We start from the raw sequence: 57,671 nt of genomic DNA on the forward strand, positions 1-57,671 counted from the left end.
CAAAAAGTCGGACTCATGTGGGGCTTTTGTCGGCTTGATAGCTGGATGAATTAGACGCTGACCAATTAAAATACCAACAAGTAACAATCTAACTGCAACCGATTGCATATTGGGTTTTTTTATTAATTTGCAACAGTTCGCTAACCAGTTTATGAGCCAGGAGAAAATAGTTACCATTTATGATATTGCTGAAAAACTTAGTTTATCTCCTTCGACTATCAGCAGGGGGCTTCAGAACCATGCCGCCGTAAATGCAGTGACGAAGAAGAAAATCTTTGATACTGCGAACGAAATGGGCTATCGGTTTAATACGTTTGCAAGAAATCTCCGCAGTAGAAAAACAAATACTATTGGTGTCATCGTCCCGCGTTTGAATAGTTATTTCATCTCAGCGATGCTCGCAGGCATTGAAAAGGAAGTGAACGGAGCCGGTTATAATATGTTGATCAGCCAATCGCTTGAATCGCAGGAAAAGGAGGCAGAATACGCGGAAACGATGATGCACAACCGTGTCGATGGTCTTATCGTTGCCTTGGCGGCAAACACCACCAGTCTTGCCCATTTTCAGCCTTTCTTCAAACACAACATACCTTTGCTGTTTGCAGATCGGGGCGTTGCCGGAAACGAGTATACCAAAGTGGTTATCGATAATTTCAAAGCAGGTTATGAAGCAGCTGTTCATTTGGCAGAGCAAGGATGCAGCCGCATTGCACATATTACCGGCAATACGACCCGGGACGTTTATTCAGAAAGAAGAGACGGTTATAAACAGGCACTGAAAGATAAGAAAATTGCTTTCGATGAATCACTTGTCTTTGAAACTGACCTGACGGAAATTTCCGCCATGAAAGTGATGAACCGGATCTTGAAAATGGATGTGTTACCCGACGGGCTTTTCGTTTCGAATGATTTCTGCGCGGCGATATGTCTGAAGACTTTAAAGCAGGCAGGATTGAAAATTCCCGAAGATATGGCCATTGTCGGTTTTAATAATGACGCTACTTCACGCATTACTGAACCCGCCTTGTCTACGGTAAATTATCCCGGCCAGGAAATGGGAGAGGTGGTGGCCAGAAGGCTTATTAGCCAGCTCAATGCTGCTAATCCATCACCGGAAACTCTTGTACTTAAATCAGAATTAATAGTAAGAAGCTCTTCCCTTAGAGGAGTGGTATAAACCAATTGTAACCTTTATGAAGAAATTAGTATTCGCATTGATCATTTTTTTAATGAGTGTCGGCCACAGCTTTGCAGAAAGCGGGTATCGCTTGTGGATGCGGTATGATCAGATTAATGATGAAGCCTTAAGAACGCAGTATCTTAAGAGCTTGAATGGTATACGTATTGATACGGTATCACCAACATTGAAAGCAGCGTCTGATGAACTGGGGAAGGGTTTGTCCGGTTTGCTGGGAAGAACGCTGGGCTTATCCTCAACGGCCAGCATCGAAGCAGGCTCGGTTGTTGCCGGAACGCCTGCCTCTTCCGCCCTGATCAGGGGGTTGAAGCTACAGGCGCTGGCCGGATTAGGGGACGAGGGTTATTTGCTGTCATCCACGGTGCATAACGGCAAGGAAATTACCGTTATCGCCGCCAATACGGACATAGGCGTTTTATACGGCTCCTTTCATTTGCTCAGGCTGGTTCAGACGCAGCAACCTGTCGTCAAGCTGAATATCGTTGAAAAGCCTTTGCTTAAGCATCGTGTGCTTAATCATTGGGATAACCTCGATCGTACCGTCGAACGTGGTTATGCAGGTTTTTCTCTTTGGAACTGGCACCTTCTGCCGGGATACCTTCAGCAACGCTATATTGATTATGCGCGTGCGAACGCCTCTGTCGGTGTTAATGGTACCGTATTAACTAACGTTAACGCCAATTCTCTGATCTTGACGGAAGAGTTCCTGCCAAAAGTAGCGGCAATCGCTAACGTCCTGAGGCCTTACGGAATAAGGGTGTATCTTACTGCCCGGTTCAGTTCTCCCATCGAAATTGGCAAGTTAAAGACAGCCGATCCGCTTGATGAGGGCGTAAAAAGGTGGTGGAAAGATAAAGCGGATGAGATATACAGACATATTCCAGACTTTGGCGGCTTTTTAGTGAAGGCCAATTCAGAGGGGCAGCCGGGCCCACAGAACTACGGTCGTTCTCATGCTGAAGGGGCAAATCTGTTAGCAGACGCACTGGCGCCTCATAATGGTATCGTCATGTGGCGTGCTTTTGTGTACAGTCATGAGGTTGCAGAAGACCGCTTTAAGCAGGCATACAATGAGTTTAAGCCTTTAGACGGCCAGTTCAGAAAAAATGTTTTGGTACAGGTTAAGAACGGACCTATCGATTTCCAACCCAGAGAGCCTTTCTCTCCGCTTTTCGGAGCTATGCCCAAAACTCCGCTGATGATGGAGTTTCAGATCACACAGGAGTATCTGGGTCAAGCCACACACTTGGTGTACCAGGCTCCTTTGTATAAAGAGGTGCTCGATGCGGATACTTATGTGAAAGGCAAAGGGTCAACCGTTGCCCGGATTATAGACGGAAGTGTGGACAAACACGCTTTATCGGGTATCGCCGGTGTGGCCAATATAGGGGATGACCTGAATTGGACGGGACATTTGTTCGGACAGTCAAACTGGTATGCTTTCGGACGGCTGGCCTGGAATCACCAGCTTAGCTCGGAAAGTATCGCTGATGAATGGACAGGAATGACCTTCTCTAACGTTTCCGAGTTTAAGGTTTCGTTGAGGGATATGATGATGAAGTCGAGAGAGAACCTGGTAAACTATATGACGCCACTTGGTTTGCACCATATTATGGGTTGGGACCATCATTACGGTCCGGCTCCGTGGATTAAAGATAAGCCACGAATGGACTGGACTTCGTTCTATTATCATAAAGCGGATAGTCTGGCTATTGGGTTCGACCGTACAGCGAGCGGCAGCAATGCACTTTCACAATACAGCCCTCAAGTCAGGAAGTTTTATGGTGATTTGAAGACCTGCCCACCGGAATATCTTTTATGGTTTCATCGGCTGCCTTGGTCGTACCGGATGAAGACTGGCGAATCGCTTTGGGAAGCTTTATGCCAACGTTATCAATCGGGCGCCGAATCCATGGATCCTTTAATTCAGGGTTGGAATGCTTTGGCACCTTATGTGGATCAGGAACGGTTTGATCAGGTAAGAATGCTGCTTGCCATACAAAAAAAGGAAGCTTGGTGGTGGCATGACGCTTGTCTTGCTTATTTTCAATCGCGCTCTGGCCTGCCGTACCCGCAGGGAGTAACACCTCCCAAAGAATCGCTCAAATTTTATGAAAGCCAGCATTTTCACTTCGTGCCGGGTATCTGAATATTGAGTATGTTCCACGTGGCTAGTTAGGGTGTAGTGGGGTTATGTAGAATCAACGTCATGTGGTAATGACCGGTCACAATCGAAAAGGAACCGCCGGTCTTTGCAGCTTCTTTGAACCGAAAGAGACTTTTATTAACCAGTTATTTATAACCGTTGAAGATATGAACAAAAAAAAGCAATTGGCTTTGACTTTGGCAGTCAGTGTGTTGCTAGCTGCCGGATGTCAGAGCAGTGGTGGTAAAGCGACTGCCCAGCAAGAAACTAGCAGAGTAGATACAGGCAAGTATCTTTCTCAACCTCTTGTTAATAACATGTACACTGCGGATCCGTCGGCTCATGTATTTAATGGCAGGATTTATATCTATCCGTCCCACGACGTAGATTTTGGAACACCGCAATCTGTAGGTGGTGATCATTTTGATATGCGTGACTATCATGTGTTCTCGATGGATAGCATTGGTGGCAAAGTGACAGATCATGGTGTAGCCTTGTCACTGCAAGATGTTTCCTGGGCACAAAGACAGCTTTGGGCGCCCGATGCCGCATTTAAAAATGGCACTTATTATCTATACTTTCCAGCGAAAGACCCCGAAGGTATCTTCCGGATAGGAGTAGCGACTTCGAAGTCACCTTCGGGGCCTTTCAAGGCAGAGCCAAAGCCTATTGAGGGAAGCTTCAGTATAGACCCGGCGGTTTTTATAGATGAAGATGGTGTCTCCTATATGTATTTCGGCGGAATATGGGGCGGTCAGCTGCAGAAGTGGGAAGGAGGAAAGTTTAATCCAAAAGGGTCGGAAACGGATCTGCTGAAAGATGATGCCCCAGCTCTTGCTCCGAAGGTCGCAAAAATGAGTGCTGATATGTTGAGCTTTGATGGAGCGGTGAGGGATGTGCAAATTCTGGATAAGAATGGAAAGCCTTTCCTGACAAAGGATCACGACAAGCGCTTCTTCGAGGCTGCCTGGATGCATAAATACAATGGCAAATATTACTTCAGCTATTCCACGGGCAACACTCATTTTCTTGCGTATGCAACCGGAGACAGTCCTATGGGCCCCTTTACTTACCAGGGAGCTTTTATGAATCCTGTGCATGGTTGGACCAGTCACCATTCTATCGTTGAGGTTAAAGGCAAGTGGTATGTTTTTTACCATGATACCCAACTATCGGATAAGACTTATCTGAGAAATATGAAGGTAACGGAGCTGAAGCATGCAAAAGATGGTTCAATCGAGCTGATCGAGCCTTTGCGAATAAAGTAGTGCCTATAGAAGGGCATTAAAGTGGGCAATCCGATCTCTAGGGTTAAAGAATTATCGCTCGGTATTAAACAAATGTCATCAAAGTGTGTATTTACAAAAAACAGTACTTGCTATGAAGAGATTTTGGATATTGTTGGTGCTATTGCAATTACCGGGGCTGATTTTCGCAGGTGATGAAAATGGTATATTGGGTAAGTGGGCGGATCATAAAGGAGAGGCGAGGGTGTTGATCTATAAAAAGGGGGAGCAGTTCTTTGGAAAGCTGTACTGGCTTAAGGATCCGTATGATAAGGATGGCAATGTTCGGAAGGACGAGAAGAACCCGGAGCCAGAGAAACGTAACAGGGAGCTGGAAGGATTGGAAATCTTAAGAAACTTTAGCTATCATAATGGTGTGTGGACAGGAGGTAAGATTTACGATCCACGTTCGGGCAAAACCTACGACTGCAAACTTTCTTTGTCTGGCGACGGAAAACTGTCGATAAGAGGATACCTGGGCTTTAGTTTTATTGGGAAAACGGAAACTATGGTAAGGCTTTAAAAAAATAAGGGCAAAAAAATAAGCTCTCGATGGGCGAGAGCTCAAACTAACCAATTATAAACCTAAATTATTGAAAGGAGCTGTTAGAGAAGGAGTCGAACCTTCAGGAAGTTTATCCTGTTTCACCACTCTACAGTGTTTAAGCATTTATTTCCTTTTGCTTGATACAAAGATAGTATCAGATATGATTTCTTGCAAATATTTTAATCAATCTTTTTAATTTTTATCGATTTTATAATGTAAATCGATACCGATTACAATCTTTTTAATCTCAACCCGCCAACTAATCTCCAAATTGAGACTTTATCAACTGAGATTTCTTGCTTCGTTTAGTTATTAACGGGTCAAATCGATATATTAGTATCCAGCTGGGTCTTTTAAGCAAACCAAGCACGCGTATAACCGTTAATAAATTAATATAAACAAAATATTATGATAAGAAATGCAACAGCTGTCTGGAACGGATCAGGCAAGGATGGAAACGGTAGTCTAACCACGCAAAGTACCGTATTAGATAATACACAGTATTCTTTCAATTCACGCTTTGAGGAGGGAATAGGAACGAATCCTGAAGAGTTGATAGCTGCGGCGCATGCCGGCTGTTTTACCATGAAGCTCAGCTTTGTTTTAAACGAAAAAGGTTTCACCGCAGAACAGCTCAGTACTCGTTGTAATATCACCTTTGAAAACGGCGCCGTTACCAAATCTCACCTGGTTGTTGAAGGATCTGTTCCTGAGATTTCTGCAGATGAGTTTCAGGCTGCCGTGAAAGATGCGGAAGAGAATTGTCCGATCAGTAAATTGCTAAATACGGAGATCTCATCTGAAGCTAAGTTGCTAAGCTAAAAGAATACACATAAGATAAGAAGAGCGGATTTCTAAAGGAGTCCGCTCTTCTTCGTTAAGCGCTTATTTCACCTGTTTATTCCGGGTGTTTACCGAGAATTCCATTGGTCTGGCCTAATGATCATTTGCCCGCTGCCTGCAAGAAATTACTTTTGATTCGTCAATTAATAATTTAACAGAATTAAAATGGAAAATCAACGAGCAGGATCGGGCATAGCCGGCATTTTACTTATAGCATTCGGGACCCTTCTTTTAGTACATACGCTGGGAGGGAGCAATATTTTTCCTGGTTGGCTTATCAGCTGGCCGATGATCCTGATCTCCATTGGGGTGATCAGTGGTGTTAAAAACCATTTTAGCAAGGCGGGTCCATACTTATGTATCGCAACCGGTATGGCATTCCTGGCAAGCAAGATTAACCCCAGCATCTTTTCGGTTGAACTAGTCGTCCCCGCAGTACTTCTCGCAATCGGTCTCTACCTTCTATTCGGTAAGCATCGGAAGTGTGATCTTGGCTCGCATTCCGAAGTTTAACCGGCAGGATAAACTTACATTTCTATGGATATTTTCCTGGTTCTTTCTGGCTACCTTTGCCGCCATAAAAAAATGATATGAACAGACTTTTTACTATATTATTTTTGCTTGTTTCGCTGAGCCTGTCTGCGTCTGAGGAGCGTGATAAGGTCAACCCTGAGACGATTGAGACGATAGGTTCTGTGAAGGTGTCTCCAACTTTTGTTAAGCCGAAATGGGAAAATCTTAACAGAGGCTTGGCCGACAGTGTGCTTACGCGCCCTGTTGTTCAAGTGCCTTCAATGAGGAAGCAATCTAAAAGATACAGGCCGGCTTCTGCGCCAGGCCTGCAAAAAAAACTTAACTGGGTGTTCGCTTACTAGCGCACTCAGTCTCTCTTCTCTTTCAATATGTCACGTATCTGAGTAAGAAGTATTTCTTCTTTACTAGGCGGAGCAGGGACAGCTGGGGCAACATCCTGTTTCCTTTTCATTGAGTTTATCGCTTTCACGATGAGAAATATGCAGAATGCAACAATCAGAAATTGAATCAGGGTATTTAAGAACTGACCATACTTAATAGATACTGCTGCAATTTTATTTGCCGTATCTCCTTCTTTAAGAACCAATGCCTTGTCGGCGAAATCAATGCCACCTGTGAGGTATCCTATCGGGGGCATAATAATATCGTCAACCAATGACGTGACGATTTTTCCAAAGGCAGCTCCGATGATGACACCGACTGCGAGGTCTATTACATTACCTCTAACCGCAAATTCCTTAAACTCTTTAACGATACTCATGCTGTTTAATTTAATGTTCGTGAATATTTAAGTTAAATTGAACTTTTGCGTGAAAAGCACATCGGTTCAACGAGAAGATTCTGTGCTGGCTTCTTTAGTACGTTTAATGAATTTTTTCTTCTTTTTCTTTTTAACACCGTTTGTGGACGCCTTGAAAACTGGTTCTTCGCCAATCTCAGGAGGAAGAGGTATATGCGGAATAGGCCTGCCGATAAGTGCTTCTATACTGGCAAGTTTACGTACATCTTTTTCATTTACAAATGTAATGGCGGTTCCGGTGGTCTCTGCGCGGGCGGTTCGTCCAACGCGGTGAATGTAGTCTTCTGCATCACCCGGCACATCAAAGTTCAAAACCAGGCTGGTGCCTTCGACATCTATACCCCTGGAAATCACGTCAGTTCCGATCAGTACTCTCAGCTTTCTGTTTCTGAAAGAAAGCATGATTTCTTCACGCTCAGACTGGTCAAGGTCTGAATGAAACGGCTTTGCCTGTATATGTATTGCTTTAAGCGATTTGTAAAGTGCTTTTACTTTTTCTTTGGTAGAGGCAAAAATGATTACGCTCTGATATTCGTTTTTCTGAAGCAGCAAGGTGATCAAAGGGATTTTTTGACTATCGGCCACTTTATAAATTTGCTGGTCGATGCCCGCTGCCGGCTGCGAAACAGCCATCGTTACCTGTTCAGGCTTGTTAAGAATGGATGTTGCAAGCTTTCTGATTTTAGGCGGCATGGTCGCTGAAAACATCACCGTCTGCCTTTTTTCAGGAAGAAAGCTAATGATGCGCATGATATCATCCAAAAAGCCCATATCCATCATCCGGTCTGCTTCATCGAGAATCAGACATTCCAGATGTTCGGCCTTGAAGGTTCCTGAGTTGAGATGAGCAATCAGTCTGCCTGGTGTAGCAATGACAATATCAACGCCGTCCTTTAAGGCGCGCTGCTGCTGTCCATATACAATGCCGTCACCTCCGCCGTATACGGCTACCGAGCTAATGCCTGTAAAATAGCCGAGTCCTTCCACCTGCTGGTCAATCTGTTGAGCCAGTTCACGTGTTGGGGCAAGGATGAGTGTATGCGTGTGTTTTTTATCAGTTTTTGATATGCTATTTAATACAGGGAGCAAATAAGATGCGGTCTTACCGGTGCCTGTTTGGGCGCAGGCAATCAAATCTTTCCCCTGAAGAATTAAGGGTATTGTTTGCTGCTGAATGGGGGTGGGTTCTTTATAACCCATACTTAGAATGCCGTCAAGCAGTTGCTCTTCGAAATTAAAATCCTGGAAAGTCAATATATGTTGTATTATTCATTGCCAAGTTAAATATAATTTTCAACAATTTATACTTTGATAAGTACGGGAGAAAGCGGTAACTTGAGCTCCTAAACGCATGTTCGAGATGAAACACTATTTTATAGGCCTGGCCATGCTTGCGCTTTTATACACTTCATGCTCCAGTTCCCAACAGAATAAGGAGGAAGACACTGCTCTTAAAGAGCTTGCAGCACTAAAAACGAGGATTGACAATATGATGTCTGACAGTACGCTTCAGGTACTGGTTAAGGTTAAAGGCAAGCGTGAGCTGCAGATAGTAGAGGGCAGGGGGTATCCAAGAGATATAGAGACTACTTACAATTTGCTACGCGATACGACCGGAAAAGTGTTGTTTATTTCTGAAATGCCTTACAATGCAACGAGTGAGTGGTTTATTGCCTATAAAAGTTATTTCGATACTGACGGTAAGTTATTTGCGTTTCAACGACAGAACAACTTTTTAAACAATGGTTGTACGCACGGCGCCGCCATGGAAAACAGCATCGGGTATTATAATAAGGAATTTTTGCTTATTGATTCCTTGTATACGATAACTGATACTTATAAAAAGCCGCTGGATAAAAAAGCCTGTAAGTTCCCCTATAATTTTAAGTACACCATTAGCAAGACGCTGGATGAATATCTGGCAGCTAAGAACATAAAACTGGCTTCACTTAATAGGGTCCAGGGTGTTCTTTCCAGCCGACATAGCGAAATAGCTGAATAATGGATTGCCAGGAATTTAAGATTAACGGAACTATCCGGTCATGCTGCTTACCCAACGCGACTGTTTGATTTGGGTTTCCGTGGTCGAGTACAGCTCTGCCTTTATTTCGTCCAGGGTGGTTTGCAGGGCCATGACATCTTGTTGTATGGACTCATGCTGAACGGTGAGGTAGTCCTCACTTAAATTCATTAGTTCTTCAATTGTAGCTTTCAGGTTCGCCTGGTGGCAGAATATTTTGCTCAGGACGGCATTTTTCTTCCGATCTAGTGAATTGATTGAACAGTTGATCAGCTGGATCTTATTGATCCGGTCATCGTTAAGCTCATCGCCGAAAAATTTCAGCATCAGTTTCTTTAGAAACTTGACCTCATCCTCGAAGAAATCAATGTATGAAAGCCAGTTTCTTGATGAAAGATAGAGTCCTTGGATGTTGGAACCTGTCCCTGCCGGTGATGTTGTTTCCGCTCTCATAATATTGATATTAAATAATGATAAGTATAAAAATGAGGTTATTTTTGCCGGGTAAAAATGACATAAGTCATTTAACTTGCTGATATAGAGAATAAACAAAAATGTAATGAAAAGAGTCGTTTTAAACGGATTACTCGTCGGAATTATCTTATTTATAATGAGCTACGGAGGGCTCTTCCTGTCAATCAGGTTCTTTCCGGAATTGTTCCTGGACTACAACAACCCATTATTTAACTCAGACGGGAGCCGTGATGTTCTGTTTTATCTGCACGCCTTTATCATCAGCCTGGCTTTGTCATGGTTTTGGGACAGGTTTAAAGGGCTTTTCGGGGGTAACTTTGTATTAAGGGGAATCGAGTTCGGCTTTGTGTATGGGCTGGTAGCGCTACTGCCGGTCATGTGGATTACGTTCAGTGCGATGGATATCACAGTTGTGATGGTTGCCAGCTGGTTTATTTATGGTTTACTGCAGGCCACTGTCGCTGGAATTGTTTTAGCTAAAACAAACCCTTAGATGTGCCGGCTCAAGGATGCATGCTAGCTAAGCGTTTTGAGTGTCAGCTTAAACTCGACGCTTAGTTTATTATCTGTCTGGATCATTCCACCCAGCTTCCTTGGAGGAGTAAGTCCGAAGTCGGAAAAATTAACATCCCGCTCGCCTAAGAGCTGGATGTTTCGCTGATTATCCAGCTTGAATGTGTAATCAACCGTAAAGCGTTTTACTTTGCCGGCGAGCTCGATGTCAACCGTTCCTTTTATTTTACTTTCTCTGGAGCTCAGTGCCGGAAATTTTTCCAGATTTATAAAGCTAATTTTCAGTTGAGGAAATTCTTTTGCTTTCAGCGTTTTGCGAAGGTCGGCTGTCATGACGGCATGATGACAGTCGAAAAGCTTCACACTGAGACCGAGCCTGCCTTTCAACGGCAAATTACCTTCTTGAATCTGATTTTTATACACCAGTATGGTGTCTGAATTGCTATATCCGGTGATATCACATTTAAAGGTATTAATGTTTGTTGTGCCTTTCACTTTCAAGGACCCGCCATTCATTACCACCCAACGAGTAGGTGCCGGAGCGGACTTGTGAAGCGTAAAGCTACACAGCAAGGATATAAAAAGGGTGAGTGAATATATAGATAGGCATTTCATGTAGTATCTCTTAGTCTTGACGAGTCCAGAGCGCTGCAATAATAAAAAATAAAAGTCAGGTTGAAGGTTCAACCTGACTTTGTTAAGTTCAAAAGAACCGTTTACTAGAATCCTACAACAGCCTGGATTACGTAGCCATTAAATTTGCCACCGTTTCTGTAGTCTGTTACTGCAAAATCTTTATATTTCTGGTTTACATATTCGCCTTTTAATAGTACGTTTCTTGTAAGGAACCAGCCAGCTGCGAAAGATGCACGGTCAATTTTGATATCTTCAGGGCTTCCTACGAGTTCTGAGGTTACTGTGTTATAGCGGGCACCGATGAAAACATTTTCTTTTTGTCCAAATCTGTACACTCCTTCGATCGCGAATTGTTTAGCGTCTCTTGAATCAGCCTCTGATTTTGATCTTCCTTTCGCGATTTCGTACGTTCCGAACACTTCCAGACCGTAGGTTTTAACAAATCCATTGAATTGGAAAGCATCGATTTTCTTGGTGAAGCCCGGGTTAAAGCGACCAGAGAAAGCTGCAGAAGCATAAGTTGGTGCAGGATTGATAGGGGCTCCGGCCACTGTCGAGATTTGTTCCATCACCATGAAGTAGTTTGAACCTGTGCGGTCTCCACCATATAAGGTGTTTCCGTTGTTACCTGCACTGTTATTATGGTAGAATGATCCTGCAACGCGGATGCGTACATTCTCGTCAACCTGTGCGTCGTATCCGATCTTACCATAGATGGAAGGAGATTTACGCAGGTTGTCATCTACGATATTTCCTTGTGCATCTCTGCCGGCAGTAACGCTGTCGATGTTTCCTTTGATCAATCCGTTAGATACACCCAGCATTCCGAATGCATTACCCTGGCGTACATAAACTTCTCCACCGATTTCTGTTGCGAAGGCATCCATGATATAGTTCTCCACAAAGGGGTTTTGCAGGGTTTGTCCACCATCTGATCTGCGGAAGTGCTGATCACCATAGTTAATCTCGGTATGTCCGATTTTGATGGTTGTGATCTTCATGATATCATCCCAGATTTTTCCATTAAAAGGAAGCTTGTCAAACTGAATATAACCACCTTTTACCCACGTTTCGTTATGGTGACGGGAAGACAAATAGCTTGTCAGGTTCAGACGGATACCATCAGCTAGCTGCACATCCATGAAAAGGTTGGCGTTAGCAGTATTAAATCCAGGGCTTATTTTATACAGATTGTTGGCAGTGTTTTCATGCTTCAATCCCTGGAAAGACTGAGTAAAGCCTGCTCCGAACTTCACCTTCAATCCGTCGAATTCAGTAAGCGTATCTTTAGGAGCTTCGAAGACATTTATTCCGCTTTGGTCATAGGCTCTCATGTTAGTCCAGTTCCTGTCCTGGGCATTCACAAGCGCGGGGCTTATGAATATTGCTGCTGCGGCAGCTTTTTTTGCAATTGATAGTAAATTAGTTCTCATTGTATTTGGTGTTTACTTGTGTATGAATGATTGAAGGTTTATTTTTTTAGCTTCAACGTGTAGATTACATTTATTTCATCGGCTACTTTCAATGCGCCCAGCATGAAGGAAGGAGGTTGTATACCATATTCGCTCATTTTAATTTTTCTCGTGCCGCTCAGGGAAATGGAACCATCTGCATTTTCGCTGGCCTTTCCTTGTACTGTAATGTCTTTTGTAACACCAGCTATGGTTAGAGCACCTGTGCCTTTTACTATATCTCCGCTAACAGTGGCTGAGTTTAATTTGAAAGCGATTGCAGGGAATTTATCGGCCTTCATGGCTTTGTGGGCTCTGCTATTAAGTAAGTCTTCTTTGCCTTTCAAGTTTTTTACCGCTATGTTGAAAGTCAGCGCTTTTACATCGGTAAGATCCTTTCCAGTCAGGGTGACCTGAGCATCGCCGGCTATGGTATTGGTTTGCATGGTCCAGTCATGGATATTGGATGTTCCGGCTACTTTGATTTCTGATCCCGGAGCGATCTTGTATGTTTGTGCGGCACTACGTTGCGTAAATGCGACTGTGCTGAGGGTAAACGCAAGAAGAACAAGGATCTTCTGGAAGTTTTTAGTGTAATGTGTGTTTGTTGCCGTTTTCATTTTTCTATTTTTATGGTGTTGTAACTCTTGTTGTATGCTACAAATGTAGACCTAAGCAGGGGGAGAGGGAATGACGACCCTTATTTACAAAAGTGACGTTGAACATTTAATGTTAGAACAAGATAAATTATTAACTAAAGGCGGCGAAGTTATCGTTATACTTATGAAAAACTTAATGAGAGTTATATTGTCATAAGAAAGTTAATGTTGCGGCACTGGATGCCGATTAGCGATAATGTGACCGCTGTCATTCCTGGTTGGAGGAGTTAACCCTACTTTCGTGCATTATTTCAAAAACAGATCATGACCAAAAATATTTTTATTGCGACAGCAGAGCCCTACAGCGGGAAATCAATCGTTGCACTCGGGCTTGTTAACATGCTCCTGGGAAAGACGCAACGGGTCGGCTATTTCAAGCCTATTGTCAATTTTCACCCTCTTGAAGAGAAAGACATTCACGTTCAAACGATAATTGAACATTTCGGGTTGCCAATTAACTACGAAGATACATATGCGGTTACGAGGCAGGAAGCGATGCGTCAGATAGAGGGAGACAGTCAGGGGCAGATGATGGACCTTGTTATCAGCAAGTTTAAGAAGATAGAAGCAAATTACGATTTCACAGTAATAGAAGGAAGCGACTTTATTGGCGAAGGTGCGGCATTTGAGTTTGAGGCCAATATTTCAATAGCAAAAAATTTAGGAGCACCTGTTATCATCGTAGTATCCGGAGAGAATAAAACGACTGCACAGGTGATCAACTCGGCTCATACGATGTTAAGAAATTTTGAGGCACGGGAAATGCAGGTTCTGGCGATTGTGGCAAACCGGGTTAAGCCTGATCAGGTGGATGATGTACAGGATTTGCTTAAAGTTCAGCTTCCCGAAGGATCCATACTGGCGGTTATACCGGAAGATAAGGGCCTACAGAGCCCATCCATGAAAGAGATATATGAGAATTTAGGTGGAAAGCTCCTTTTTGGCGAAGACCAGTTGACTAACCAGGTCGATAATTTCGTTACCGGTGCGATGAATGTGCCAAACTTTCTGAATCATATTAAGGAGAACGTGCTGATCGTAACGCCCGGAGATCGCGGTGATATCATTATCGGTGCGCTTCAGGCAAATCTGTCTACCAATTACCCTAAAATTGCAGGTGTGGTGCTGACTGCCGGATCAGAGCCTGAAGAGCCTATTATCAGACTGTTGCAAGGTTCACAGACGGTATTCCCGATTATCGCGGTGAAGACGGGGACGTTTCAAACTATTACGCAGATCGATTCTATCAAGCCAAAGATTACAACTGATAATGCTAAAAAGATCCAGCTGGCGATTGATACCTTCAGCAAGTATATGGACATGCAATCGCTGGATGAGAAGATTATCACGTTCACACCTGAAGGCATTACGCCGCATATGTTCCAGTATCAGCTGGGACAGTGGGCGAAGAAGGAGATCAAAAATATTGTATTGCCAGAAGGTCATGACGACAGAATACTTAAGGCCGCAAGCCGGTTGATCAAACAGGAGATTGTTGAGCTGACCATCCTGGGAGATATCGATATTATAGCTGCATCAGTTAAGAGGCTCGGACTCGATCTGGACCTGAGTGCAGTTCGTATTATCAATCCTGCCAAGTCTGAGTATTACGGAGAGTACGTAGAGACGCTTTATGAATTAAGAAAGAATAAGAATGTAACCATTGAAATGGCCAGGGATCTGATGACAGACGTATCCTACTTTGGAACTATGATGGTCTATAAAGGGCATGCTGACGGAATGGTTTCTGGAGCTGTTCATACTACCCAGCACACCATCAGACCCGCTTTGCAGTTTGTGAAAACGAAGCCTGGGATTTCGGTAGTGTCGTCTGTCTTTTTCATGTGTCTGCCTGATCGTGTATCGGTATTTGGCGATTGTGCAGTAAATCCGAATCCTAGTGCGGAACAACTTGCTGAGATTGCTATATCCTCAGCCGAAAGCAGTATCCTTTTTGGTATTGAGCCTCGTATTGCTATGTTATCTTACTCTTCAGGAACTTCAGGGGAAGGTGAAGACGTGGAGAAAGTGCGCAGAGCTACTGAAATAGTTAAAGCAAAGCGTCCGGACCTGAAGGTAGAAGGGCCTATTCAATATGACGCGGCGGTAGATCCGGTTGTTGGTAAGCAAAAGCTGCCAAATTCTGAGGTTGCGGGTCAGGCCAGCGTGCTAATCTTCCCGGATCTGAATACGGGTAATAATACTTACAAAGCTGTTCAGCGTGAGACAGGTGCACTCGCTATCGGTCCTATGTTGCAGGGTTTGAATAAACCCGTTAACGACCTGAGCCGCGGTTGTACGGTAGATGATATCTTCAACACGGTCATCATTACGGCGATCCAAAGTCAACAAAGCTAATTTTTTAATAGAAAAGGATGAATATTTTTGTGGTAAACTGCGGAAGCAGCTCAATAAAATACCAATTGTTTAAGTGGCCGTCTGAAAGTCCAATTTGCTCCGGTCTGGTAGAACGCATCGGCCTTGAGGAGTCGATTATCACGCATAAGGTTTATGTCAATGATCAGGAACAGGTGATTAAACGCGTACTGGATCTGCCGGATCATGATGCGGGAATGAAGGAAGTGGGGATGCTGCTTACAGAGCCGGGGATAGGGGTAATCCAGAATCCGGAGGAGATTGAAGTTGTTGGCCATCGGATCGTTCACGGAGGTGAGTCTTTTGTCGAAACCTGCAAGGTGACTCCCGATGTGAAGGAAGAGATTAAACGCCTGGCCATTTTAGCGCCTTTGCATAACCCAGGTCATTATGTAGGTATCAACGTGGCTGAGCACATCTTCAGTAAGGCCACTCATGTGGTTGTTTTTGATACCGCTTTCCACTCGACGATGCCTGAGAAAGCTTTCCGGTATGCTATTCCCGAGAGCTTTTACAATGATTATGGCGTGCGTGTGTATGGTTTCCATGGTACGAGTCATAAATATGTGAGTGAAGAAGCGAGAGCCTACCTGAACAAGCCCGATGCCAAATTGATCACGATTCATTTGGGCAATGGTTGCAGCATGGCAGCGGTTGACGGTGGCAAATGTATCGACACGAGTATGGGCTTAGGACCGCTCGATGGTTTGATCATGGGTACGCGATGTGGTAACATCGACCCATCGGTTGTTTTTTACCTGGTTAATCAGTTAGGATATGACATCGCACAGGTAGATACACTGCTGAATAAGCGAAGCGGTATGCTTGGCTTAACAGGGTTCAGCGACATGAGGGATATACTGAAGGCGATTGATGCTGGGGATAAATGTGCCAAACTTGCATATGATATGTATGCTTACCGCATTAAGAAATATATAGGTTCTTATGCTGCAGCGATGAATGGCTTAGACGCAATCATATTTACTGCGGGCGTTGGTGAGAATGATCCGGATCTTCGCGCGATGGTATGCCGTGATATGGAGTTCCTTGGTATCACATTTAACGAGGAAGAGAATAAGATTCGTGCAAAGGGCTTAAGGGAATTGAGTCTGCAGGATTCTAAGGTTAAGGTACTGGTAGTGCCTACCAACGAAGAGCTGGAGATAGCAAAACAGTGTTTTGAACTGATTCAGAACTAATCCGGGTTCAAAGAAGAGAGAGGCTTTCCGAGAGGAGCAGCCTCTTTTTTTGCAGGCGGTTGGAAGATAAATAATAATGGTTGGTATAAAGTATCTTAGATTACAGTTTCTTTAAGGTATTTTAGGACAATGAATAATTTGCAAAGAGCATGTCTGCACGTATTGATATGGGCTCTTATATTGATTCTATTTGTATATATCAGCAGCCGGAGCGGTAACCTCGGGAATGCGGTGGTTATATTTCTTTATTTCGGCCTGATCAACATCACTGTTTTCTATATCAATTACCTCTACATACTGCCACGCTTTCTAAATAGCAGACGGTATTTGGGCTGTGCTGTCAGCATTCTTCTGCTGATTATGTCGTCTGCGGTAATTAAGTACGCAGTAGCATCTTTTTTCAGGGAAATAGTGCTGATACGCGGGCCCAACAGGGATTATTATGTGACATTTTGGGAGTATATCATTGTCGCGTCCGTAACGGGGGCATTTTTTGTTTTTATCAGTACCGCCTTTAAGTTTGCGGGGGATTGGTTTTTAAATGAAAAGGTTAGAAAGAACCTCGAGAATGAGAAGCTTACTGCAGAGCTGGCCTTTCTTAAGTCGCAAATAAACCCTCATTTTCTGTTTAATTCACTGAATAATATTTATTCCCTCGCTTATCAGCGTTCAGAGAAGACACCTGCTGCCATACTTAAGCTTTCAGAAATCATGAGGTATATGTTGCAGGATAGCAATGAGCCCACTGTGCCGTTGGAACGTGAAATACGGTATCTCCAAAATTATATAGAACTGCAAAAACTGCGCTTCAAGGACGGAGCTTTTGTTAACTTTAGTTATTCCGGGGTCGATGAGAGGATGCAAATTATTCCGCTGATCCTGATTGCATTTGTGGAGAACTGTTTTAAGCATGGTATTGTAACAGATGAAGCCATTCCGCTTGACATCAAACTACAGGTGAGAGCGAGCGAGCTAATTTTTGAGGTAAATAATAAGAAGAACCTCCAGAATAAAGATGTTCTTGGAGGTATAGGATTGAGCAATGTGAAACGACGTCTTGAGTTATCTTATCCGGGAAGATATGAGCTAACCATAGAGAACGGAGGCTTGATCTACTATTGTAAATTAATTTTACATTTATAACCATGATACGATGTTTAGTTGTGGATGATGAACCACTGGCTCTAGATATCCTTACAGACTATATTGAAAAAGTGCCCAGTCTGGAGTTAATTAAAGCAACGACCAGTGCATTTGAGGCCCTGGCTCTTGCGCAGACTGAGGAGGTGGATTTGATTTTCCTTGATGTACAGATGCCGGAATTGACTGGGATTCAGTTTCTGAAAATCATCAAAGGAAAATGTAAGGTGATTCTTACTACGGCATATTCACAATATGCACTTGATGGATATGATCTGGATGTGGCTGATTATCTGCTAAAGCCGATCGCCTTCGATCGGTTTTACAAGGCTGTGTCAAAAGTTCAGGCGCAACAAGTGCAGGAAAAGCCTGCGATGGTCCAGGAAAAGCTGAGTTCAGGTGTGCAGGACTTTATCTTTGTTAAAACGGAGTATCGCATTCAAAAGATCTATATTAATGATATCCTTTATATAGAAGGGCTTAAAGATTATATTTCCATTTTTACGCCCCAGGAGAGGATTATTACCCTTCAGCATATGAAAAAGATGGAAGAAGCGCTCCCTGGAGAGATCTTTGCGCGGGTTCATAAGTCTTATATTGTCGCTATCCCGAAAATAGAAAGCATTGAAAGAGGGCGAATTCAGATAGGGGATAAGATCATACCTATAGGAGACACATTCAGGGAGGGATTTTTCAATAAAATTCAGTACAGAAATATTTAGGCAATATGGTTTCTGATTGCCGTTTCTGCATCTTTTAGTATTTCTTCGGGCGAAGAGCCGTCTGTATCCAATGGCTTAAGGATGGTAATCTTCATGTGTTCGCCAAAGCTCAGCGGGTATTTACCGAAACGGGTGATCTTCCAGGAGTTTGCTATGGCTACAGGAACAACCAATGCGCCGGGAACCTTTTTCATCAAAGTTGTAGCCCCTCCTGGTATAAATGCTTTCATGACGCCATCACCAGAGCGGGTCCCTTCAGGAAATATTGCTGCAGACCAATGGTTATCTCTCATTCTCTTTGCGAGTTTTAAAATTTCTGAGATGGATTGCTTTGGATCCTTTCTGTCGATGTTGGCTGCTCCACCATGCTTAAGGTTAAAGGAGACACTGGGGATACCTCTGGTCAATTCTATTTTAGAGACGAACTTGACATGATATTTTCGCAGGAACCAAATCATGGCGGGCACGTCAAACATGCTTTGATGATTGGCAACGAAGATAATTGATCTGCCCTTGGGTATTTCGTAGGGGTTGATAAAGCTTACGCGGCATCCAATCAGGTAGTAGGTGCTGACCAGGAATAAATTCAAGATGTCGACTGATCGTTTATGGGCAGAATAGCCTCCGATTTTGAGACACAACCATTGTATCGGATGGAAAATCAGCAGAAAAAAAAGAAATGCCAGATAGTGGATAGGGCTGAAAAAATAACCTAAAAGCCTGTTCATTATACTATAGTTGGTTTTCTAATAATAGAATTTTTAATCGTAGGATGGCAGCTATGCTCATTGAATCTGTAATCTTATTGTTAATGACCATTTGATAAGCTTCTTCAAAGGGAACCCTCTTTAACTGGAGTTCTTCTGTTTCTTCAGGCTGAGCCTGGCCTATGCTCAGGTTTCTTGCCAGAAAAATAATACCAAGTTCATCAGATACAGAGTTTGAAAGATGTATGTGCTGCAGTTCGGTCCAGCTTTGAGCTGTCAGCCCAGTTTCTTCTATGAGTTCTCTTTTTGCCGATTCGAGTGGTGAGAGGTGCAAGGGGCCTCCGCCTTCGGGTAGCTCCCAGCTGTATTGATTGAGCGGGAACCTGTACTGGCCGACCAACCAGATGTGCTGCTCATCATCCAGAGCGATGATGGCGAGGGCATAATTCTGGAAATGGACTTTACCGTAAATGCCTTTTCCGCCGGACGGATTAATAACGTTGAACTCCGTTATGCTGATCCAGGGATTTGTATATATCTCTTTCTGCGATAAAACCTGCCAGGGATTTTTGTCCTCGTTAATCATGGTGCAAAATAATGAAAAAGCCTTCTGATTTGGTGCAGAAGGCTTCTTTATTTAGACATTGTTTTACAATCCGAAGGCTGCTTTTACCTTTTCGAGGTAGTCGAGCTTTTCCCATGTGAATAGTTCCACCTCTATGGATTTCTTTTCACCATTGGCGGCTTCAAATACTTTCGTTATCGTCTCAGGGTTACGGCCCATATGTCCGTAAGCGGCTGTTTCAGAGTAGATAGGGTTGCGTAGCTTCAGGCGAGTTTCGATACCATAGGGCGTTAGGTCAAATATTTCCAGGATCTTTTCCGCTATTTCTCCATCCGTAAGGCCGACCCTGGCTGTGTCATATGTATTTACATAAACACCCATTGGATCTTTCACACCTATTGCATAGGACACCTGCACAAGGATCTCGCTGCAAACTCCGGCGGCAACCAGGTTTTTTGCAATGTGACGCGTCGCATACGCAGCGGATCGGTCAACTTTGGAAGGATCTTTTCCTGAGAAAGCGCCTCCACCGTGTGCGCCTTTGCCACCATAGGTATCGACGATGATTTTTCTCCCGGTTAATCCGGTATCACCGTGGGGACCTCCTATAACAAATTTGCCGGTAGGGTTGATATGGTATTTGATTTCGTTATTGAATAAGCGTTGCGTTTCAGCAGGAAGCATAGACTTGATCCTCGGGATGAGTATGGAGATGATATCTTCTCTGATTTTATTTTGCATTTCCGCTTCCGAACCAAAATCATCATGCTGGGTGGATACAACGATGGTATCGATGCGGATAGGCCGATGATCATCGCTGTATTCAATCGTTACCTGTGATTTAGCATCCGGGCGAAGGTAAGATATCTCATTGTTTTCCCTGCGCAAGGCAGCAAGTTCGATCAGGATCTTGTGTGCAAGGTCGAGCGCAAGCGGCATGTAGTTAGTTGTTTCGCTGGTGGCATAGCCAAACATCATTCCCTGATCTCCAGCTCCCTGCTGCTGTTTTTCCTGTCGGTCGACTCCCTGATTGATATCTGCTGACTGTTCATGAATAGCAGACAAGATTCCGCAGGAATTTGCCTCAAACATGTATTCAGATTTGGTATAGCCAATTTTCCGGATAACGTCGCGGGTGATTTTCTGCACATCCAGATACGTATTTGATTTCACTTCTCCAGCAAGGATTACCTGTCCGGTTGTTACGAGCGTTTCGCAGGCAACCTTCGAATCCGCATCCCAAGCCAGAAAATTATCAATTAATGCATCTGATATTTGGTCAGCGACTTTGTCCGGGTGACCCTCGGACACTGACTCAGAGGTAAATAAATACGGCATATTTGTAGTTTAAGATATAAATGCTTAAGGAAGACGACGAGGCTAAGACCAGCAAGTGTAAAAGAAAGCATGTATTAGCAATTTTTTTACGTGGTTGCAATCTTATTCCGGAGGAACAAAGCAAATCAGTCCACTTAGCGATGCAAATTTAGAAGATTTTTTATATTATGAGAAATTAAAACCTAATTTAGCGACGAAAAGAACTACTTGTAACTGATTGAAAAAGAATATATTATTTGTAATAAACCCAATATCAGGGGGTAAGAATAAGCGGGATTTTCCATTATTGGCAAAAGAGCATCTGGATATGCAGATGTATAATTCTGAATTCGTTTACACGAAACATCCTAAGCATGCGTTTGATCTGGCGCGAAAAGCTGTGAAGGATAAAGTGGATGTAGTGGTGGCTGTTGGAGGAGACGGCACAATCAATGAGGTTGGATCAGCGATTGTGGGGACTGAAACGAAAATGGGCATCATTCCCTGCGGTTCGGGAAACGGACTGGCACGCTCGCTGGGGATTCCCTTGAGCTGGAAGAAGGCTGTAGTCAGACTTAACGAATTTCGTTCTCGCCGGATTGATAGCGGTACGCTAAACGAGTTTCGTTTTTTCAATATGGGGGGCTTGGGTTTCGATGCGCACATCAGCAATGAATTCGCTGCGTTAAAAGGGAGGGGTCTTAGCGGCTATGTGAAGAAGGCATTCTCAGAGGTGTTGAATTATAAACCAGGGCAGTACAGACTGGTAATTGACGGGAAGACTTTTGAAAGGGAAGCGTTTATGATCAGTTTTGCCAATTCAAGTCAATATGGGAATGACGCGCATATTGCTCCAAAAGCACTCTTGGATGATGGGATCCTTGATATATGTATAATTAAACCGTTTCCTTTATATCTCTTTATTTCAATGGGTTTGAGAATGTTTTCAAAAACTTCTGAGCAATCTAAGTATGTTGAAATAATAAAAGGCGAATCTGTACGTATTGAATCTGTTACTAATACACTAGTACATATTGACGGGGAAGCTAAAATGATTGAAAAAGAAATTTTTATTTCTGTTGACCCGTTATCACTTTCTGTGCTATATTAGCTCTTATGTCAAAGAGAAGTAACATAAACGGAGTGGTTTTTTCCACTGACCCCGATTTCGAGTACACATACGAAACGGATCAGGAAGAAGCTACGCTGCCGCCGTCTCAGCAGGACCTGCGAGTTCAGCTGGACAAGAAGCAAAGAGGAGGGAAGGCTGTTACTTTGATCACAGGTTTTAGAGGAACGGTATCAGACCTTCAGGACTTGGGGAAAAAATTAAAAGCTAAATGCGGAGCAGGGGGCTCAGCGAAGAACGGAGAAATAATTGTGCAGGGAGATTTTAGAGAAAAGATCCTAGAATATTTAAGATCTGAGGGTTATAAAGCGAAAAAATCGGGGGGATGAGTTAAGAAACGAGTTTATCTGTCAAACATAGAGCCTTTTTGCTTCAGATGTTTGCATTTCCAGAAAAAAATGGTTTTTATTGTATCAGATTATCAAAAAAGTTACCTAAAAAGTAGGAGAGGAGTAAAATTACTGATTGAAATAGTGCCTGAAAGTGGGCTTATAAATGTAATTTAAATCACATTTTTATTAATTTCAAAATTCTATTTTTGTTATCGTATCATTGCAAATAAGTAGCAACTATTATATTAAATTAAAACTAAAAACTAAATTTCAAGAAGAATGGCAACCGCACCAAAACCAACAACTGCGAAGAAAGAAAGCACTGGTTCAAACCTTTTCGCAAGTTTGACCATCGTTATCTGTATTATTATTGGAGTACTAATCTGGAAGTTCGTAATGGGACATCCGGGCAATTTCGGCGAAGATGGACAACCACTACCAGGAAACTTTCCTGGAATGATCTATAAAGGCGGTGTTATCGTTCCGATTTTATTCGGGATGCTTTTAATGGTAATCGTTTTCTCAATCGAGCGTTACATCGTAATTTCTAAAGCTGCAGGATCGGGAAGTGTTGAAGTTTTTGTAAGAAAAATTCAAACTTTATTATCAGCAGGTAACATTGAGTCAGCAATGACTGAGTGTGACAAACAAAAAGGATCTGTAGCAAACGTGATTAAATCAGGTTTGAAAAAATACAGAGAAGTAGAAGCAGATCAGGGCTTGGATACTGAGCAGGCTTCATTAGCAATTCAGAAGGACATTGAAGAGGCTACAGCTTTGGAAATGCCAATGCTTGAGCAAAACCTGACAATTATTGCAACTTTGGTATCGGTAGGTACATTGGTTGGTCTGTTAGGAACAGTAACAGGTATGATCAAGTCGTTTGCGGCCCTTGCGACTGCAGGTGCGCCTGACCAGGCTGCGTTAGCAAACGGTATCTCTGAGGCTTTGATTAATACAGCTACAGGTATTGCGGTATCTACTATTGCGATTATCATGTACAACATCTTTACATCAAAGATTGATAAGCTGACTTACTCCATTGACGAAGCTGGCTTCTCGATTGTTCAGACTTACGCAAGTACGCATAAATAATATTGAAAAATAATTCCGGATCACTTATGGAATATCCGGAATTATTTCATCAATGAGATATACAGATAAAGGAATCAAATTAAAATATTACAATGCCTAGAGTAAAAGTACCTAGAAAGAGTACCGCTATTGACATGACGGCAATGTGTGATGTGGCTTCCTTGTTGTTAACATTCTTTATTTTAACAGCAACTGCCCGTCAACCAGAAGCGTTGACTGTAGATACGCCTACTTCGACGGTTAAGATCAAGCTTCCGGAATCGAATATTGCCACTATTACGGTAGGTCATGGCAAAGTTTTCTTCGGAGTTCAGGGTCAGCCTATTCGCGAAAGGGTGTTACAGAAAATGTCAGAGCGTTATAAAGTTCCGTTTAGTGCGGAGGACATAAAGCGTTTTTCTTTGATGGATAATTTCGGAGTTCCGATAAATCAATTGAAGCAGGTTATCGATATGAAAGGTGCAGACAGAAATAAAGAAGGTTTGCAGCCAGGTATACCGGTAGATTCTGTGGGAGGTGCAGCTTCACAGCTTCACGAGTGGATTTATCAGGCACGTATCGCCACGAAGGAAATTAATGACGAATCTCTTCGTATCTCGATTAAAGGAGACGCTAACGAAGAGTATCCGACAATTAAGAAGATAATTGATATTTTACAAAAACAAAAAGTTAATAAGTTCAGTCTGGTAACTTCTATGGAAGGTGCTGACTAACTGTTACAGAAAACGTAGAATAATAAAATGGCAGAATTAAATAGTGACGGCGGCGGCGGCGGTAAAAAGGGTGGCAAGGTAAGAAGTAAGAAGCAGTCTACGAGGGTCGATATGACCCCAATGGTGGATTTAATGTTCTTACTGATCACTTTCTTCATGCTAACGACTACGCTTGCAAAACCCCAGGCGATGGACCTGGCGATGCCAGACAAAGACGATAAGAACAAAGATGAGCAATTAGATGTTGCGGATACGCGTACCATGACCGTCTTGCTTGGCAGTAAGAACAAAATCGAGTGGTTTGTTGGACTTGCTGACAATCCGATATCTGCTCCTACTGTAGAAGATTTTGGCAAGAACGGGATTCGTAAGGCGATCATTGAGAAATCTAAAGATATTAAGGCATCAACGGGCAAAGATATGATTGTCATCATCAAGCCCAGCGACAAGTCTAACTACAAAAACCTTGTAGATATCCTGGATGAGATGAAGATCACGAACATCAAGCAGTATGCGATTGTTGACATCAACACACCGGAGATAGAATTGCTTAAACGCGATGGTGTTTACTAAAAGACTGATGGAAAACTCCATTGATGAAATAAGATAAAAATGGCAAAATTAGATATTTTTAACCGCGAGTGGATTGACGTTGTCTTCACTGGGAGGAACCAGGCTTATGGTGCTTACCAGTTACGGAAGAACAACGCTAAGACCACGAACAGAGCTTTGCTGTTTGGAAGTATTGTTTTTATACTGGCTATGAGCTCGCCTCTGATTGCCAAGTATATCAAAGGTATGTCTCCGGACGATGACAGCGACAATAATATTATTCAAACTGAGGTGGTTTTAACTCCTCCTCCTCCGGTGGATGAAGCAGCTCCACCACCGCCACCAGCTGCGGAACCTCCTAAGCCGAGGGTTGACCAGGTGCGTTTTCCGCCTCCGGTCGTGGTTCCTGCTGAAAAGGTGAGGGATGAAGAACCGCCAACTGTGGAAGAACTGAAAGTTGCCGATCCTGGTCAGAAAACTATCGCTGGTGACCCCAATGCGGACATCCGAATTGATGAGCCTGTAGGCGAGGCGCCTCCGACTAAGGCGGCAGTTGTGGAAGACAACGCGGTATATGACTTCTCTAGTATCGAGCAGATGCCGGATTTCCCGGGAGGTATGCCTAAGTTTTATGCTTATGTTGGTAAAAATTATACCTATCCAGCAGCAGCAAGAGAGCAAGGAGTATCAGGTCGTTTGATCATGAGTTTCGTAGTAGAGAAAGACGGAAGTTTAACAGATATTAAAGTGTTGAGGGATCTTGGAATGGGTACCGGAGATGAGGCTATCAGGTTGCTGAAAAAGGCGCCGAAATGGAAGCCAGGCATCCAGAATGGTAGACCTGTTCGTGTTCAGTACACTTTACCGATCATGTTGAACCTGGAGGGACAATAGAAAATGTTTAAAAGAGAAAATCAGCAAAAATCGCCCCAAAAGCGATTTTTGTTTATTTTAGGGTCAGTGATGTTTGTGTTCTACTTTGTGTTGGGACTAACAATTCTGTTTTGGGAAGACATACCACTGAACCTGAGCAGAACTTATCGAATCGTTTTCGGTTCTTTTTTGATTATATACTCGTTCTTGAGAATGGTCAGATTAATTCAAACAAGACGTGAGGAAGATTAATATGAGACAATCGTTCACTGTAATTCTACTGTGTCTTGTTTTTTTTAGTTCTTGTGAGAACAGCAAACAAACGGAGACTACGGGGAGTACCCGATTAGTTGCGGACGAGAGCCTCATGCCAATTGTTGAAGATCAGTTGATTGTTTTTGAAAATATTTATAAAAATGCTGATATTGAGGCCCAGTATAAACATGAAAAGGCGGTAATTAACGATCTTTTGAAGGATAGTACCAAGATTGCGATTACATCCAGAACGCTGACACCGCAAGAGGCCAGCGTGATTGAGAAAAGGGATCTGAAAGTACGTGTGAACCGGTTTGCAGTTGATGCTGTGACACTAGTGTCTAATAAGAACTCAGCAGACACAGTTATCACTGTTCAGGAGATTATCGACATCCTGAAGGGGATGCCTTCCAAGCGACAGCTGGTTTTCGATAATCCAAACTCCAGTATTGTCAGATATCTGATGGAACTGGCTGACATAAGTTCGCTGCCGACAAAAGGTATTTACGCTTTGAACTCGAATGCAGAAGTAATTAAGTATGTACACAATAATTTAGGGTCAATTGGTGTTATAGGTTTTAACTGGATTAAGCAACCTACAGTGGAACTGGAACCGTTAGTTGCAGAATTGAAGGTAATGGGGGTGAAGGGTCTGCCGGGAAAATCTGGTTCTGATAAGTTTTATAGGCCTAGTCAGGATAATCTGGCCTTAGAAAATTACCCGTTAAGTCGTAACCTGTACATTATCAATTGTCAGGGTGGCGGTGGCTTAGGTCTGGGGTTCGCCGCGTTCCTGGCGGGAGACGTAGGACAACGGGTAGTATTGAAATCAGGGTTGTTACCTGACAGTATGCCACCAAGAGAAATAATAATTAGAAAATAAACAGAAGACATATAAACTATGAATGTACTAAGAAGAGCAATTCAAGCAAGCCTGTTAGTAGGAGTTGTGGGGACAACGGCTTTTGCACAAAGTCTGGGAGATGCGAAAAAGGCGATCGACGCTGAGAAGTTTCAAGAGGCTAAAACTATTCTTAAGAAATTAATCTCATCTGACGCCGGCAAAGGAGAGAACTATTTTTATTTGGGAAATATATATTTAAGGGATGATTATGTTGATTCGGCAAAGGCCACTTACACAAAAGGTGTGGCCGCTGAGGCTTCATACCCATTAAATTATGTAGGCTTGGGTGCCGTTGATCTTGAAGCTAAAAACGCTGCGGGCGCAAAAGCCAACTTCGACAAAGCGATATCTCTAGCAAAGCGTAAAGATAACAGCCCATACCTTTATATCGGAAAGGCGTATACCAATGCCGATCCGGCAGATTACACCGCCGCAATTGCGAGTCTTGAAAAGGCCAAAGAGATCAATGAGAAGGACGCAGAAGTGTTTTTAGCTTTAGGTGATGCTTACCGTGGCTCAAAGAAAAATAGTGAAGCTTTCGGAGCTTACCGTACTGCATTTGACATGGATAAAACGTTGTTAAGGGCGGAAATTGAGCAGGGAATTCTGATTAAGCAGTCGAAGGCGTTTCAAGAGTCTGCTGATAAATTTAAGAGCGTATTAGCCGTTAACGCTAATTATGCACCTGCATACAGGGAGTTGGCTGAAACCTATTATTTGTGGGCAAAGGCAGAGCCTCAGCAGTATGATGCACGTATTAAAGAAGCGCTAGGATACTACACCAAATATCTTGATTTAACCGACCGTTCATTGGAATCGAGAATGCGTTATGCAGATTTTTTGGTTTTGGCGGGAGAGTATAAAGCTCTTGAAGCAGAAGCACAGGAGATGGCTAAACAAGATAAAGCGAATCCACGTATTTACCGTTACTTAGGCTACTCTCTTTATGAGAATGGAAACTTTGCAGGCAGCGTGCAGGCGTTAAAAGATTTTATGAGCAAAGTTGATCCTAAGCGTGTGATTGCTCAGGATTATTTATACCTGGGTCAGGCGCAATTGAAAGCTGGCGATTCTACAGGCGTGGTAAGCCTGGCGAAGGCTGTTGAGATTGACTCAGCCTATGCTGAACCTATCAGTGAACTGGCTAAAGCGCAGTTTTCTGAAAGAAAGTATGGATTATCGGCTGATCTATATGAGTTAGCTGTTAAGAATGCAGCGTCAAAGACTTATTTATTTGATTACTTCTATTTGGGTATGGCTAATTATTTTGATTATGCTACCAAAGCCCCCGAAGTCCAAAAAGCCAGCCGTGAAGACCTTGTGAAAGCTGACTCTGCGTTCAGCCTGGTATCTCAGAAGTCTCCGAGCACTGCTGACGCTTATTTGTACCGTGCGAGAACGAACAGATTGTTAGACGATGATGCGAATCCTAAAGGACTGATGGTTCCTCATTTCGAAAAGTATATTGAAGTGATTGCAGCTAAACCCGACGGACTTGCAGATGCAAGAAATAAGAAGAACCTGGTTGAGGCTTACAACAACCTGGGAGCTTACTATATCAGAACAGATCAAACAAAAGCAAAAGACTTATTTAACAAAGCGATTGCACTTGATCCAGCAAATGAATATGCATTGAGCGTTTTAAAGACGCTTAAATAGTCGAATGTAAATTGAAAAAGAAGGCCTGTTATCAGGCCTTCTTTGTTTGCTCTGTTTTGCCGGATAGAGGTTTATGCCTTTTTATGCTGTGCATGTAAGTGTTTTTTTCTAAGTTTGCCTCAAATTCTATATCATGGATGTTCAAAGCGCCCCAGTAGATTATATTCCTATTTTATTTCAGATGTTGGTAGCTCTTGGCTTCGTTGTGTTGACGATGTCTATTACGCACTTAATTGGTCCGAAGAGAAAGACCGCCGACAAACTGACTCCTTTTGAATCGGGTATCGAAGTAATCGGAAACGCGAGAGCTCCGTTCTCCATTAAGTATTTCATGGTAGCGATACTTTTCGTGCTTTTTGATATCGAGGTAATCTTTATGTATCCGTGGGCAGTGAATTTCCGCGAGTTCGGCGTTCAAGGATTGATCGAGATGTTTATATTTATGGGTACGCTTCTTCTAGGTTTTATCTACGTGATAAAGAAGAAAGCGTTGGAATGGGATAAGTAGAATGGTTCTAAATAACTTAGGTGTTATAACATAGCAATACTTAATTTGTAACTTTGAAGCTCATTTCATATGCATTGAAATGAGCTTTTTTATTTCAAAAAAGAGACGAGATGAGTGATATAAAATTAGCTGAAGCGCCTCCGGGCATTGAAGGGTCTGGCTTTTTTGCAACATCTTTTGATAAAGTAGTCGGCTTAGCCCGTGCTAACTCGCTGTGGCCGCTTCCGTTTGCTACATCATGCTGCGGAATTGAGTTTATGGCTACCATGGGGGCACATTATGACCTGGCGAGATTTGGGTCAGAAAGGCCTTCGTTTTCACCCCGTCAGGCTGATATGTTGCTTGTTATGGGAACGATTGCAAAGAAAATGGCGCCTGTTCTCAGGCAGGTATATATACAAATGGCTGAGCCGCGTTGGGTGATCGCTGTTGGTGCTTGCGCAACCAGCGGTGGTATCTTCGACAGCTACTCAGTGCTTCAGGGGATAGATGAAGTGATTCCGGTGGACGTCTACGTTCCAGGTTGTCCTCCAAGGCCTGAAGCTATCCTGAGTGGTGTGCTTCGTCTTCAGGATCTGGTTCGCAATGAGCCAATGCGCAGGAGAAATTCTGACGAGTATAAGGAACTGTTAAATAAATACGGGATTCAGTAATGGGAAAGATTAGTAATCAGGAATTAATTCAGAAGATATCTTCAAAGTTTGCTGATCGCGTATCTACTTTTAGCGAGCCCTTGGATTTGTTGACCTTCGAAACTTCGAAAGAAGATATTATTGAAGTGCTGACATTCCTTAAAAACGATCTTGATTTTAATTTTCTGACTGATATTACGGGTATACATTATCCTGAACAGGAATTTCCTATCGGCGTGATCTACCACCTCCATAGTTTTCGTCAGAATGTTCGTATCAGAATCAAGGTATTTCTTGAGGAACAAAACCCATCGATACCTACGGCCTTCAATCTATGGAGAGGTGCAGATTGGATGGAAAGAGAGACATACGACTTCTATGGTGTTCAATTCGAAGGGCATCCAGATCTTAGACGTATTCTCAACATGGATGACATGGTAGCGTTTCCAATGCGGAAGGAGTTTCCGCTTGAAGATCCTAACCGTGTTGATAAAAAGGACTTTTTCTTCGGAAGATAATTATGAACGAACCGGCTATCATACAAAATTTAGATCGCAGAGAGACAACTACACTTAATCTTGGCCCAACCCATCCTTCGACGCATGGTGTGTTTCAAAATGTTCTGGAGATGGACGGTGAGCGTATTGTCAGTGGCGTATCTACTATTGGATATATACACAGGGCATTTGAAAAGATCGCTGAACACAGGCCATTCTATCAGATTACCCCGTTAACTGACCGTATGAACTACTGTTCATCGCCAATCAACAACATGGGGTGGCATATGACGGTAGAAAAAATGCTTGGTATTCAGACTCCTAAACGTGTGGACTACATGCGCGTTATCATCATGGAGTTGGCCAGGATTTCAGATCACCTGGTATGTAATGGAATTCTTGGTGTAGATACAGGCGCTTATTCAGGCTTCCTATACCTAATGGAGAAAAGGGAGCATATTTATGAGATTTATGAGGAGATCTGCGGAGCGCGTCTCACTACTAATATCGGGCGAATAGGAGGGTTTGAAAGAGACTTTAATGATATTGCCTTTGCTAAAATCAAAAAGTTCGTCAAGGAATATGTTCCGGTGCTTAAAGAGTTTGAAGATCTGTTTACACGCAGCCGGATTTTTATGGACAGAACCATAGGCGTTGCTGCAGTGGATGCACAAACTGCTCTTGATTATAGCTGGACGGGACCAATATTACGTGCTTGTGGAGTGGATTACGATGTCAGGGCAAACGAGCCATATTCCTCATATGAAGACTTTGACTTTGATATTCCTGTGGGTACCCAGGGTGACGTTTACGATCGTTATATGGTTCGTAACGAGGAAATGTATCAAAGTATCCGCATTATAGAACAGGCGCTGGACAAGATTGAGAAGGAACCTAAGGGGGTTTTTCATGCTGATGTTCCGGATATCTATCTTCCGCCAAAGGAAGAGGTTTATAATAATATGGAAGCCCTGATTTATCATTTTAAGATTGTAATGGGTGAAGTTGACAGTCCGAAAACAGAGGTTTACCACTGTGTTGAGGGAGGAAACGGAGAGCTTGGTTTTTATCTTGTGAATGATGGAGGGCGCAGTCCTTACAGATTGCATTTCAGGAGGCCTAGTTTTATAAACTACCAGATGTATGCTCATATGAGTAGTGGAATGCTTCTTTCGGATGCGATAATTAATTTAAGTAGTTTAAATGTAATTGCAGGAGAATTAGATGCTTAAGATTTCTAAATCAGACGAAATTATTTTTGCTCCTGAGCTTATTACTAAGTTCAACGAGATTTTATTAAGATATCCGGAAGACAGACAGAAATCTGCGTTGCTTCCCGTACTGCACCTCGTTCAGGCGGAGTACGGTTGGGTGAGCACTCCTTTAATGGATAAAGTAGCAGAGTTTCTGAATTTAAAGCCCATAGAGGTTTATGAAGTAGCTTCTTTTTATACTATGTTTTTTCTTAAACCTCAGGGTAAGTATGTTCTTGAGGTATGCCGGACGGGGCCTTGCTGTCTAGTGGGAGCCGAAAAGATCATGACGCATATTGAAGAAAAACTGAATGTGAAGGAGGGGGAGGTGACACCGGATGGATTGTTTAGCTGGCGGGGCGTAGAGTGTCTGGCGGCTTGCGGAATGGGTCCTGTACTCCAGATCGGCCCGGATTATACTTTCCATGAGAATTTAACGGCCGACAAGGTGGATGACCTGATAGATCGTTTACGTCTTACAACAGCTGAAAAAGCTCAAATTATTTAATATATGGGGCGGAAATTATTACTTGAAAATATAAACGTTCCTGGAATCGACACTTTTGAAGTGTATCGTCAACATGGTGGATATCGTGCAGTCGAGAAGGCATTAAAAACGATGTCAACAGACGATGTGGTTGAAGAGGTGAAGAAGTCGGGACTTAGGGGACGTGGCGGTGCTGGTTTTCCAACTGGAATGAAGTGGAGCTTTTTGGCCAAACCTGAAGGGAAGCCGAGGTATCTTGTGTGTAATGGAGATGAGTCAGAACCGGGTACGTTTAAGGATCGTTTTCTGATGACGTACATCCCTCATTTGCTTATTGAGGGGATGATTGTATCCAGTTATGCATTGGGTGCAAAAACGTCTTATATATATGTTCGGGGCGAGATGATGCCTCAAATCAGGATCTTGGAGAGAGCCATCGCTGAAGCAAAGAATGCAGGTTTTCTGGGAAAAAACATTCTAGGATCAGGCTATGATCTCGAATTATATGTTCAGCCCGGAGGAGGTGCATATATTTGCGGAGAGGAAACTGCTCTTATTGAGTCATTAGAAGGGAAAAGGGGAAATCCCAGGATTAAACCTCCCTTTCCTGCCATATCAGGTCTTTATAACTGTCCAACAGTAGTTAACAACGTGGAGTCTATTGCTGCGGTTGTACCTATTATTAACGATGGCGCTGATGAGTATGCGAAGGTAGGTATCGGGCGCAGTACAGGAACGAAGCTTATCTCTGCATCGGGAAATCTGAATAAGCCTGGTGTTTATGAAATAGAACTGGGTGTTCCGGTAGAGGAGTTTATATATTCCGATGAATATTGCGGTGGTATAGCGAATGGCAAACGCCTTAAGGCGGTGGTTGCAGGAGGTTCTTCTGTACCTATACTTCCGGCTAATTTGATATTAAAGACAGCAACAGGCGAAAGCAGGTTGATGTCTTATGAGTCTCTTGCCGAAGGGGGCTTCGCTACAGGCAGCATGATGGGATCGGGAGGCTTTATTGCTTTTGATGAAGATCAGTGTATTGTGAGAAATACCTGGAACTTCTCGAGATTTTATCATCATGAAAGTTGCGGGCAGTGCTCGCCCTGCAGGGAAGGAACGGGCTGGATGGAGAAAATCCTTCACCGGTTAGAATATGGTCATGGCAAGATGAGTGACCTTGATCTTCTCGTGGATGTAGCGAAAAAGATAGAAGGAAATACGATTTGTCCACTTGGAGATGCGGCTGCATGGCCAGTTGCCAGTGCCATCCGCCATTTCAGAGATGAATTTGAATGGCATGTATCTCATCCTGCTGAAGCAATAGAAAGAAATTACGGCCTGGCACAGTATGCAGATCCCTTGCCAAAGGCTGAAACAGTTGCTGCTAATTAATTAATGGTCCTTTAACATGTCTGAAAAAGTTAAAGTTACGATAGATGGAATAAGTGTTGAGGTAGAGCAGGGAACAACTATCCTGAATGCAGCAAGACTTATTGGCGGAGAGATTGTGCCTCCGGCAATGTGTTATTATTCTAAGTTGGAAGGTAGCGGAGGAAAATGCCGCACCTGTCTGGTGAAAGTAAGCAAAGGTTCTGAAAAAGACCCGCGCCCGATGCCGAAGCTTGTGGCATCCTGCCGTACTACGGTAATGGATGGGATGGAGGTTCAAAATATCACATCACCAGAGGTGAAGGAAGCAAGAAAGGGTGTAGTAGAGCTCCTTCTTATCAACCACCCGCTTGACTGTCCGGTATGTGATCAGGCTGGCGAATGTCATTTGCAAGATTTAGGCTATGAGCATGGCACTGCTGCGACACGCTATGAGTTTGATCGCAGAACCTTTGAAAGAAGGGATATAGGAGATAAAATTCAGCTGCATATGACCAGATGCATTTTATGTTACCGTTGCGTGTATGTTGCTGATCAGATCACTGACAAACGCGAACACGGTGTTCTGGGCAGAGGTGATGCGGCAGAGATTTCGACTTATATTGAGAAGGCTATTGAGAATGATTTCTCAGGTAACGTGATTGATGTTTGTCCGGTTGGAGCACTCACAGACAGGACGTTTCGCTTTAAGAACCGCGTTTGGTTTACGAAGCCTGTGGATGCTCATTGCGCCTGCGACAAGTGCTCAGGGAAAGTTACTTTATGGTATAAGGGGGAAGATGTTATACGGGTAACAGCTCGCAAAGATGAATATGGCGAAGTTGAGTCTTTCATCTGCAACGACTGCCGTTTTGAGAAAAAGAAAACCAGCGATTGGATTATTGAGGGGCCGAGAAAGATATCAAAACACTCAGTTATCTCAGCAAACCATTACGAACAACTGGCTCCCCCTCCGGTCATTAGAAAAAATCCTGCTCTTAAAGAGGCTAATAAAGAGCAATTTGAAAGAGTAATAAGATATTAATGGAACTAGCATTTGTTATAGAGAAAGTAGTCTTAGTTACGGTTATATTCCTTATCACCTTGGGAATTGCTGCTTATTCTACCTTGGCCGAGCGAAAGATTGCGGGGTTTATTCAGGGCCGAGTCGGTCCACACCGCGCCGGACCTTCAGGTATCTTTCAGCCGCTTGCTGATGGTGGGAAGATGTTCTTCAAAGAGGAGATAATTCCGGCACAATCAAATCCCTGGTTGTTTATTGCGGGCCCTTGTCTTGCTTTGTTAACTGCCAGCATAGGTAGTGCGGTTATACCGTGGGGACAGGACCTAGTGATCGGCGACCGAGTCATTCAGCTACAGGTTGCTGATATCAACGTAGGTATTCTTTATATTTTTGGAATTGTTTCTTTGGGGGTGTATGGCATCATGATTGGCGGATGGGCCTCGAATAATAAATATTCCTTGATGGGTGCGATTCGTGCTGCTTCACAGAATATCAGTTATGAGATTGCGATGGGCCTTTCGCTTATCGCGCTGTTGATGGTAACTCAAACCTTGTCTCTACGAGGCATTGCCGAGCAGCAAACTGGTTTTTGGCAAAATGGATGGTTTTCATGGAATGTGTTTTGTCAGCCGTTGGGCTTTCTGATTTTCCTTGTCTGTTCGTTTGCTGAGTGTAACCGGACACCTTTTGACTTACCCGAAAGTGAGAACGAGCTGGTGGCAGGATATCATACTGAGTATTCTGGATTCAAGCTTGGAGCGTTCCTCTTTTCGGAATATATCAATATGTTTGTGGCGTCTGCAGTAATGTCTACTTTATATTTCGGTGGGTATAACTTCCCATTCATGAATGACCTAGGGCTTTCTGATAATGTGGTCACTTTACTTGGGGTTGTGTTTTTATTTGCGAAGATTTTCTTTTTCATTTTCTTTTTCATGTGGATTCGCTGGACAATTCCACGTTTCAGATATGATCAGCTGATGAATCTAGGGTGGAAAGTGTTGATCCCTCTTTCAATTGCAAATATTGTGTTGACAGGGATCTGGATTACAGTTAAAGATTTAATGTAGAATTATGGAATCCTTAAGTAACAGAAAAAAAGTACTGGAGCAAAAGCCAATGACATTTGGGGAGAAAATTTATCTTCCCTCTATTGCCAAAGGTTTGGCTATTACCTTTAAACATATATTTAAAAAGCGCGAAACGATCTTTTATCCTGAACAGGAAAGGCCTATTTCCGAGAACTGGCGCGGACTGCACTCGCTTAAGAGAGATGAGCAAGGGCGGGAAAGATGTACAGCCTGCGGATTGTGTGCACTTGCTTGTCCGGCTGAGGCCATTACCATGACCGCTGCGGAACGTAAAAAAGGTGAAGAAGGACTTTACCGTGAGGAGAAGTATGCTGCCGTTTATGAAATAAATATGCTTCGCTGCATCTTTTGCGGGCTTTGTGAAGAGGCATGTCCAAAGGAAGCAATATACCTGGATGGTCCGTTTTTGGAAGCTGATTATCTGAGAAAGGACTTCATCTTCGGAAAAGATAAGCTCGTTGAGGACCCATTGAAATCGTAAAATATCATACCTTTGAACAGGTTTAAGGCTGTCAAAGTCAAACAGAGGAATTAATGAATCTTTTCTATTTAGTTGCTTTTTTATCCATTTTCTTTTCGCTTCTGGTGATTTTTACGAAAAATCCCGTCTATAGCGTGTTATATCTGATTGTGACGTTTTTTACGTTCTCTATACATTACATTTTGCTGAACGCACAGTTTTTGGCGATCGTAAACTTCATTGTATATATGGGCGCCATATTGGTGCTTTTCTTATATGTCCTCATGCTTCTAAATCTCAACAAGGAGTCTGAGCCAATGAAATCGAACCTGTTGAAGGTTGCCGGAGTTATCGCAGGCCTTTGTTTACTTCTGACGTTAGCAGGATCGTTGAAGCTTGTGCATGTGTCAGATCCGGTACTATTGAAGAACCCAGACATCGGCCTGGTGAAGAATTTAGGCAAGGTATTATTCAAAGATTTTTTGTTACCGTTCGAGGTGTCGTCAATTCTGCTGCTTGCAGCAATGGTTGGGGCAGTTTTATTAGCTAAAAAGGATCCAAATAACGCATAATGGAAGCAATTACTCAATCAATTCAGGGTGTACCGCTAAATCACTATATTCTTCTAAGCTCGATTATTTTCACGATTGGAACGATTGGAGTTCTGATCCGTAGAAACGCGATCATTATTCTAATGTCGGTAGAGCTGATGTTAAATGCAGTTAATCTCCTGTTAGCTGCTTTCTCTGTATACAGAGGAGACGCTTCGGGACAGGTTTTCGTATTCTTTATTATGGCTCTGGCCGCCGCCGAGGTTGCCATTGGTCTGGCTATCCTGACAATGATTTATAGAAATACGAATTCGACAGATATTAACATACTCAACAGGTTGAAGTGGTGATTTTCTCCTCTTTGAAATACCTACTTTAGTTATATACATAATACGAACAACATTCATGATAAATTTAGTTTGGTTAGTTCCATTGTTTCCATTGATTGGCTTTTTGATCAATGGTTTGGGCAGGAATGTTTTGCCAAAAGCTGTTATTGGATCTTTAGGTAGTATATCTGTACTGCTTTCTTTCATAGTTAGTGTTGGAATCTTTTCCGAATTATCGGCTTCGGAAATTAAGGCGTTTTACATACCTCTTTTCGACTGGATAAGCACCGGCTCCATTAAGATACCTTTCGCCTTCCAGATTGATCCACTTAGTTCTATCATGTTGTTGATCGTTACCGGAATTGGGTTTCTTATTCATGTGTATTCAATTGGTTATATGAGTCATGATAAGGGATTTGGCAAGTTTTTTTCTTATTTGAATCTTTTCATCTTCTTCATGTTGCTTCTTGTCCTTGGATCCAACTATGTTGTGATGTTCATAGGTTGGGAAGGAGTTGGCTTATGCTCATACTTGCTAATCGGCTTCTGGTTCACCAATCCATCATATGCAAGTGCTGCTAAAAAAGCCTTTGTTATGAACCGTATAGGTGATCTGGGATTTCTGATAGCGATTTTTGTGATCTTTACTACTTTCGGAAGTGTCGAGTTTGGCGATGTATTCATGGACGCTGCGAAGCTGGAATCAGGAAACTCCACACTCCTGCTGATAACATTATTATTATTCGTAGGGGCTATAGGTAAGTCGGCACAGGTTCCCCTGTTTACTTGGCTGCCTGACGCGATGGCCGGACCGACACCGGTTTCTGCTCTTATCCACGCTGCTACGATGGTAACCGCGGGTATATATATGATTACTCGTTCGAATGTACTTTTCTCATTGTCTCCGCTAACGATGGATATCATATCAATCATAGGCATTATTACAGTGATCCTGGCAGCAGCGATTGCGGTAAGTCAGACTGATATCAAGAAAGTACTTGCGTACTCTACGGTATCACAATTGGGTTATATGTTCCTTGGGTTAGGGGTTGGGGCTTACACGGGTTCTTTCTTTCACGTAATTACTCATGCCTTTTTTAAGGCCTTGCTTTTCCTTTGTGCAGGTTCTGTTATTCATGCGATGAGCAACGAGCAGGACATGCGTAAGATGGGCGGGTTACGGAAAAAATTACCTGTAACTTTCATGACAATGCTGGCGGGGACCCTAGCTATTTCGGGATTGCCTCCATTCTCTGGTTTTTTCTCGAAAGACGAAATTCTCGCCCATGCCTATCAGGAAAATCAATTGTTATGGGTTTTGGGAGTAATCGGGGCGTTAATGACATCTTTTTATATGTTCCGAATGCTGTTCCTTACATTTTTTGGGGAATTCAGAGGAACTCAGGAACAGTCCCATCACCTGCATGAGTCACCTAAATCAATGACCATTCCGCTAGTTATTCTGGCTATTTTGTCGGTTTTTGGCGGGTTATTGAATGTTCCAGAGGTATTAGGAGGGGGGCATTGGCTGGCGGGTTTCATGGCACCTGTGTTCGAGCATCAGGGATTGTCTACCGCATCTGTAATTCATATTGATCACAGCACGGAGTATTTATTGATGGGCATTTCCGTAATGGCAGCTTTGATTTCTGCTGTCTATGCTTATTCGAGATATGTTAATTCCAGCCATATCCCTGCACCGGATGAATCGTCACGGGGGCTTTTCGCGAAGCTATCCTACAATAAGTTCTATATTGATGAGCTTTATGACGCGATTGTAACCAAGCCTCTAAATATGCTATCGTATTTCTTCTTCAAGGTGGTAGATAAGGCTGCAATTGATGGCTTTGTCAATGGCCTGGGTAAGGCTACATCAGAAGGGAGTAAGGTTTTGCGTCTTTTGCAGTCGGGTAATGTAGGCTTCTACATATTTATGATGCTGGCCGGAATAGTGGCGTTGCTGGTTTACGGATTTTATAATATATAACAGAGAAGGATAAGAAATAAATGGAAATTTTACTGCTCATATTTTTGCCTTTAGCTGGTGCTTTGATCTCATTTTTATTCGGTGGATCGCAGCAGGTAAAGACTGTAGCTTTCATTTGGTCACTATTATCATTAGTGCTGACAGCTTATCTTTTATCGGGTTTTGACAACAAAAGTTCTATCCCACAGTTTGTTATTGATCAACTCTGGTTGAGCTACTTTGGCGTTAGGTTCAAGGCGGGTATAGACGGTATCAGTATGATATTGGTTCTTCTTACCAATGTGTTGATGCCGCTTATTATTCTGTCGAGTTTTAAGCATTCTTACGAGCGTCCAGGTGCGTTTTACGGGTTGGTTTTATTGATGCAGAGTGCATTGCTGTTGGTGTTCACAGCACTCGACGCATTCCTTTTTTACATAGGATGGGAAGCTGCGTTGATTCCAATCTATTTTATCTGCGCCTTATGGGGCGGTGAAAACCGTATTAAAGTGAATATGAAATTTTTCATATACACTTTTGCAGGTAGTTTGATTATGCTCATAGGAATTCTCTATTTGTATTTGCAGACTCCAGATCGCAGCTACGATGTGCAGTCTTTCTATCAGCTTGCTTTAAGCTCATCTGAACAGAGCTGGATATTCTGGGCTTTCTTTATTGCCTTTGCTGTAAAAATGCCTGTATTCCCTTTCCACACCTGGCAACCGGATACATATACAGAGGCCCCAACTACCGGGACTATGTTACTGTCAGGAATTATGTTGAAGATGGGAATCTACGGAGTAATCAGATGGCTGATTCCCGTTGCTCCGCTGGGATTCGCTCAATGGGGACAATTGGCACTAATTCTTTCAATTATCGGAGTAGTTTATGCTGCGCTAATAGCTTTTACGCAAAAGGATGTCAAAAGGCTTGTTGCGTATTCTTCAATATCTCACGTTGGTTTAATTGCTGCCGGTATTTTTGTGTGGAACACAAGCGGATTACAGGGAGCGATGATCCAAATGGTCAATCACGGCATTAATGTATTTGGTATGTTTTTCGTACTCGATATCATAATAAGAAGAATGAAGACGAGAGATAGTTTCGCAATGGGAGGAATTGCTAAGGTAGCTCCTCAATTTGCGATTGCCTTTTTAATAATTCTATTGGGTACAGTTGCATTGCCTTTAACAAACGGCTTTATCGGCGAGTTTCTGCTTCTTATGGGAATATACCAACATAATATTTGGGCCGCAGCGATTGCTGGTCTGACGATTATTTTCGGCGCTGTTTATATGCTCCGAATGTACCAAAGGATTATGCTGGGCGCTACCAATACACAGACATCCACCTTTATTGAGATCGACGGAACAGAAAAGCTTGTCCTGGGTGTTGTTTGTGCCCTGGTCATATTGATAGGTGTTTATCCTAATCCTATCTTAGATATATCCGAAGCTACGGTAAAGTCACTGGTCGAGCTTGTAAACGGTAAACTACACGGAGTGAGTACCACTTTCTAATTACGATTGAGGGACACAGAATAAAGAAAAATGAGCGCATTAATCACGATAACTGTTTTAGCATTAATTCTATTATACCTTGGCTTATATAAAGCAAACAAGGCCCTGTTGCCTGTTGCACTACTAGGTCTTGCAGCTGCCCTGGTTCTTTCTTTCATGGAATGGGGTACTAATCAGGTGCCGATATTCAGCAATATGATGCTGTATGATCACTTTGCGGTTGCTTTTTCAGGCATCACGATCTTTTCAACCATTTTGATTTTAGCACTTTCAAAAAATTACTTTGAAAAGATCAGCTCGAACGTCGCCGAGTACTATGCTTTGATACTTTTTTCTCTTGCTGGTATTATTCTGATGGTTTCCTACCATAATCTCTCGATGTTGTTTATCGGTATTGAAATCATGTCGATATGTATGTACATACTGGCAGGTATCAAGAAGAAAGATTTCGCCTCTAACGAAGCGGCATTAAAGTATTTCCTGATGGGAGCGTTTTCTACGGGAATTTTGCTGTTTGGGATTACGCTAATTTATGGTGCATCGGGTTCGTTCGATCTTGAGATGATCAAGCAATATATATTAAACGACCCTGCAGGTGTATCTCCTCTCCTTTATACAGGAATTACTCTGTTGATTATTGCACTGGCATTTAAAGTTGGAGCGGCTCCGTTTCATTTCTGGGCTCCAGACGTTTACGAAGGCTCTCCATCGCTAATTACTGCTTATATGAGCACGGTGGTGAAAACTGCCGGGTTTGCGGCCTTTCTTAGGTTAATTATGTTTTCCTTTGCGCCTATTCAGGATTTCTGGATTCCCATCATCATTACACTCGCTGTCCTTTCATTGCTAATCGGAAACATTACCGCAGTTTACCAACAGCACTTTAAGAGAATGTTAGCTTATTCCAGTATATCACATGTTGGTTATATGCTGTTCTCCCTGCTGGCATTAAATGGATCTTCAGACAATGCAGTTTTTGTTTATGCGGCAGCTTACTCCGTTGCGTCTATAATTGCATTTGGGGTACTTATTTTGATGCAAAAACAAGTTGGAAACGACAGCTTCGACAGCTTCAACGGTTTGGCAAAGAAAAATCCATTTTTAGCTCTTACGCTTACCATAGCCATGCTATCCCTGGCCGGAATTCCACTTACAGCCGGTTTTATCGGGAAATTCATGATGTTCTCCAGGGCTCTGGCCTCGTATCATGTGGTACTTGTTATATTCGCGGTACTGAATGCAATCGTGGGTATTTTCTATTATTTCCGCGTGATCGTAGCGATGTACTTTAAGCCGGAGGATCGTAAGGAACTGGTAGTCTCCGTTTATTTCAAGATAGTTTTAGGATTCTCTGCTCTTGTAACGATCATATTGGGAGTGTATCCGGATTTTATCGCAGGCTTGATTTAACGTTAAATAATTATTTAATATTCGTAGATTTACGAATATTCATTATGTACGAATTCTGGGATTATCTCCAACATCTTATAAACCCCGAGCTTCTACTTCGAGAAGGAGGGTTCTATCTTCTGTTATTTGTGGTTTTCGCAGAAACAGGGTTGTTTTTTGGCTTTTTTTTACCGGGCGACTACCTTCTGTTCCTTGCAGGTTTATTTGTTGCTACGGATAAATTAGATGTATCAATCTACACCTTAGTATTCGGCTTGATGGCAACAGCCATTGCCGGCAATTTTGTCGGCTATTGGTTTGGAAAAAAGACGGGTCCGGTGCTCTATCTGAGGAAGGATACTATGTTTTTTAAGAAGAAATATCTTGTTGCAGCCGAAGCATATTACAGGAAACAGGGCGCATTCGCTCTCATCATGGGCAGGTTTATCCCAATTGTAAGAACCTTTGCACCCATAGTTGCAGGTATGATTAAGTTAGACGGCCGAAAATTCGCTCTCTACAATGTATTAGGGGCGATACTATGGGTAGGTTCATTAACCCTGCTGGGCTTTTTTCTTGGCAAAAGATTCGAGAAACAAATTGACCAATATTTGTTATACATTATCGTGGGATTTATCGTTATAACGGCCATCCCTCTAGTACTAGCCTATTTCAAAAGAGACAACAAAAAAGAAATTATTCAAATGAACGAAAATAATCAAGACAATGAGCAATTCTAATGCCTGGCATAGTGTAACACCAGGAAAGCAACTACCTGAATTTGTTAACGCAATCATAGAGATTCCCAAAGGCTCCAAAGCAAAATACGAAATAGACAAGGAGTCGGGACTGTTGCGCCTCGACCGGATACTTTTTTCATCAGTAATGTATCCTGCTAACTACGGATTTATTCCTCAAACCTATTGTGACGACGAGGATCCGTTGGATATTTTGGTGTTATGTTCAGCAGACGTATTCCCGATGTCCCTTATCGAAGCTAAAGTCATTGGGGTCATGCATATGGTAGACAACGGTGAGCAGGATGATAAGATTATTGCCGTTGCAAAGAATGATATGTCAGTAAACTACATTGATGATCTCTCTGCCTTACCTCCTCATACAATGAAAGAAATTGTACGTTTTTTTCAAGATTATAAAGCTCTTGAACATAAGAACGTCACCATAGAGCAGTTGATGGGAAAAGAGGAGGCATACAGAGTAATCCAGGAGTCTATCGAGTTGTACGATAAAACATATAAAGGATAGTATTATAAATGGGAATCCAGATATTTTGGACTTTTTTCCTTGTATTACTGAACGGCTTTTTCGTAGCGGCGGAGTTTGCTATCGTAAAAGTCAGGGCCTCTCAGATTGAAATCCATGCTAAGTCGGGTAATCGCATAGCTAAGACCGCTAAGCATATTACCCAGCATTTGGATGGGTACCTTGCAGCAACGCAGTTAGGTATTACGCTTGCATCTTTGGGTTTAGGCTGGGTCGGGGAAGAAGTGATGGAGCATATCCTGCAAAATATTTTGTATGCGTTCGGATCAAATCCTGAATTTGTAGCTTCGTTTACTAAAACCGCGGCGCCTATTATCGCGTTTGGTACCATTACTGTTCTTCACATTGTATTTGGGGAGCTTGCTCCTAAATCAATAGCCATCCAGAAACCTATAGGAGTGACAATGGCAATTTCTCTGCCTCTTCACTTCTTCTATATGCTTTTCAGGCCTTTTATCTGGCTGCTAAATGGCTTTGCCAATCTATTGCTGAAACTGATCGGCATACATGCTATCAGTGGGCATGAGGCAGCACACAGCTCCGAAGAGCTTCAATACCTTCTTGAACAAGGGAAAGAGAGTGGTGCCTTGGACAGCAATGAACACGAGTTAATCAAGAACGTTTTTGACTTTAACGAGAGGGTTGTCAAAAATATAATGGTTCCCAGAACAAAGATTTCGGCAATTGAAATTACGGCAACCCCCGAAGATGTGATTGCTACTGTTGTACGGGAGGGTTATTCCAGAATACCCGTCTACGACGAAACGATTGACAAAATCGTTGGTGTTATTCATGCAAAGGATATTCTGCCGATTCTTGCAGACAAGAAAAGCATGTTGGTTTCTGATATTATCAGAAAGCCATACTTCATTCCTGAGACAAAGAAAATCAATGATCTATTGAGCGAATTTCAGTTAAACCGTATTCAAATTGCAATCGTTCTTGATGAATTCGGCGGGACTGCTGGAATGGTAACTCTCGAAGATATTGTTGAGGAACTCGTTGGGGAGATACAAGACGAATTTGATGAGGAAAAGCCTATTGTTGAAAAGGTTTCAGAGCACGAATTCATTGTTAACGCTTCCGCGTCGATATATGACGTGAACGAATATCTTCCTCATGATCTACCGGAGGACGAAAACTACGATACTGTAGGAGGTCTTGTTGGTGATTTATTCGGGAAGATACCAGAGGTAGGTGAGCGCAAGGAATTTTACGGATATATCATCACCGTTATGAAAAAGACGGAGCAAAATATTGAATCCGTAAAGCTTGATCTCGTAATAAATCAGGAAGACACGATTGATGAACGATAGCTCTTATGCATTTATTCTATACACCGGATATTTCAGGAAATGAGTATCTCATGAACCCTGATGAAAGCAAACACTGCATCAGGGTGCTTAGGTTGCAAAAAGATGATGTTGTTCGTTTGATTGACGGTCGGGGCGGTTTGTTTGAAGCTGTGATTGTTACTCCTGATCCAAAAAGGACCCAGCTGAAAGTTGTCAATGAAACCCGGGAATATCAGAAAAGGAACCATAATCTGCATATCGCAATCGCTCCGACGAAGAACATGGAGCGCTTAGAGTGGTTTTTAGAGAAAGCCACGGAGATTGGAATTGATGAGATATCGCCCATAATCTGCGATCGTTCTGAAAGGAAGGAGGTGAAGAAAGAAAGGTTGGATAAGGTAATAACATCGGCGGTAAAACAATCACTTAAAGCCTACCATCCTAAGCTTAACGAAGCGATAAAATACAAAGACTTCATCAAGCAACTAACCGGTCAAAGGTATATCGCTCATTGTATGGATGGCGAGAAAGGCCAATTGAAAGATCTGATCGTCCTTGAGGACAGTTATACAATATTAATCGGTCCTGAAGGTGACTTCTCACCCGATGAGTTGGAGCTAGCCTTAAAGTGCCAGTGTATGCCTATCAGCTTGGGCAACAGCAGGCTTCGTACGGAAACCGCTGCGCTTGAAGCTTGTTTTGAAATAAACTTCTTGAATAGATGATAAACAGACGGTCTTTGGCAGTACTCATTGTATTTCCGTTGATCCTGGCATTTACGTTTGCCCCATCTTATAAAATTGCCAGGTTGAAATATAATGGTGGCGGCGACTGGTATGGAAACCGCACCGCACTTATCAACTTAATTGCATTTTCTAATTCTCGTCTTGGCACGAACATCCATCCTGAAGAAGCAATAGCAGATGTAGGCAGTTCCACCCTGTTTCAGTACCCCTTTATTTACATGACAGGCCATGGGAATGTTCAGTTTTCCGATTCCGAAGCAAAGAACCTACGGAATTACTTGTTGGCAGGTGGATTTCTCCATATTGATGACAATTACGGATTAGACCAATACGTTCGTCCGCAAATGAAAAAAGTGTTCCCTGAGCTCGACTTTGTTGAGCTTCCGTTAACACATCCTATTTACCACCAGAAGTTCGACTTTCCTTCCGGTTTGCCTAAGATACACGAGCATGACGGGAAACGACCCCAAGGATTTGCAATCGTATACAAAGGCAGATTAGTGTGCTATTATTCATACGAAGCTGACTTGGGTAACGGTTGGGAGGACCCCGGAACCTATCCAGGAGACTCTGAAGACACACGTCTCAAAGCGCTTAAAATGGGCGCGAATATACTCCAGTTTGCTTTTGGCAGATAAGAAGAAGGGAAGTCATAACAGCCGCAGGCCAGTCCAAGAGCACTTATCTCACCTTGGTATTAGCTCTGGAACGTGGTTGCTTAAACTTTTTCTTTCCTATACTATTTATCTCAGCAGAACCAACCATGTTCATTGCACACCGGAAGCCAACCTCTGCGCTGGTTTCATCTTGTTGCATGAACCTGCGAGTCGCCGGATTGAGCCAGTAAGCACGGTCGTTCCAGGATCCGCCCTTATATACCTTTGAACGATCGTTCACCAGAGTAGTAACGCCATAGAGTTCCTGGTTCACCGTATCTTTGTAACCCCGCAGATCATGGGTGAAGGCCGCACCTGAATTTCCTTTTGTGGTGTCAACTTGCCCATTAAGCTCCGCCCAGGTTTGTTTTCTGCGAGCAGTAGCCGGTTCCTTTATTGGCCGTCCATACTTATCTTTCGCATATGTCCCTTTGCCGACATCTTCAATCCGTTTATTCAAATATTCATTTCCACGGAAAGGATTAAAGTCATCGAACTCTTCATATGACATCTTACGATAAGTGTCGCCAACCCACTCATTTACATTTCCAGCCATATTATACAACCCGAAGTCATTCGGCATATAGCTTCTTACAGGTGCGGTTATGTCAGCTTTATCGTTCAAAGCTCCACCCGTACCCATGTTGTCTCCCGCAGCCCTTTTAAAGTTGGCCATGATCAGGCCCTGTGTCTTCCTGGAAGAGGAGCGAACCCCAAGACCACTCCAGGGATAAATCTTTCCATCTGCTATGTTTTCATCCGAGGTGTTTCCAGCAAGCGCCAGCGCAGCATATTCCCATTCTGCTTCTGAAGGCAGGCGGTAATGCTCTTGTAATACACCATCTTCTTTTCTGACAGGCCGCCGTACATTCGCACTGCCTCTTGATCCTTCCGCTCCGGCAGCGGGATTAAGGTCCCTTGGCATTCTCCTGCCATTAATACCTTCTCCCTGGTACTGACCATTGAGGTAGATGTCAGTATTGAACGGTTCGTTAGTCGCCTCCACTTTATTTCCCTTACTAGAAAGCGTTTTGAAATCTACCATTATACCGCGGGAACGAAGAATTTGTTCATTGACACGGTCGGTACGCCATTCCGCATATTCTTTTGCCTGTTCCCAGCTGATCCCAATTACCGGATAATCCTGATAAGCGGGATGCCGCAGATAGTTCTCTACATAAGGCTCATTATAGGAAAGAGGGCGACGCCATACCAGTGTATCCGGAAGAGCATTGTAATAGTATTCACGGTCATCCGGAAAGTTTCTTTGTATCCAGTACAGATATTCCCCCCAGTTTACATTAGAGACCTCTGTTTCATCCATATAAAAGGAGGGTACAGTGACCCGCCTCCTGAGATTATCATTTTCGTACGCCAGATCCTGCTGCAAACTGCCTCCCATTACAAACGTTCCCCCTTCAATCGGAATCAGTCCCGGCCCCGGTGCCGGCTTTATGTTTTTGGCGACGGTAAATCCCCCATTTTTGCTATCGTTATATGCCCAGCCTGTATTCGAAGAAACCTTGCTTTTACAGCCAAGCCCTAAACAAGCAAGCCCTAAAATTCCGGTTGTAAAAAGTATTGATAATCTTTTCATTCAGTATATAAAACAGAGAAATGCAATAATAGGAATAATCACTTAAACCCAAAAGAGATTGCAGCCTATATATAGCGTTCTTACCAAATATATTCTACATTTATACATGATCTTTTGTTCGTTGCGAAGTTTCTTACTTGTCTTCGTCTTGCTTTGGCTCTACGTACTGGAAACAACCGCTCAATCTTCCGCAAATGGCCTATCCGCCTCCGCTGCTTCCCGAAAGATTCCAACAGCTGTACCATTTTTACGAATAGCTCCAGATGCCAAAATCGGAGCCATGGGAGACGCTGGGGTCGCGACGCCGGCTGATGCCAACGCATTATACTCCAATCCGTCGAAGATCGCCTATGCAGAGGAGAAGGCAGCAGTGGCCATATCCTACAGTCCCTGGCTGCGTGAGCTTAGCACAGATATGTACATAACCTATTTAGGCGGCTATCATCAGATAGACAATAAAAGTGCCCTGGGGATCTCCGCAAAATACTTCTCGATGGGAGAAATTCAGCTCCGTGATGAGCTCTTTTCATCGTTAGGATCATATCGGGCGACAGACCTCGCATTTGACGCCACTTACGCCCGGCGATTTGGATCTGCTTTGTCTCTGGCTACCACCTTCCGCTTTATCTCTTCCAATATTCCCGATCTGACAGGAGTTAACGGCCAGTCCTCAACCTCGGCTACAGCTCTCGCTGTCGACATCTCCGCATATCATAAAAGTGAGATAGTTATAGGAAAACGGGCTCATGGCCTGGCTTTTGGGATGAACATCTCCAACATAGGAAACAAATTATCCTATCTGAATAGCGGTGAAGACATGTTCCTGCCTACTAACCTGAAGCTCGGATCGGCGCTTACCATTAACCCCGGGTCTCCCCAACAGCTGTTGGTAGCGCTGGATTTAAATAAGCTGCTGGTGCCGACACCGCCCAGGCTTAATGCTGAAGGGGAGATTGTCGCCGGAAGAAACACCGAACGATCAGTGGTTTCGGGTATCTTAGGCTCTTTTTCGGACGCCCCAGGCGGATTTTCCGAAGAAATAAGCGAAGTCAGCGTTGGAATAGGTCTCGAGTATCTTATTTATCAGAGGCTGGCCATCCGCGGAGGCTTTTCTTATGAAAGTCCTGATAAGGGCAATAGACGATATCTTACAGCCGGAGCAGGCTATCAACATTCTTTCATGAAAATTGACTTCTCCTATCTTTTTTCAACTGTCCCCAACAGCCCATTAGCCAACTCTCTGCGAATCTCGCTTATGTATGCGTTCCAATAACGGATACATAAGCTGATAACGATTAAAACCCCATAAAGCCTGTTGATCCGTTAAAGTTTAGTAGGTTTGATAAAAATATAGACATGAAAATAAAAGTTGGATTTGGTTTTGATGTACATCAATTAAAGAAGAACCATCCCTTCATTATCGGAGGAGTTCATCTTGATCATCATTCGGGAGCCTATGGTCACTCAGATGCAGATGTGTTATTGCATGCAATTTGTGATGCGTTGCTGGGTGCAGCTAACCTGGGAGATATAGGTTTTCATTTTTCCAACACCGACGATCGCTGGAAAGGCATCAGCAGTGCTCTTCTCTTAACGGAGTGTGTTCGCCTGATCTCAGAAAGAGGTTGGAAGATAGGAAATATCGACGCTATGCTTTGTCTTGAAGCTCCAAAGATTAATCCACACGTTCCGGCAATGAAGAAAAACATAGCCGAAGCAGCTGGTATCAGTGAAGATGATATTTCGATAAAAGCCACTACCAACGAAACGATGGGATTCATCGGCAGGGAAGAAGGAGTGGTGGCCTATGCGGTTTGTTTAATAGAAAAACACCTTACGGCTTAACGTCAGTAAAGTCGACGCCACATTTATTACAACCGCTTGCGCAGCCTTTATTCGAGCGCAAACTTCTGAAAACTAGCCGCCCTATATACGCTATTGCGAGGAGGAATAAGATCAAAACGATAATCTCCTGTGTATCCATACACAAAGATAAAGTTTTATTACTCCCTGATTGTCATTATATTTTAATGTTCAAACGCGGGATTTTATGAATTAAATCGTACCTTTGCAAAAAATTTTTTAGGGCATTACATGCAGAATATCAGAAACATTGCAATCATAGCACACGTTGACCATGGTAAAACTACGATGGTTGATAAAATTTTACACTCTTGTCAGTTATTCAGAGACAACGAACAAACAGGAGAGTTAATTTTAGATAATAACGATCTTGAACGTGAGCGAGGAATTACTATTGTAGCGAAAAACGTATCCGTAAACTACAAGGGAGTAAAAATTAACATCATCGATACCCCGGGTCACGCCGATTTCGGCGGAGAGGTAGAGCGGGTTCTTAAGATGACTGACGGTGTGATTTTGCTCGTTGATGCATTCGAAGGAGCAATGCCTCAGACACGTTTTGTGACGCAAAAAGCGTTAGCATTAGGATTAAAGCCCATTGTGGTTGTAAACAAAGTTGACAAAGAAAACTGCCGCCCTGAGGAAGTTTATGAGTCTATCTTCGAATTGTTCTTCAACCTTGAGGCAACCGAGGATCAGCTTGACTTTCCAGTTATCTATGGTTCTTCCAAACAAGGATGGATGAGCACTGACTGGAGACAGAAGACAGAAGACATTTTCCCATTACTTGACGCAATTTTAGAAAGCATTCCTCCGGCACCAGTTTCAGAAGGAACGCTTCAAATGCAGATTACTTCTCTTGATTATTCTTCTTTCGTTGGACGTATCGCTATTGGTCGCGTTGCCAGAGGCGAGATCAGAGAGAATATGCCGGTATCTTTAGTAAAACGCGATGGTACCATTCAGAAGTCACGTATTAAAGAGCTTTACACTTTTGAGGGTCTTGGAAAAATCAAAGCAAAAGAAGTTAAAGCGGGCGATATCTGCGCTGTTGTAGGTATTGATGGATTTGATATTGGCGATACTATTGCCGACTTCGAAAATCCTGAGCAGCTTGAAATCATACATATTGATGAGCCAACAATGAACATGTTGTTCACCATCAATAACTCGCCGTTCTTCGGTAAAGAAGGTAAGTTCGTAACCTCACGTCACCTTCGTGACCGCCTTTACAAAGAGATGGAAAAAAATCTCGCATTAAAGGTTATCGAAACAGAATCTCCTGATGCCTATCTGGTTTACGGAAGAGGTATCCTGCACTTATCTGTACTAATCGAAACGATGCGTCGTGAAGGTTATGAGATACAAGTAGGACAGCCACAGGTTATTCTGAAAGAAATTGACGGAGTAAAATGCGAGCCTATTGAAGTATTAATCGTTGATGTTCCTTCAGAAGTTTCCGGTAAGGTTATCGAATTAGTAACACAGCGTAAAGGTGAACTGTTGATTATGGAGCCTAAAGGCGACTTACAGCACCTGGAGTTTGATATCCCTGCCCGTGGTATTATCGGTTTAAGAAATAACGTGCTTACAGCAACGGCTGGTGAAGCAATCATGGCGCACCGTTTCAAGGCTTATGAGCCATGGAAAGGTACAATCCCTGGAAGATCAAACGGTGTATTGATTTCTATGGATAAGGGTACTACCACTGCTTATGCGATCGATAAACTACAAGACAGAGGCCGTTTCTTCATCGATCCGGGAACTGAGGTTTACGAAGGACAGATCATGGGAGAGCATATCCGTGAGAATGACCTGGTCATCAACCTGACCAAAGGAAAGCAGCTTACTAACATGCGTGCATCCGGTACAGACGATAACACGCGTATCGCGCCAGCTATCAAGTTTTCATTGGAAGAAGCAATGGAGTATATCCAAAGCGATGAGTATATTGAAATCACTCCAAAGAGCATGCGTCTTCGCAAAATTTACTTAAATGAAGGCGAACGTAAGATCAACGCCAAGAAATTTGTTTAGTAGATAATTTCATTAATAGTTTAAAAGGCTGGTTCATAATGATCCAGCCTTTTTTTATTCAACCACATCGGCAGTGCCGCCTTTATCTGTTACCCTTCCGACACTACTTTTTTATTTTCGTTAAGGGGAATCTTAGTATTTTCGGAAATTAATCTACTAAAAATGCAGGAGCAGTCGGCCGAACATGTCATTACCTATTATAATGAGCATGTTCAAAACAAGCTAAACGATTATATCAAGGTCAATCCGCGAATTGAGGAAGCCTGGCGTACACTCATCCGATATGCACCAGCAAAGCCGATGCGTATACTGGAAGTAGGCTGTGGAATAGGCAGTATCTGCGCCCGCATGAGTAAGCAGTGGCCCGATGCCGACGTTCACGGAATAGACATCAGCACCCATTCCATTCAAATTGCAGACAAGTTGTTCGGGAGCTCGAAGCTTAAGTTCACAAGTGGTATTCTTACAGAAGATACTTATGACACCCCTTTTGACCTGGTCGTTTTCATGGACGTCTACGAGCACATCGCCGTGTCAGACCGCCCCGTGGTACACGCATCCATCAAGAAGCTGCTGAACAACAAAGGCCGGCTATTTTTGTCTGTGCCAACCCCTCACTATCTCAAATGGTCAGTAAAACACAAGCCTGAAACCATGCAGCCTGTTGACGAGCATATCTCCTTCGATGTAATCGGTAAGCTCGCTTCCGACATACAGGCCGACGTACTGCTCTATCAGATTAAGGACATCTGGAACCAGGGAGATTATGCACATATCGTTTTGGAGAAGAACGATAATTTCGAAGCTGCCTTCTTTCATCAGAAACCTGTAAGCCTGCAGCAAAGATCAAGGCGGATCATCAATAAAGGTATGTACAGGCTGGGCAGTTTGCTCCGACGTACCTATGTCAGAAATAAGCTGAAGTAACATGGCTAAACTCTGCATTATCAAACCCAATCCTTCCACCTATTCGGAGACCTTCATCCAGTCTCATATCGATTTCCTGCCGATGGAGAAAAAGATCCTCTACGGGGGCGCTTTTCCGCTTTACAAGGAAGACGGAAGCTTTCTCATTCCCACTTTCTGGGGCATCGCCAGCTATCTCTTTCAGAAGCGGGTCTTAAAGAAACGAGATATTCCAGTGCGCACAAAAGCGCTGATGACCTATCTGAAAAAGGAAAAGATAGATGTCGTACTGGCCGAATACGGCACAACAGGAGCCATGGTAACCGAGGCCTGTAAGCTCGCTGATATCCCATTAGTGATCCATTTTCATGGGGCCGATGCGCACCATCGTCCAACAATCAACGAATACAAAGACTGGTACCGTCGCGCATTCCAATATGCTGCAACCATCATCGGTGTATCCAATGATATGATCAATAGCCTGCATCAGCTCGGGGCACCGCAGGAGAAGTTGGTGCTGAACCCTTATGGAATCAATACAGAACGTTTTGCCCCGTCGGATGAAAAAGCAGTCCGGAGCAGCAACTTTCTCTTCGTTGGCCGCTTTGTCAGCAAGAAGTCCCCCCAAACAACTATAAAAGCCTTTTACGAAGTTTTGCAACGCTTTCCTGAGGCCAGGCTGGTCATGGCGGGAGGAGGTCCCTTGCTGGAAGAATCAAAGGCACTTACTCAGGAACTCGGTATCGCTGATCAGGTAGAATTCCCCGGAGTGCTGCCATCCGATGAAATCAGCCAGCTGCTAAAACAGAGCTGTTGCTTCGTCCAGCACTCGGTTACACCGCCCGATGGAGATATGGAAGGTACTCCTAATACCATTCTGGAAGCCGCAGCAGCGGGTCTGCCTATCGTTAGTACCCGGCACGCCGGGATCAAGGAAGCGGTTATCGAAGGAACAACCGGCTATCTGGTCAACGAATACGATACAGCAGGAATGGCGGAGAAAATGATCATGATCCTTTCATCCCCCGAGCAAGCAGCAGCGATGGGACGCGAGGGCAGAAAGCACATCATGGCAAACTACACGCTCTCCGACCGCATCGCCAGGCTAAATTCCATACTCGAAGACGCAATCGCAAAAAAATACAAGTACTCCTAATGAACCTATTACAGAAGCAGGGGTTTTATAACAGCATTATTTTATACGCCGGTACGGTACTGGGTTTTCTGAACCTGGTCATTCTATTCCAGCGTATCCTCACCAAAGAGGAAATAGGCTTTTATACCCTTGTGATAACGGTTTCCGGACTCTACGCCCAGATCGCCTCTTTGGGCATCAATGGAGTTATCCTCAAATATTTTCCGGTATTCCGCACTGAAGATAAAACCCACAAAGGCTTTATATCGCTCGTGGTGCTGTGGAGTACCCTTAGCTTTCTGGCCTTCACCTTGCTATTCGTATTATTCAAAGGCTTCGTGATGAACCAATATGAAGACAAGGCAGGAGGCGGACTGATGGTGCAGCATTATTACTATCTCATTCCGATATCTTTCCTGACTCTGTTGTTCACCATCCTGGAGAGCCTGGCCCGTACCGTTTTTAAAAATGTATTTTCAGCTTTCCTCAAGGAGTTCCTTCTTCGCTTCATCACCAGCATTACCGTCTTGATGATGGGCGCTACATGGTTCGGTTATGACGGGTTTCTACATGCCTATCTCGTCGCAAACGCTTTAATCGCATGTTTGCTGTGGTACCATATTGCCAAAGGCAAGCATTTTAAGCTGGCGCCTATCACCCCCGAAGTAAAGTCGCATCGTAAGGAGCTTTTGAACTACGGACTATTCTCTGTCATAAGCGGAGGCTCGTTTGGCCTGGTTCAGGGTATGGCCGTGCTGATGCTAAGCGTGATAGCCGACAGGTCACTGGAGCTCGTAGGTATCTATGGTACCTTTTTCGGGATAGCCGTTGTCATCAGCCTGCCTGCCAAGGCACTTGGACGAACCTCGTACCAAATCGTTTCAGAAGCCTGGGCACAAAACGACCTTAAAAAGATTGATCGCATCTACAAAAAGACATCGCTTGTCCAGTTTATTATTGGATGCCTGTTGCTTATCGGGTTGATCATCAACTACGATCATATTCTTTTCCTGATGAACAGACCCGAATATAGTCAGTATTTCTGGGTCTTTGTCATTGTAGGATTGACCTTCCTGGTCGACATTACCGGGGGGCTGAATGGCCAGATCATCAACTTCTCCAGGTATTACCGTTATACCACGTATATGATCACGGCAGCAGTTTTCGTATGCGCCTTCCTGAACTGGCTGCTGATTCCGCACTTCGGTCTGGTCGGCGCTGCATTATCTTATCTCTTGATCATGGTCATCCTGAACTTTCTCTATTGGTTGTTCATCCTGGTTAAGTTCAAGCTGCAGCCCTTCGATGCCAAGTACCTGGCTGTGCTGCTGATCTCTGCCCTGAGTCTAGCCGTCGGTTTCTACATGCCCGTCATCGATAATATTCTTCTGGATATCGCTCTGCGTTCGGTGGCCGCCACGCTGGTGTTCACCGGCTCCATCCTCGGCTTCCATATCTCCGAAGATATTAATGAATTATACAGGAATGCCCTTACTAAAGCAGGCCTTAAGTAATTATCTTTCACTGTTTGCGGATACAGAAAATTGTTAGTTTTGCATACTATGCAAAATCTGGCACCTATAGCTTTATTCGTTTACAACCGTCCCGATCACGCACGCCGTACGATCGCTTTTCTGAAGAAAAACTTTCTGGCAGAAGAGTCACGTCTGTTCATCTTTTCAGATGCTGCCCGGCCCGGGGATGAGGAAAAAGTAAATGAAGTTCGTGAGCTGATTGCCAGTGTAGAGGGCTTCAAAAGTGTGGAGGTGGTAAAACGACCTCATAACTACGGATTAGCCAATTCTGTCATCGACGGCGTTACGCGTCTTTCAACGCAATACGGCAAAGTGATCGTATTGGAGGACGATGTCATCACCTCGCCACACACACTCCAGTATTTCAACGAAGGACTGAGAAAGTACGAGCATGTCGATCAGGTGATGCATATCACCGCATATATGTACAACCTCAAAGAGAACACTCTTCCCGAAACCTTCTTCCTGCGCATAGCAAGCAGCCAGGCCTGGGCCACCTGGGACAGGGCATGGAAGTTTTTTGAGCCGGATATCGACTTGCTGATGAGCAAATTTGACAAAGAGTCCAAGCATGCTTTCGAGGTGGAGGGAGCCATGAATTTCTGGAAGCACATGAAACAATTTAAGGCGGGCAAAAATAATTCATGGGCCATTCGCTGGTATGCGTCCGTGTTCCTGAATGGAGGACTTTCGCTGAACCCGCGTGTCTCGTTAATCGATAATATCGGTCACGACGGCACCGGTGTACACTCGGCAGTCGGCGAGATCTACCGCAGCCCCATCTATCCAAAGAGAATCACCAGCTACCCTGAGCAAATCGAAGAACACCCCGAAGCCTTCGCTATATTGAAGAATTTCCTTAAGCACCGCAAGGGAAGCCTGCTCAAACGCAGTATCCGGTATTTCAACCATGTTATTACCAAGCTCAAAGCCAGGTAAAAGATGTATTTTTACGAACGGTGAGGGTAGTTCATTTAAACACATACGATGGGAACGGCGGTGCCGGCCGGGCGTGTCTCAGATTGCATCGGGCTTTGCTTGCCCAGGGAGTACAATCAGAGGTCTGGGTTTACTATAAATTTGGTTCAAATCCGCAAATCCAAACCTTCTCAGGTTCGCTGATCTCACGTGGTCTTTCCGCATTTGCTATTTTATTCGAGCGCTACTACTCGTCTTATATTTCAAAACCGCTGAAGATTCCATTTTCAGCATCTGTCTGCGGAAAAGATATCACCCGGAACAAGGCGGTGCAGGAAGCCGACATCATTCATATTCACTGGATCAATCACGCCTTCTTACGTCCCGAAGATTTAGCCGGCCTCAGTAAGCTAGGCAAGCCTGTAGTCTGGACGTTCCATGATAGCAACGCCTTTACGGGCGGGTGCCATGTTCGCTATAGCTGTGATCATTTCGAAAATGAGTGCGGCAATTGTCCCATTCTTAAAAACGAAAATCCTGATGATCAGTCTCACAAGCTTTGGAAACGCAAGCGAAAGGCCTATCAGAAACTTAACTTCTCTATTGTAGCTCCGAGCCGATGGATGCATGATTCTATACGCCGTAGTTCACTACTGAAGCACTCCAAAGTAGACGTTATCCCCAATACCCTGGAAACGGATATCTTCCGTCCATGGGATAAGAAGGCGGCGCGTAAAGCCCTCGGATTACCTGAAGACAAGTTTATCATGCTGAGTGGCTTTATGCCATCCCGTAAAGACCTGCACAAAGGAACCCCTTATCTCCTGGAAGCATTGCAAATGCTCGTCGACAAATCGATGGTTAATAAGCAAGAGGTTGAATTGATCATCTTTGGAAATAAGGACACCGCCCAGGTGCCCGAATTTGCGGTAAGCACTACATTTCTCGGCACCATCTCGGATGACGAGAAGCTGAGCATGTGTTACAGTGCGGCCGACGTGTTTCTGACACCTTCACTGGAAGATAATCTCCCCAATACAGTTATGGAGAGCCTTTCGTGCGGAACGCCCGTAGTTGCCTTTACGACCGGCGGTATTCCGGATATGGTTACACATCAGGAGAATGGATACCTGGCCAAGTACAAGTCCTCAGACGACTTTGCTAACGGTATCTCCTGGGTCTACGGGCATACAGACCGGAACCAGCTAAACATCGCTGCAAGAGAAGCCGTCATGGCACGCTTTTCCGAAAAAGTCATTGCCGCTAAACACGTCGCAGTCTATAACGAGGTGTCCGGCAACGCTGAGCCTTCAACTTTCCGGCCGCTGCTCTCGGTAATTACAGTGGTATACAACAATGTGGAAGATATAGAGCGTACCGTCCGCTCAGTAATTAATCAAACCTATCAGAACATCGAGTATATTGTTATAGACGGCGGATCTACCGATGGTACACTGGAGGCACTTCAGCGCTATGCGCCAAAGATAAACAGGCTGGTTAGCGAGAAAGACGCGGGTATTTACGATGCCATGAATAAAGGTCTCGCGCTCGCCAGTGGCGACTACATACTGTTCATGAATTCGGGCGACGAGATTTACGCTCCCGACACAGTAGCGAATATCTTCCATTCGGCAGATAATGCCGATATCTATTATGGAGAAACGGAGATGTATAACGAACGCTGGGAAAGTCTTGGCCGCAGGCGCCATCAGGCTCCTAAGCGATTAACCCATTCAAGTTTCCGGTACGGAATGAGTGTCAGTCACCAGGCCATCTATATCAAACGTGCCATTGCCGGGCCCTATGACCTCCAATATCAGCTCAGTGCAGACATTGATTGGATACTGAGCGCTATCAAGAAGGCACACAACATTCGGTATGTAGATTCGTATGTGGCTAAATATCTTGTAGGCGGCATGTCAAAGCAAAAACACCGGCAGAGCCTTATGGAGCGCTTCCAGATCTTCAGCAAACACTATG

At 43.5% G+C, this 57,671-nt stretch carries 59 protein-coding genes (1 of these 59 running past the window's edge); 48 read left to right on the top strand and 11 right to left on the bottom strand.

The window, feature by feature from the left end:
- Positions 1-151 precede the first annotated feature (151 nt).
- The 7 genes from ACKI5J_RS07965 to ACKI5J_RS07995 all read left to right on the top strand — a co-directional run bounded on the left by ACKI5J_RS07965 (position 152) and on the right by ACKI5J_RS07995 (position 6,895).
- Positions 152-1,177: a LacI family DNA-binding transcriptional regulator gene (locus ACKI5J_RS07965; protein WP_407428279.1), complete on the top strand. Its 1,026-nt coding sequence runs from the start codon at positions 152-154 to the stop codon at positions 1,175-1,177.
- 16 nt (positions 1,178-1,193) lie between these two features.
- Positions 1,194-3,347: an alpha-glucuronidase family glycosyl hydrolase gene (locus ACKI5J_RS07970; RefSeq protein WP_407428281.1), complete on the top strand. Its 2,154-nt coding sequence runs from the start codon at positions 1,194-1,196 to the stop codon at positions 3,345-3,347.
- A gap of 164 nt (positions 3,348-3,511) precedes the next feature.
- On the top strand, positions 3,512-4,612 hold the full coding sequence (locus ACKI5J_RS07975; protein WP_407428283.1) for a glycoside hydrolase family 43 protein: 1,101 nt from the start codon (positions 3,512-3,514) through the stop codon (positions 4,610-4,612).
- 112 nt (positions 4,613-4,724) lie between these two features.
- The gene (locus ACKI5J_RS07980; protein WP_407428285.1) at positions 4,725-5,153 is read left to right on the top strand and encodes a DUF2147 domain-containing protein; all 429 of its coding nucleotides are present in this window, start codon (positions 4,725-4,727) and stop codon (positions 5,151-5,153) included.
- Between the two features lie 432 nt (positions 5,154-5,585).
- Complete coding sequence (locus ACKI5J_RS07985; protein ID WP_407428287.1) at positions 5,586-5,999, top strand: OsmC family protein; 414 nt, start codon at positions 5,586-5,588, stop codon at positions 5,997-5,999.
- A gap of 186 nt (positions 6,000-6,185) precedes the next feature.
- Positions 6,186-6,533, top strand: coding sequence for a LiaF transmembrane domain-containing protein (locus ACKI5J_RS07990; RefSeq protein WP_407428289.1), 348 nt, complete (start codon positions 6,186-6,188; stop codon positions 6,531-6,533).
- A gap of 77 nt (positions 6,534-6,610) precedes the next feature.
- Positions 6,611-6,895: a hypothetical protein gene (locus tag ACKI5J_RS07995; protein WP_407428291.1), complete on the top strand. Its 285-nt coding sequence runs from the start codon at positions 6,611-6,613 to the stop codon at positions 6,893-6,895.
- A 5-nt stretch (positions 6,896-6,900) separates the two neighbouring features.
- Here the strand turns inward: ACKI5J_RS07995 and mscL are convergent, their stop codons facing one another.
- Positions 6,901-7,314 (bottom strand): large-conductance mechanosensitive channel protein MscL, encoded by a 414-nt coding sequence (gene mscL, locus ACKI5J_RS08000; protein WP_407428293.1) that lies wholly within the window; start codon positions 7,312-7,314, stop codon positions 6,901-6,903.
- Positions 7,315-7,380: 66 nt separating this feature from the next.
- Complete coding sequence (locus tag ACKI5J_RS08005; RefSeq protein WP_407428295.1) at positions 7,381-8,607, bottom strand: DEAD/DEAH box helicase; 1,227 nt, start codon at positions 8,605-8,607, stop codon at positions 7,381-7,383.
- A gap of 106 nt (positions 8,608-8,713) precedes the next feature.
- Between ACKI5J_RS08005 and ACKI5J_RS08010 the strand changes: the two genes are divergently transcribed.
- Positions 8,714-9,355 carry a hypothetical protein gene (locus tag ACKI5J_RS08010; protein WP_407428297.1) on the top strand — a complete coding sequence of 214 codons (642 nt, stop codon included), beginning with the start codon at positions 8,714-8,716 and terminating at the stop codon, positions 9,353-9,355.
- Positions 9,356-9,385: 30 nt separating this feature from the next.
- Here ACKI5J_RS08010 and ACKI5J_RS08015 read toward each other — a convergent pair whose 3' ends face one another.
- Positions 9,386-9,826 carry a hypothetical protein gene (locus ACKI5J_RS08015; RefSeq protein ID WP_407428299.1) on the bottom strand — a complete coding sequence of 147 codons (441 nt, stop codon included), beginning with the start codon at positions 9,824-9,826 and terminating at the stop codon, positions 9,386-9,388.
- Between the two features lie 106 nt (positions 9,827-9,932).
- Between ACKI5J_RS08015 and ACKI5J_RS08020 the strand changes: the two genes are divergently transcribed.
- Entirely contained in the window at positions 9,933-10,340 is a 408-nt protein-coding gene (locus ACKI5J_RS08020; RefSeq protein ID WP_407428301.1) for a hypothetical protein, read from the top strand.
- A gap of 23 nt (positions 10,341-10,363) precedes the next feature.
- Here ACKI5J_RS08020 and ACKI5J_RS08025 read toward each other — a convergent pair whose 3' ends face one another.
- The 3 genes from ACKI5J_RS08025 to ACKI5J_RS08035 all read right to left on the bottom strand — a co-directional run bounded on the left by ACKI5J_RS08025 (position 10,364) and on the right by ACKI5J_RS08035 (position 13,067).
- Entirely contained in the window at positions 10,364-10,975 is a 612-nt protein-coding gene (locus tag ACKI5J_RS08025; RefSeq protein ID WP_407428303.1) for a YceI family protein, read from the bottom strand.
- A 104-nt stretch (positions 10,976-11,079) separates the two neighbouring features.
- A complete protein-coding gene (locus ACKI5J_RS08030; protein ID WP_407428305.1) occupies positions 11,080-12,429 on the bottom strand; it encodes a hypothetical protein in 1,350 nt (449 codons plus the stop codon).
- Positions 12,430-12,467: 38 nt separating this feature from the next.
- Entirely contained in the window at positions 12,468-13,067 is a 600-nt protein-coding gene (locus ACKI5J_RS08035; RefSeq protein ID WP_407428307.1) for a YceI family protein, read from the bottom strand.
- Between the two features lie 303 nt (positions 13,068-13,370).
- Between ACKI5J_RS08035 and pta the strand changes: the two genes are divergently transcribed.
- The 4 genes from pta (at position 13,371) to ACKI5J_RS08055 (ending at position 18,543) form a co-directional block, all read left to right on the top strand.
- A complete protein-coding gene (pta, locus tag ACKI5J_RS08040) occupies positions 13,371-15,464 on the top strand; it encodes a phosphate acetyltransferase (protein ID WP_407428309.1) in 2,094 nt (697 codons plus the stop codon).
- A 17-nt stretch (positions 15,465-15,481) separates the two neighbouring features.
- Entirely contained in the window at positions 15,482-16,681 is a 1,200-nt protein-coding gene (locus ACKI5J_RS08045) for an acetate/propionate family kinase (protein WP_407428311.1), read from the top strand.
- A gap of 129 nt (positions 16,682-16,810) precedes the next feature.
- Positions 16,811-17,824 (top strand): sensor histidine kinase, encoded by a 1,014-nt coding sequence (locus ACKI5J_RS08050; protein WP_407428313.1) that lies wholly within the window; start codon positions 16,811-16,813, stop codon positions 17,822-17,824.
- A gap of 2 nt (positions 17,825-17,826) precedes the next feature.
- Positions 17,827-18,543 carry a LytR/AlgR family response regulator transcription factor gene (locus ACKI5J_RS08055; RefSeq protein ID WP_407428315.1) on the top strand — a complete coding sequence of 239 codons (717 nt, stop codon included), beginning with the start codon at positions 17,827-17,829 and terminating at the stop codon, positions 18,541-18,543.
- On the opposite strand, the gene ACKI5J_RS08060 is transcribed toward ACKI5J_RS08055, so the two are convergent.
- From ACKI5J_RS08060 to metK, 3 genes are all read right to left on the bottom strand, one after another.
- Entirely contained in the window at positions 18,540-19,271 is a 732-nt protein-coding gene (locus tag ACKI5J_RS08060; RefSeq protein WP_407428317.1) for a lysophospholipid acyltransferase family protein, read from the bottom strand. The genes ACKI5J_RS08055 and ACKI5J_RS08060 overlap by 4 nt on opposite strands.
- A gap of 4 nt (positions 19,272-19,275) precedes the next feature.
- Positions 19,276-19,836, bottom strand: coding sequence for an NUDIX domain-containing protein (locus ACKI5J_RS08065; protein ID WP_407428319.1), 561 nt, complete (start codon positions 19,834-19,836; stop codon positions 19,276-19,278).
- 63 nt (positions 19,837-19,899) lie between these two features.
- Positions 19,900-21,153, bottom strand: coding sequence for a methionine adenosyltransferase (gene metK / locus ACKI5J_RS08070; protein ID WP_407428321.1), 1,254 nt, complete (start codon positions 21,151-21,153; stop codon positions 19,900-19,902).
- A gap of 217 nt (positions 21,154-21,370) precedes the next feature.
- On the opposite strand from metK, the gene ACKI5J_RS08075 reads away from it, so the two are divergent.
- The 27 genes from ACKI5J_RS08075 (at position 21,371) to ACKI5J_RS08205 (ending at position 45,682) form a co-directional block, all read left to right on the top strand.
- Positions 21,371-22,243: a diacylglycerol/lipid kinase family protein gene (locus ACKI5J_RS08075; protein WP_407428323.1), complete on the top strand. Its 873-nt coding sequence runs from the start codon at positions 21,371-21,373 to the stop codon at positions 22,241-22,243.
- A 5-nt stretch (positions 22,244-22,248) separates the two neighbouring features.
- Positions 22,249-22,590, top strand: coding sequence for a translation initiation factor (locus ACKI5J_RS08080; RefSeq protein WP_407428325.1), 342 nt, complete (start codon positions 22,249-22,251; stop codon positions 22,588-22,590).
- A 282-nt stretch (positions 22,591-22,872) separates the two neighbouring features.
- Positions 22,873-23,688, top strand: coding sequence for a MotA/TolQ/ExbB proton channel family protein (locus ACKI5J_RS08085; RefSeq protein ID WP_407428327.1), 816 nt, complete (start codon positions 22,873-22,875; stop codon positions 23,686-23,688).
- Positions 23,689-23,780: 92 nt separating this feature from the next.
- Complete coding sequence (locus ACKI5J_RS08090; protein WP_407428329.1) at positions 23,781-24,401, top strand: ExbD/TolR family protein; 621 nt, start codon at positions 23,781-23,783, stop codon at positions 24,399-24,401.
- 27 nt (positions 24,402-24,428) lie between these two features.
- A complete protein-coding gene (locus tag ACKI5J_RS08095; RefSeq protein ID WP_407428331.1) occupies positions 24,429-24,974 on the top strand; it encodes an ExbD/TolR family protein in 546 nt (181 codons plus the stop codon).
- A gap of 39 nt (positions 24,975-25,013) precedes the next feature.
- On the top strand, positions 25,014-25,847 hold the full coding sequence (locus ACKI5J_RS08100) for an energy transducer TonB (RefSeq protein WP_407428333.1): 834 nt from the start codon (positions 25,014-25,016) through the stop codon (positions 25,845-25,847).
- A 217-nt stretch (positions 25,848-26,064) separates the two neighbouring features.
- Complete coding sequence (locus tag ACKI5J_RS08105; protein ID WP_407428335.1) at positions 26,065-26,964, top strand: PstS family phosphate ABC transporter substrate-binding protein; 900 nt, start codon at positions 26,065-26,067, stop codon at positions 26,962-26,964.
- A gap of 18 nt (positions 26,965-26,982) precedes the next feature.
- Entirely contained in the window at positions 26,983-28,644 is a 1,662-nt protein-coding gene (locus tag ACKI5J_RS08110) for a hypothetical protein (protein WP_407428337.1), read from the top strand.
- 133 nt (positions 28,645-28,777) lie between these two features.
- Complete coding sequence (locus ACKI5J_RS08115) at positions 28,778-29,152, top strand: NADH-quinone oxidoreductase subunit A (protein WP_407428339.1); 375 nt, start codon at positions 28,778-28,780, stop codon at positions 29,150-29,152.
- 110 nt (positions 29,153-29,262) lie between these two features.
- Positions 29,263-29,805: an NADH-quinone oxidoreductase subunit B gene (locus ACKI5J_RS08120; RefSeq protein ID WP_106295149.1), complete on the top strand. Its 543-nt coding sequence runs from the start codon at positions 29,263-29,265 to the stop codon at positions 29,803-29,805.
- Positions 29,805-30,302 (top strand): NADH-quinone oxidoreductase subunit C, encoded by a 498-nt coding sequence (locus ACKI5J_RS08125; protein ID WP_407428341.1) that lies wholly within the window; start codon positions 29,805-29,807, stop codon positions 30,300-30,302. The genes ACKI5J_RS08120 and ACKI5J_RS08125 overlap by 1 nt, the downstream gene beginning before the upstream one ends.
- 2 nt (positions 30,303-30,304) lie before the next feature.
- Positions 30,305-31,513, top strand: coding sequence for an NADH-quinone oxidoreductase subunit D (locus tag ACKI5J_RS08130; protein ID WP_407428343.1), 1,209 nt, complete (start codon positions 30,305-30,307; stop codon positions 31,511-31,513).
- On the top strand, positions 31,506-32,042 hold the full coding sequence (nuoE, locus tag ACKI5J_RS08135; RefSeq protein ID WP_407428345.1) for an NADH-quinone oxidoreductase subunit NuoE: 537 nt from the start codon (positions 31,506-31,508) through the stop codon (positions 32,040-32,042). Before ACKI5J_RS08130 ends, nuoE begins: the two co-directional genes overlap by 8 nt.
- 3 nt (positions 32,043-32,045) lie before the next feature.
- Positions 32,046-33,413 (top strand): NADH-quinone oxidoreductase subunit NuoF, encoded by a 1,368-nt coding sequence (gene nuoF / locus ACKI5J_RS08140; protein ID WP_407428347.1) that lies wholly within the window; start codon positions 32,046-32,048, stop codon positions 33,411-33,413.
- Positions 33,414-33,429: 16 nt separating this feature from the next.
- Positions 33,430-34,434, top strand: coding sequence for a 2Fe-2S iron-sulfur cluster-binding protein (locus ACKI5J_RS08145; protein WP_407428349.1), 1,005 nt, complete (start codon positions 33,430-33,432; stop codon positions 34,432-34,434).
- Positions 34,434-35,483 (top strand): NADH-quinone oxidoreductase subunit NuoH, encoded by a 1,050-nt coding sequence (gene nuoH / locus ACKI5J_RS08150; protein WP_407428351.1) that lies wholly within the window; start codon positions 34,434-34,436, stop codon positions 35,481-35,483. The genes ACKI5J_RS08145 and nuoH overlap by 1 nt, the downstream gene beginning before the upstream one ends.
- Before the next feature lie 4 nt (positions 35,484-35,487).
- Entirely contained in the window at positions 35,488-35,985 is a 498-nt protein-coding gene (locus ACKI5J_RS08155; RefSeq protein WP_407428353.1) for a NuoI/complex I 23 kDa subunit family protein, read from the top strand.
- A 53-nt stretch (positions 35,986-36,038) separates the two neighbouring features.
- Positions 36,039-36,536, top strand: coding sequence for an NADH-quinone oxidoreductase subunit J (locus ACKI5J_RS08160; protein WP_407428355.1), 498 nt, complete (start codon positions 36,039-36,041; stop codon positions 36,534-36,536).
- Positions 36,536-36,865 (top strand): NADH-quinone oxidoreductase subunit NuoK, encoded by a 330-nt coding sequence (gene nuoK, locus ACKI5J_RS08165; RefSeq protein WP_407428357.1) that lies wholly within the window; start codon positions 36,536-36,538, stop codon positions 36,863-36,865. The genes ACKI5J_RS08160 and nuoK overlap by 1 nt, the downstream gene beginning before the upstream one ends.
- Before the next feature lie 55 nt (positions 36,866-36,920).
- On the top strand, positions 36,921-38,831 hold the full coding sequence (nuoL, locus tag ACKI5J_RS08170) for an NADH-quinone oxidoreductase subunit L (RefSeq protein ID WP_407428359.1): 1,911 nt from the start codon (positions 36,921-36,923) through the stop codon (positions 38,829-38,831).
- Between the two features lie 20 nt (positions 38,832-38,851).
- Entirely contained in the window at positions 38,852-40,330 is a 1,479-nt protein-coding gene (locus tag ACKI5J_RS08175; protein WP_407428361.1) for a NuoM family protein, read from the top strand.
- 30 nt (positions 40,331-40,360) lie between these two features.
- Positions 40,361-41,740, top strand: coding sequence for an NADH-quinone oxidoreductase subunit N (locus tag ACKI5J_RS08180; RefSeq protein ID WP_407428363.1), 1,380 nt, complete (start codon positions 40,361-40,363; stop codon positions 41,738-41,740).
- A gap of 44 nt (positions 41,741-41,784) precedes the next feature.
- Positions 41,785-42,459, top strand: a complete 675-nt coding sequence (locus ACKI5J_RS08185) for a DedA family protein (protein ID WP_407428365.1) — start codon at positions 41,785-41,787, stop codon at positions 42,457-42,459.
- Positions 42,446-42,985, top strand: coding sequence for an inorganic diphosphatase (locus ACKI5J_RS08190; protein WP_106295026.1), 540 nt, complete (start codon positions 42,446-42,448; stop codon positions 42,983-42,985). The genes ACKI5J_RS08185 and ACKI5J_RS08190 overlap by 14 nt, the downstream gene beginning before the upstream one ends.
- A gap of 8 nt (positions 42,986-42,993) precedes the next feature.
- The gene (locus tag ACKI5J_RS08195; RefSeq protein WP_407428368.1) at positions 42,994-44,319 is read left to right on the top strand and encodes a hemolysin family protein; all 1,326 of its coding nucleotides are present in this window, start codon (positions 42,994-42,996) and stop codon (positions 44,317-44,319) included.
- A gap of 5 nt (positions 44,320-44,324) precedes the next feature.
- Positions 44,325-45,023, top strand: coding sequence for a 16S rRNA (uracil(1498)-N(3))-methyltransferase (locus ACKI5J_RS08200; RefSeq protein ID WP_407428369.1), 699 nt, complete (start codon positions 44,325-44,327; stop codon positions 45,021-45,023).
- On the top strand, positions 45,020-45,682 hold the full coding sequence (locus ACKI5J_RS08205) for a DUF4159 domain-containing protein (RefSeq protein WP_407428371.1): 663 nt from the start codon (positions 45,020-45,022) through the stop codon (positions 45,680-45,682). The genes ACKI5J_RS08200 and ACKI5J_RS08205 overlap by 4 nt, the downstream gene beginning before the upstream one ends.
- A gap of 43 nt (positions 45,683-45,725) precedes the next feature.
- Here ACKI5J_RS08205 and ACKI5J_RS08210 read toward each other — a convergent pair whose 3' ends face one another.
- Positions 45,726-47,297 carry an SUMF1/EgtB/PvdO family nonheme iron enzyme gene (locus ACKI5J_RS08210; protein WP_407428373.1) on the bottom strand — a complete coding sequence of 524 codons (1,572 nt, stop codon included), beginning with the start codon at positions 47,295-47,297 and terminating at the stop codon, positions 45,726-45,728.
- 106 nt (positions 47,298-47,403) lie between these two features.
- Here ACKI5J_RS08210 and porV point away from each other — a divergent pair, with 106 nt between their 5' ends.
- Both porV and ispF read left to right on the top strand, forming a co-directional pair.
- A complete protein-coding gene (gene porV / locus ACKI5J_RS08215; protein WP_407428375.1) occupies positions 47,404-48,570 on the top strand; it encodes a type IX secretion system outer membrane channel protein PorV in 1,167 nt (388 codons plus the stop codon).
- Positions 48,571-48,653: 83 nt separating this feature from the next.
- The gene (gene ispF, locus ACKI5J_RS08220; protein WP_407428377.1) at positions 48,654-49,142 is read left to right on the top strand and encodes a 2-C-methyl-D-erythritol 2,4-cyclodiphosphate synthase; all 489 of its coding nucleotides are present in this window, start codon (positions 48,654-48,656) and stop codon (positions 49,140-49,142) included.
- Here ispF and ACKI5J_RS08225 read toward each other — a convergent pair.
- A complete protein-coding gene (locus ACKI5J_RS08225; RefSeq protein ID WP_106295012.1) occupies positions 49,132-49,281 on the bottom strand; it encodes a FeoB-associated Cys-rich membrane protein in 150 nt (49 codons plus the stop codon). The two genes, ispF and ACKI5J_RS08225, sit on opposite strands and share 11 nt — an antisense overlap.
- A gap of 110 nt (positions 49,282-49,391) precedes the next feature.
- On the opposite strand from ACKI5J_RS08225, the gene typA reads away from it, so the two are divergent.
- The 6 genes from typA to ACKI5J_RS08255 all read left to right on the top strand — a co-directional run.
- Positions 49,392-51,197, top strand: coding sequence for a translational GTPase TypA (gene typA, locus ACKI5J_RS08230; RefSeq protein ID WP_407428379.1), 1,806 nt, complete (start codon positions 49,392-49,394; stop codon positions 51,195-51,197).
- Between the two features lie 162 nt (positions 51,198-51,359).
- Positions 51,360-52,124: a class I SAM-dependent methyltransferase gene (locus tag ACKI5J_RS08235; protein ID WP_407428381.1), complete on the top strand. Its 765-nt coding sequence runs from the start codon at positions 51,360-51,362 to the stop codon at positions 52,122-52,124.
- 1 nt (position 52,125) lies between these two features.
- Positions 52,126-53,259 carry a glycosyltransferase family 4 protein gene (locus ACKI5J_RS08240; RefSeq protein ID WP_407428383.1) on the top strand — a complete coding sequence of 378 codons (1,134 nt, stop codon included), beginning with the start codon at positions 52,126-52,128 and terminating at the stop codon, positions 53,257-53,259.
- On the top strand, positions 53,259-54,752 hold the full coding sequence (locus ACKI5J_RS08245) for a lipopolysaccharide biosynthesis protein (protein ID WP_407428385.1): 1,494 nt from the start codon (positions 53,259-53,261) through the stop codon (positions 54,750-54,752). Before ACKI5J_RS08240 ends, ACKI5J_RS08245 begins: the two co-directional genes overlap by 1 nt.
- 48 nt (positions 54,753-54,800) lie before the next feature.
- On the top strand, positions 54,801-55,712 hold the full coding sequence (locus tag ACKI5J_RS08250) for a glycosyltransferase (RefSeq protein ID WP_407428387.1): 912 nt from the start codon (positions 54,801-54,803) through the stop codon (positions 55,710-55,712).
- A 20-nt stretch (positions 55,713-55,732) separates the two neighbouring features.
- On the top strand, positions 55,733-57,671 hold the 5' portion of the coding sequence (locus tag ACKI5J_RS08255; protein WP_407428389.1) for a glycosyltransferase. 86 nt of this gene lie beyond the right edge of the window; 1,939 of the gene's 2,025 nt are visible here — the first part of the coding sequence; it begins with the start codon at positions 55,733-55,735; its stop codon lies off the right edge, out of view.

Source organism: Arcticibacter sp., from assembly GCF_045629565.1.
Lineage (GTDB): Bacteria > Bacteroidota > Bacteroidia > Sphingobacteriales > Sphingobacteriaceae > Arcticibacter.

Bases quoted from the DNA above. Each gene is read 5' to 3' on its own strand.
- ACKI5J_RS07965 (WP_407428279.1), top strand. From the start codon at position 152: ATGAGCCAGGAGAAAATAGTTACCATTTATGATATTGCTGAAAAACTT.
- ACKI5J_RS07970 (WP_407428281.1), top strand. From the start codon at position 1,194: ATGAAGAAATTAGTATTCGCATTGATCATTTTTTTAATGAGTGTCGGC.
- ACKI5J_RS07975 (WP_407428283.1), top strand. From the start codon at position 3,512: ATGAACAAAAAAAAGCAATTGGCTTTGACTTTGGCAGTCAGTGTGTTG.
- ACKI5J_RS07980 (WP_407428285.1), top strand. From the start codon at position 4,725: ATGAAGAGATTTTGGATATTGTTGGTGCTATTGCAATTACCGGGGCTG.
- ACKI5J_RS07985 (WP_407428287.1), top strand. From the start codon at position 5,586: ATGATAAGAAATGCAACAGCTGTCTGGAACGGATCAGGCAAGGATGGA.
- ACKI5J_RS07990 (WP_407428289.1), top strand. From the start codon at position 6,186: ATGGAAAATCAACGAGCAGGATCGGGCATAGCCGGCATTTTACTTATA.
- ACKI5J_RS07995 (WP_407428291.1), top strand. From the start codon at position 6,611: ATGAACAGACTTTTTACTATATTATTTTTGCTTGTTTCGCTGAGCCTG.
- mscL (WP_407428293.1), bottom strand. From the start codon at position 7,314: ATGAGTATCGTTAAAGAGTTTAAGGAATTTGCGGTTAGAGGTAATGTA.
- ACKI5J_RS08010 (WP_407428297.1), top strand. From the start codon at position 8,714: ATGAAACACTATTTTATAGGCCTGGCCATGCTTGCGCTTTTATACACT.
- ACKI5J_RS08015 (WP_407428299.1), bottom strand. From the start codon at position 9,826: ATGAGAGCGGAAACAACATCACCGGCAGGGACAGGTTCCAACATCCAA.
- ACKI5J_RS08020 (WP_407428301.1), top strand. From the start codon at position 9,933: ATGAAAAGAGTCGTTTTAAACGGATTACTCGTCGGAATTATCTTATTT.
- ACKI5J_RS08025 (WP_407428303.1), bottom strand. From the start codon at position 10,975: ATGAAATGCCTATCTATATATTCACTCACCCTTTTTATATCCTTGCTG.
- ACKI5J_RS08030 (WP_407428305.1), bottom strand. From the start codon at position 12,429: ATGAGAACTAATTTACTATCAATTGCAAAAAAAGCTGCCGCAGCAGCA.
- ACKI5J_RS08035 (WP_407428307.1), bottom strand. From the start codon at position 13,067: ATGAAAACGGCAACAAACACACATTACACTAAAAACTTCCAGAAGATC.
- pta (WP_407428309.1), top strand. From the start codon at position 13,371: ATGACCAAAAATATTTTTATTGCGACAGCAGAGCCCTACAGCGGGAAA.
- ACKI5J_RS08045 (WP_407428311.1), top strand. From the start codon at position 15,482: ATGAATATTTTTGTGGTAAACTGCGGAAGCAGCTCAATAAAATACCAA.
- ACKI5J_RS08050 (WP_407428313.1), top strand. From the start codon at position 16,811: ATGAATAATTTGCAAAGAGCATGTCTGCACGTATTGATATGGGCTCTT.
- ACKI5J_RS08055 (WP_407428315.1), top strand. From the start codon at position 17,827: ATGATACGATGTTTAGTTGTGGATGATGAACCACTGGCTCTAGATATC.
- ACKI5J_RS08060 (WP_407428317.1), bottom strand. From the start codon at position 19,271: ATGAACAGGCTTTTAGGTTATTTTTTCAGCCCTATCCACTATCTGGCA.
- ACKI5J_RS08065 (WP_407428319.1), bottom strand. From the start codon at position 19,836: ATGATTAACGAGGACAAAAATCCCTGGCAGGTTTTATCGCAGAAAGAG.
- metK (WP_407428321.1), bottom strand. From the start codon at position 21,153: ATGCCGTATTTATTTACCTCTGAGTCAGTGTCCGAGGGTCACCCGGAC.
- ACKI5J_RS08080 (WP_407428325.1), top strand. From the start codon at position 22,249: ATGTCAAAGAGAAGTAACATAAACGGAGTGGTTTTTTCCACTGACCCC.
- ACKI5J_RS08085 (WP_407428327.1), top strand. From the start codon at position 22,873: ATGGCAACCGCACCAAAACCAACAACTGCGAAGAAAGAAAGCACTGGT.
- ACKI5J_RS08090 (WP_407428329.1), top strand. From the start codon at position 23,781: ATGCCTAGAGTAAAAGTACCTAGAAAGAGTACCGCTATTGACATGACG.
- ACKI5J_RS08095 (WP_407428331.1), top strand. From the start codon at position 24,429: ATGGCAGAATTAAATAGTGACGGCGGCGGCGGCGGTAAAAAGGGTGGC.
- ACKI5J_RS08100 (WP_407428333.1), top strand. From the start codon at position 25,014: ATGGCAAAATTAGATATTTTTAACCGCGAGTGGATTGACGTTGTCTTC.
- ACKI5J_RS08110 (WP_407428337.1), top strand. From the start codon at position 26,983: ATGAATGTACTAAGAAGAGCAATTCAAGCAAGCCTGTTAGTAGGAGTT.
- ACKI5J_RS08115 (WP_407428339.1), top strand. From the start codon at position 28,778: ATGGATGTTCAAAGCGCCCCAGTAGATTATATTCCTATTTTATTTCAG.
- ACKI5J_RS08120 (WP_106295149.1), top strand. From the start codon at position 29,263: ATGAGTGATATAAAATTAGCTGAAGCGCCTCCGGGCATTGAAGGGTCT.
- ACKI5J_RS08125 (WP_407428341.1), top strand. From the start codon at position 29,805: ATGGGAAAGATTAGTAATCAGGAATTAATTCAGAAGATATCTTCAAAG.
- ACKI5J_RS08130 (WP_407428343.1), top strand. From the start codon at position 30,305: ATGAACGAACCGGCTATCATACAAAATTTAGATCGCAGAGAGACAACT.
- nuoE (WP_407428345.1), top strand. From the start codon at position 31,506: ATGCTTAAGATTTCTAAATCAGACGAAATTATTTTTGCTCCTGAGCTT.
- nuoF (WP_407428347.1), top strand. From the start codon at position 32,046: ATGGGGCGGAAATTATTACTTGAAAATATAAACGTTCCTGGAATCGAC.
- ACKI5J_RS08145 (WP_407428349.1), top strand. From the start codon at position 33,430: ATGTCTGAAAAAGTTAAAGTTACGATAGATGGAATAAGTGTTGAGGTA.
- nuoH (WP_407428351.1), top strand. From the start codon at position 34,434: ATGGAACTAGCATTTGTTATAGAGAAAGTAGTCTTAGTTACGGTTATA.
- ACKI5J_RS08155 (WP_407428353.1), top strand. From the start codon at position 35,488: ATGGAATCCTTAAGTAACAGAAAAAAAGTACTGGAGCAAAAGCCAATG.
- ACKI5J_RS08160 (WP_407428355.1), top strand. From the start codon at position 36,039: ATGAATCTTTTCTATTTAGTTGCTTTTTTATCCATTTTCTTTTCGCTT.
- nuoK (WP_407428357.1), top strand. From the start codon at position 36,536: ATGGAAGCAATTACTCAATCAATTCAGGGTGTACCGCTAAATCACTAT.
- nuoL (WP_407428359.1), top strand. From the start codon at position 36,921: ATGATAAATTTAGTTTGGTTAGTTCCATTGTTTCCATTGATTGGCTTT.
- ACKI5J_RS08175 (WP_407428361.1), top strand. From the start codon at position 38,852: ATGGAAATTTTACTGCTCATATTTTTGCCTTTAGCTGGTGCTTTGATC.
- ACKI5J_RS08180 (WP_407428363.1), top strand. From the start codon at position 40,361: ATGAGCGCATTAATCACGATAACTGTTTTAGCATTAATTCTATTATAC.
- ACKI5J_RS08185 (WP_407428365.1), top strand. From the start codon at position 41,785: ATGTACGAATTCTGGGATTATCTCCAACATCTTATAAACCCCGAGCTT.
- ACKI5J_RS08190 (WP_106295026.1), top strand. From the start codon at position 42,446: ATGAGCAATTCTAATGCCTGGCATAGTGTAACACCAGGAAAGCAACTA.
- ACKI5J_RS08195 (WP_407428368.1), top strand. From the start codon at position 42,994: ATGGGAATCCAGATATTTTGGACTTTTTTCCTTGTATTACTGAACGGC.
- ACKI5J_RS08200 (WP_407428369.1), top strand. From the start codon at position 44,325: ATGCATTTATTCTATACACCGGATATTTCAGGAAATGAGTATCTCATG.
- ACKI5J_RS08205 (WP_407428371.1), top strand. From the start codon at position 45,020: ATGATAAACAGACGGTCTTTGGCAGTACTCATTGTATTTCCGTTGATC.
- ACKI5J_RS08210 (WP_407428373.1), bottom strand. From the start codon at position 47,297: ATGAAAAGATTATCAATACTTTTTACAACCGGAATTTTAGGGCTTGCT.
- porV (WP_407428375.1), top strand. From the start codon at position 47,404: ATGATCTTTTGTTCGTTGCGAAGTTTCTTACTTGTCTTCGTCTTGCTT.
- ispF (WP_407428377.1), top strand. From the start codon at position 48,654: ATGAAAATAAAAGTTGGATTTGGTTTTGATGTACATCAATTAAAGAAG.
- ACKI5J_RS08225 (WP_106295012.1), bottom strand. From the start codon at position 49,281: ATGGATACACAGGAGATTATCGTTTTGATCTTATTCCTCCTCGCAATA.
- typA (WP_407428379.1), top strand. From the start codon at position 49,392: ATGCAGAATATCAGAAACATTGCAATCATAGCACACGTTGACCATGGT.
- ACKI5J_RS08235 (WP_407428381.1), top strand. From the start codon at position 51,360: ATGCAGGAGCAGTCGGCCGAACATGTCATTACCTATTATAATGAGCAT.
- ACKI5J_RS08240 (WP_407428383.1), top strand. From the start codon at position 52,126: ATGGCTAAACTCTGCATTATCAAACCCAATCCTTCCACCTATTCGGAG.
- ACKI5J_RS08245 (WP_407428385.1), top strand. From the start codon at position 53,259: ATGAACCTATTACAGAAGCAGGGGTTTTATAACAGCATTATTTTATAC.
- ACKI5J_RS08250 (WP_407428387.1), top strand. From the start codon at position 54,801: ATGCAAAATCTGGCACCTATAGCTTTATTCGTTTACAACCGTCCCGAT.